The sequence below is a fragment of the Halomonas sp. DN3 genome (assembly GCF_024137905.1).
GTDB classification, from domain to species: Bacteria; Pseudomonadota; Gammaproteobacteria; order Pseudomonadales; family Halomonadaceae; genus Halomonas; species Halomonas litopenaei.
In genome coordinates this window covers 806,024-863,694 of record NZ_CP099965.1, presented here as the reverse complement: position 1 = coordinate 863,694, position 57,671 = coordinate 806,024, and the positions used below count along the sequence as shown (strand labels likewise).

The following is a 57,671-nucleotide window of genomic DNA, read 5'->3' as shown; positions in this document are numbered from 1 at the left end:
GACGATGAAATTTCATTGGAGAGCTCCTTCCAGACACCAAATGTCGAAGGAGACAAAATACCACCGGTCAACAGTGCGGTGACGAGTGCTGATAGTCCAAGGCCCGCTACAAAGTCTTCGCTGCTATAGCGACCCATAATGGGTTCGAGGTGATACTTTATCCATAAGGCATAATCTGCATCGAAGGAGTCCTCCAACCATTGGGTCGCTTCAACCATGACGGAATATTCTTCTCGAAAAGAATCAAGAGCATTTCTATTTTCATCATAAAAGTCAAGAAGCTTGCTATCATCATAGAGTTCTCTAACTTGCTTATCGCGATCCTTTGCTAGTTCTTCTGCTTCCCCATCCGCTTCTTCCCTTCGTGAGTTTAAAACATCCTCAACATTTTCATACCTTTCCTCATACACCTCTATCAGCTCCTCATACTCTCTTTTCAAGGCTGCATTACCTGTTGAAACCGCCTTGTCTTCATATTTTTTAATCTTTTCTTCAAGTCTCCCTTGCACTCGCTCTTCTAAGTTGTCATAAATCTCATATATCGATTTCACCTGCGCTCTCTTAAAATTCTCTCGGAACGCATCCAGCGCTTGCATAAACACCAGCTTTCGCTGATTTTCCTTATTATTGCGATAAAGATAATCCTGAAACTCCTTGACTGGCTCCATGCGATAAGCATTCAACTCATCGATAACTCCAGCTTCATCGTTGACGGCCAGAATCATCTCCTGTCCCTGTAACCAGTCGGCATGATTGCGCAGTCGCGCGCGCATGCTCTCTTTCATTTCCTCCGGAGTGAACAGGCGCCGCGCATCACTGACCGGCCAGAAAAAATCCATTCGCTCGACCGATCCTCCGCAGTACTCGGCAACCAGATCGAGGTCCTTCAAGGAAAATGTATTACGCTCTCTAAAGTCTTCATCTCCCGGTTTGCTAAGATTATTCTCGGGGTTGTTGTTATTGTTGTCGCTATCGCCTGACGCCGAAGGCTCCCCAGTGATGACAAACTTCTGCATATTTTTTTCACGCCAATCATCATTGCCCTCTATCATCGAGAGGTGTTCTCGGGACCATGGGTGCTCGGTGTAGGCGTAATAAAAGACGTCACCCATGGCGACTCTTGGCAATGTGACAACGGAGGCGCTGAGAGCCTTGCGACGTCCTTCTTCTTCGGGGGCGTTCCGGCAACTGAAGCTCGTTTGGTCCGGAGTAGGAGGAGTATCCCTAACACTATACTGATGGAACATTCCATCGGCACTTACCACGAAGGCGTACCAATAGAAAGGGCGGTTGATCCGGTCAAACACATAGAAATAGCCGGGACGCAATTGGCGAAGGATATACTTGCTTGTCTTACCATCCCGCCACTGGGAAAGACGAGCGAGAAGGTCAGGGTCTAGAGCATCTTGCAAGCCAGCATTTTCAATACGCTCAATCAGACTATCGCTGGATCGTTTGTTGACTTCCCGCCCGTTCTCTAGTGCCTTATTCAGGGTAATCTTGGTGAACTCCTCGACCCTGCTAGGCGGTAATTCAGGAATATCATTATTGCTTTCAATGTTCTTGCACACCGCATAGCGCACGGGCAGGATCGGAAACCCCTCGCGTTCGCACTGCGGGCATCGGCCAGTACGGCCTTGGCACTCGCGCTCCCGGTCCTGTTCTTCCAGGTCATCGACGACGTTTGACAGTCCATTGCTCATGTTAGTCGGTGCTCCAAATCGTGTTTGATGCTGTCCCAGTCCGGGTCACTGATTCGTCTGATCGCCAGGGTGAAGGGTTCGGTCTCTCCGCCACTGGGCAGCAGGCGCTGAATCGCGGGGTGGCGATAAAAGCCAGGGGTCAGCAGGCCATGGGCAACAAACAGGCGCTGATCCTTGGCGTCTTTCAGGCCATGGGCTTCGGCCTTGACCAGCAGTTCGTCCATCTCGGCGGGAGTGACATGGCGCTTGTCGGCGCGCTTGAGGCGACGCCATCCTTCCAGGCACGCATTGACCTGCCCAATGCGCTTGACCGCCTGCCATTGGTGAGGGGCCAGGGAGGTACGAGGCAACGGCGTGGAGAGCGGGGGCATCTGCACGCCTTGCAACTGGCGCTGGTGGTCGAGGAACCACCAGGCGTCAATCGGGCCAAGCAGGTGGTTGAGCTGCTGGGGCAAGAGAATCTCCAACAGACGCTCGAAGACGCGGGGGTCCTGGTAGCGAAACAGCGCGGGTTTGGGACCTGTACTGCGAATGACGCGCTGCTGATACAGGTGGTTGACGATGTGCGCAAGCGAAGCGCGGCTGTAGACCCAGCCACAGAAGGGCACCGGGTCGAGGTGCGAGTCGGGCGTGCGTTCGATTTCCTGCGCGACTTCCGCTTCAAGCTCGGCGGCAAGCCCGTCGGTCAGCGCCTGCCCCGCAAGTCCGACAGGTTGCAGGTAAAGCCGCTGTTCGGGCTTCTGGGCCACGAAGGGATGCTTGATCTGAGCGCAATCGCGCCTGGCGCTGTCCCCGAGCCCCCTGCCGGGGCTGCCATCGGGGTCTACCAGCCGATACAGGCGTCCGCCGCCCTGGGCACCCAGCGCCTGAATCGCCTCGATCATCGCCCGGGTACCGGGAGTCAGACGATGGGCCGCCGCCTGTTGAAGAGGCAAATCGTCGGGAAGGTGGTTGTCGTGCATGCGCTAGCCCTCCACGATGCCATCACCGCCCGCGGCACCTTTTTCGTTGGTGCGCTCGCAGATGACGTCGGTGAATTCAGGCAGGTCGGTAAGTTCTGCACTCAGACTCGCGGGGCCTGCGAAGTTGTGCTGGGCACCCTTGATGTCGATCTTGCCCGGGGCGTGCACTTCGATATTGCCGTCCTTGAGCCGCACGTAGGCGCCGGCGCAAGTCAGCAGGATCTCCTTGGCGGCGCTGACTTCCACGCTGTCCTCGGTGGAGGTCACGCTCAGGGTCTTCTCGGCGGTCAGGGCCATCTCGTCGCTCTGGGCCTGCACCTCGACCTTGCCCTGGGCGGCGAACAGCTTGATCCCGGCGCGCTGCACGAACAGCGAGAGCTTCTGGCCCATGGTCGCGACCAGGCTCTTGCCGGCGGCCAGGTTGATGTCCTCGCCGCTGGTCACCGTCAGCGACTTGTCCTGGGCGAAATGGGTCGACTGCGGGGTGCTCATGGCAATGCCGGCGGGTGAGGCCAGGTGCAACCAGGGGCTCTCGAGCCGCCCGGCCTCGCCCCGCCCTGCCAGGCTTGCGCCTTTGGCGGTGGACTGGTCGGCGGACTGGTCAACGTCCCGGCCAGACGCCGCCCCGCTGGACTCACCGTAGGTGGCCTTGGCGTCTTCGCTGGCCCGCTTGATGTCGCCGCGCACCTCCAGCGCTTCGGCGTCGTGTTCGGCGGCGCTCTGGCTGAGGGTATCGGCGAGCTGCCAGGCGCTGTCGAGTTCACGGTAGACCGGGGACAGCGCGAGCTGTTCGCCGCTGGCACCGAGCTGCCCCCAACTGGTCAACAGCAGGCCGGCGTTGGCGCGCACCGCACCGTAGGCGTCGGTGCGCAGCTCGAAGCCGGTACCACGAAAGGCGCCCCTGGTGTTGCCCTGCTGGTGGATCAGGTAGCCCAGGTTCAGTTGGCTCTTGGCGTGCTCCGAGTTAAGGCGCACCCGCTCCTGGTCGGTGGCATCGTCAAACACCAGTTCGTTGTACTTGCCGCCCCTATAGGTCTTGGACTTGAAGCCCGACAGGAGGCCGTTGGAGTGCCATTCGGGACGCTGGTCACCGTTGTAGACCCGCCCGGTAACCAGCGGGCGATCCGGGTCACCCTCCAGGAAGTCGACGATCACCTCCTGGCCGATGCGCGGCACAAACACGCCGCCCCAGCCGCCGCTGGCGTTAGGCTGGGCGACCCTGAGCCAGCAGCTCGATTGGGCGTCATTGCCACCAAGCCTGTCCCAGTGGAACTGCACCTTGACCCGATTGAGCCGGTCGGTGTGGATCTCTTCACCTTCGGGGCCGACCACGATGGCGGTCTGGGGGCCGCCGACCACGGGACGGGGGTGATCGAGCGACGAACGGTAGGGCTGGCTCAAGCGCTGGGCTTCGAAGTCGACCAGGTAGTGGCCGGTGCCGGCACGCTGATAGTCGTCGCGGTGGAGGCTCTCGTCTTCCAGGCCGTGGGCCCGGCGGGCACGATCAAGCTCCTGCTGCAGGCTGCCCGGCAGGGTGGTCAGGTGGGCCGACACCGGCAGAGCGTTCTCGGCGTGCACGCTAAGGCCCAGCAACAGAAAGGTGCGCTCGTCGCTGTCGCCGTGCTGGTGACGTTCGTGCTGGGTCAGCTCGAAGTGACGTCCTACCTGAAGCTGGCGGGCGCCGCCGGCACCGAAGAAGCGCTTGGCCTTTGATTCCAGCGCTTCGAGCCGGTTGGCGGTCAGGCGTTCGCCACGAAAGTGGTCGCGATAGTAGTACTCGCCAGGACTGTCGTAGACCTCCTGGTCGGTCAGGTTGCCCTGATTGTGCAGGGTGTCCAGCGAGGTTCGCTTGATCAGCCTTGGCTGCTTGTAGTCGAAGGTGCCAAGGCTGACCCGATTGGGTTGCTGTTGGCGCCGTCCGCCCCACTGGGTAATGGCGTCCTCGGTCTCGGTGGCGTCCTGGCGGTGGAAGCGAATCTGGTGAGGGGCGACCGCATCGCAGGTCGCCACGTCATCGGTGATCACCAGCCGATGACCGAGCCCTGCAGCGCCAGTCGCCGCGTTCTCGCTCTCGCCCGCGTTCTTACCGTCATTTTCCGGGTTGCCCAGATGCTCGAAGTAATAGAACAGGCCCTCCTGCTCCATCAGGCGATTGACGAAGTGGTAGTCGCTTTCCCGGTACTGGACGCAGTAGCTGCGCGCCGGGTACTCGCGCCTCAGATCGAAGCGCCAGCCGCCGTGGGCCACCTCATGGCCCTGAAACACCCGCTCGATCACCTCGATGGCGCTCAGATCCTGAAAGATGCGACTGTCGCGGCCAAGCTCGAGCATGGTCAGCCAGGGCACCAGGCTCAACTGGTAGTAGTAGACGCCGCCGTCCTCGCCCAGCAGCGCAGCGGACTCCACCAGCGCCGAGAGTTGCCGATACTGGCCATCGGCCTGGCGTATCGACAGTGTCGCGGGTCTGGCCATCAGCGATTTGAGCTCGATGTTGCCGGACTGAGAGATGGCGTCGAGCCGGAAACGAAACGGCCGCGAGATACGTTCCTCACCCACCAGACGATGAGGGATCAGCTCGACACCCTCCAGCGCCAGGGTGACTAGCCGCTGATGCTGCGACAGGCTGACGTCGAACGACGCCAGCATCTTGTCCAACCACGATGAGTCATTCATTGCCTTTGTCCTTTGCTGCGATGCCCGAAGGGCCTTCCATGGCGATGTCGGCGGTCAGAAAAAGAAGGGGCTCAGCCAAGTCCGTGGACGCCGCCACAAGCCGAGCTCAAGGTTGCGCCGCAGGCGGTGTGGCAGCCGTGAAAGGCCACGCTCTTGCCGTTCAGGGTGATGGTGGGGTGGCCTTCGACGATGGGGCAGACGCCATGGCCCTTCTGCGGGCAGGCCACCATGTCCCCGACCACCGCGACCGGGGTGCCGTTTAGCAGGTAGTTGGACTGGGCGCTGACCACGGTGCCGCCGTGGCTGGTGGTATCGCCCAGGACGATGATGCCGTCTCCAGAACCGAACATGGGTAGCCTCCTCAGGTGGTGGTGTAGTGGGACTCGAGACGCGTCTGGGCAGCGCTGTCGAGACTTGCCGGCAGAAGGGCCAGGGCGCGACTGCTGTGGTCGTCGCTTAATTGCAGCAACACCGCACCGCTGCGACTGCGATCGCCCACCAGGGCGACGACCAGCTGCAGCGCGATCAGCGCCGTTCCCGGCCAGCCGAAGTGATAGTCGATACACCGACATTCTTCGCCGAGATCGAGCTCGGGCCAGAGCGTCAGCAAGGCGCCTGCGAGGTCGGCACGTCGCCCCGGCAGGTCCAGACTGTCGGCGACCACGACGCCAGGAGCGTTGCCCGCGGTTGCCCCTTCGTCAGGCCAGACCCTGGCCAAGATCTCTGCCAGGGACTGGTAGCGCTGGCGTCGTGTCAGGTCCGTGCGCCTGTTGTGCTCGAGCATCACCCCGCGCTTCAGCAGATAGCCGTCACCGCCTCCGTATCCGTCCTCAGCTATCCGCTGGATCATCAAGGCGACTGCGGCTTCTGAAGGTTTGATGCCCTGGGGATTGCGCGTGGTCGCAAGCTGCTGTCGAGCGCGCAACTGGCCGATGCCGTGGGCGTGAAGGACACAATCGATACTGAGCCACAGCACATGCCCAGCCCCCCCGGTGGCAGGTGTCGCGAGGGTGTCATGGAGGTCCTGATGGTCTGGCACCAGTCGCAGTCCCGTCATGCGGGGGTACGCCAGTGACCCGCGCAGGCTGACGTCCAGCATGTCTCGCAGCACTGTCGTGTGCCCCTCGACCGGCATGCTCAGCACTACTTCGAAGCCGGCCTCCGTTGGCAGCCGCTCCAGCAGGGTCATGGCCTCGCCGACCAGCGCCCGGGCCAGCTCATACAGGCGGCGCGCCCTGTCACCCTGAAGGGCCAGGGGCTCGCCGAGCGTTCCGAACTGGCAGTCGATTCGATGCACCAGCAGACTTTCACTGGCCGCCAGGGACGTATCCACGACGGCAGCCTGCTTGTCCGGCATATTCCCCCACCCCACCAGTCCCGCCGAGGTCAGCGCCACGCCATCGATCACCCTCAGCCGGTCAGGGTCGTAGCGCCGTTCCGGTGCTGGCGTTGCCTGCTGCCTGGCCATCTGCTCGAGGGTCGATTGCCGTGGCCTGAGGCGGTCGTACAGCGACGCCCTGCTTGAATCCCTGTCCCCTCGGTTCATGAGCTGTGCTCGTCTCTGGTCTGGGTGCCCAGGGTTTCGCGGATGCTATCGACGACGTTGTCCTCGCGAATCACGTCACGCAGCCAGTCTTCCAGCGGCATGCGACCCCAGCGCACCGCTCGTTCGACCAGATAAGGTACCGGGCTGTGAGGCTCGGCGGCCTTGAAGTACTGGGCTACCGCACCGAGCATGGCAAAGGCTTCTTCGCGGGTCTCCGGGGTGGTGCGAAGCGCGCCGCTTGGACGTTGAGATCGCGCCGGGGTGCTGGCCTGCGGTGTGGGCGAGTCTTCCGGGATGCTGTCGTCTTGTGCTGGATCCTCAACGACGTCGAGACGAACGCCCTTGTCACCCAGCAGGCGCTCGATCAAGCCAAGACAGTCCTTCAGTACCGTCGACAGTCGGCTGAAGCTCGGCGCCAGGTCGCCGAGCCGGGCGACCAGCACGGCATCCAGCGATGACAGCGCGTGCAGGCAGGCTTCGATATGGCGGTAGCGCTCGATCAGTCGTTCGGGGTCTGTCAGCACCACCGAACGCTGGAAGATCTCGGCATTGATCTTGCCTTCCTTGAGCGCCTCGTCCATGACGGTGGGGTCATTGCGCGCCAGGTTCTCGACCTGGCGTGACTCTTCGTAGCGATCCAGGCCATAACCGTGATCACTGCTCTGAGTCCCGCCCTGACCATCGAGTAGGGCGATGCTGCCGACCATCGACGCCAGGGTATCGTCCAGCCAGGTGAAGCGCCCCAGGCGTTCTTCCTCACCCTCTTCCAGGGTGGGATAGAGCACCCCCCAGTAGGTCTCGCACAGGGCCGCCACCAGCTCCAGCCCGAAGGACAGGCCAGCAAAGCCATCACGATGGGCCAGTCCTTCGCACAGCCAGCCGGCCAGCATCAGGTCCTTGCTCTGCTCGGCCAGGGCCTGGGACGACAGCGCGATCACCCCGTTCCAGTCGGCGCGCTTGAGGTCCGACTGCCAGTCACCCTGGCTTAAGTAGCTGGGGTCGGCTCGCCGTGCTTCCTTGATCTCATCGACCACCAGCGAAAAGCTCAGGTCCTCCCCTACTCCCTGCTCACCGATCGGCGCGAGCAGGGCCTCGCGATTCCATTCATCGACCATGGGCGTTGTCTCCTGCATCTAAGGTCACACCGGGGGCATCCCTTGCCCCGGGCGCTTGTGTTTCTGGTAGTCGTCACTGGTGGCCGTCACCGGCGTCCACCATGAGGTGTCGTCATCGATGATCGATCCCAGGCAGCCGGGTTCTGCGGTGTACTTCAGGCGTTCTGGTCCGGCCTTGTGGTCTGGCTTGCTTTCCTTGGCGTGTTTTCCTTGGTTTGCTTTCCTTGGCCTTCTGGCCTGGCTTCCTGGTCAGCCCCCGGAGATAACACCACGGGCTCGAGGGGCTGACCGGGAAGCACGGCCATGGGTTGCCCCATGGCCGTAACCCGCCCGACGTCTCTTCAACCAGCAGATGTCAGGCGTTCCCAAGCGTTGATCAGGAGTACACGCGGTTGCGGGTACGGTCCCAGCCACCGGCGATGTTGCCGCCACCCTGGCCGTCCTGGCGCTTCTGCTGGGTGTAGGTGACCTTGATTCGCGAGTAGTTGAACTTGATCTCCTCGGTCGGCAGGTCATGACGGGAGTCATGCACGGAGTCCGTGCCACCGCCGCTGCCGGTGTCGGAGAAGCCCGACATGCCTTCCATCTCGGTGGAAGAAACGATTACTTCCTCCAGCCGGACTTCGGCGTAGCGCACCTGCTCACCACCGGCACGGTGCACCTGCAGCACCACTTCCTTGATGTGCTGGCCGCGGCAGCAGGCTTCGAACAGTTTCGGAGACGCCTTGTCGATGAACTTCTTGATGGCGAACTCGCTGAGATTGACGCGCTCGGCAGAGGCACCACCGGCGGAACTGGCGGTGGCCGAGGTGGACTGACTGGCGCCGAACTCGAAGCTGAGCAGCTCGATCCAGTCGGTGTGGTTGGAATCCAGGCTTTCACCGGGGATACCGTCGACCTTGAGGTATGCATCAAATGCCATGTGTTGTCTTCCTTTTGATTGCGATGGTGAAAATCAGGCGTTGCGGGCGACGATCGCTGATCGCCTCCACGGGCCTGTGACCGGGCACGCTACCGCCAGAAGCATCCTGGCTTCTGTTGCTGCCCTTGCGACCCACCCCCTCTATTGCCCGTGAGGGAAGCGATGCCGTCTTGCCGACGGAACGGAAGATCCCGCGTGCTCAGCTCGAGGCACGCACGGCGATCTCCACCCGACGATTGGGGGCCAGACAGCGAATCCGTTCGCTGCGGCCAAGTTGTGATTCGCACTGCACCAGGGGGCGCTCGCTGCCGGCACCGACGGCCTCGACCATCTCGGGTGTGACTCCCTTGCCGATCAGGTAGGTGCGCACGGTCTGGGCGCGCTCGAGCGATAGACGCTTGTTGGTCTGCGCAGAACCGATCTGATCGGCGTGTCCGGTGATGGTGATGCGCCCGATACCGGGGGTGTTGACCAGGCGTTCGGCGATCCGGTTGAGCTGCTGCTGCCCCGCCGCCTGCAGACCGGCAAAGTCGGCACGACCAAAGGAGAACAAGGTGTCCGACTCCAGGGTGATGGTCTCCAGCGTGCGCAAGGAGTGATCCAGCAGGCCGTCGATATAGTTGCGGCTCGACGAGATCAGAAACGAGTTGTCGTCGATGCGTGGCACGTCCGGTGCCTGTATCTGGCGTGCATAGAAGGCGATCTGACGACTGGCAAAGTCGAGATCCCGAGGATCGCGCTCGCCTGTGTCATGGGCGCTGATCGCTGGGTACCAGTAGTCCGGCAGGCGCTGGCGCAGCAGCGCCTCGGAGACCTTGGGCCTTGGGGTACGCGACAGCTCCACGTAGGTGCCGAGGGCCGCATTGCCGAAGTCGGCCAGCGCCTGAGGACTGTTGTCGGCAGGACGCGCGTTGGGCTCGACATTGGGCAGGTCGATCGCCGTGATGCGTTCGGATTCCCCCGAGCGATACACCGGTATGGTCGGCAGGGTGTAGAGCGCCTGGCCCAGGTTGTCGGCCACCGGGCGCAGCATGCTGCGCTCGATCTCGTCGAAGTAGGCCTTGCGCAGCGCCGGCGAGATGTCATCGCCGTGGTACAAGCCCATCCCCAGCGACCAGGGCGCGCCTTGCTCGTCGCGCTCGACGTAGTGGGCGACGCCGACACGCAGGGCGTCCAGCGCTTCCCAGCGGGTGTAGCCGTCGAGGTGCTGGCCATCGGCCACTCGCGCCTCGGCCAGGCTGGTGTCGATGGCGGCGAGTTCGTCGGCGTTACGCGAGAACGACAGCGCCCAGCCGCTGACCATCACCGCCGCCAGCGCCAGAGCCACCCAGCACCAGCGTAGCTGGCGCCGACGCTCCCGATTGGGACCGCTGTAGAGTCCGACCAGATGCTGGTCAGGCAGGATCACCTGGGAGAACAGGCCGGTCACGAACAGGCTCTTGCCGTCCTGGGGAGCCGTGACACCGCGACTGGCGGCAAGCCCAAAGCGACTCTCCACCGCCCGGGCATGCTCGCCCATGGCGGGCTGACCATCGGCCAGCGCACTGGTGAAGTAGAAGCCCCGCAGCAGCGGTGAGCTCTGATAGGGGTTGGCCTTGAGCAGGGACCCGGCAAAGCTGGATAACAATGGCGCCAGGGCACGCAACTCCAGCGGAAACTCCAGCGCCGCAGGATCGTCGCGGGTGTGGATCATGTCGCCCTCGACCAGGCGCTGCTCGCCGATGGTGCGACAGCGCTTCACCAGGCCATCAAGAGCTTCGCCAAAACGCCCGGCCCAGTTAGCCGTCTCGAAGTCCTGGTGGGCAAAGGTCCAGCCCAGCACTTCGTCACGCTCTGTCGGTGCCAGCTGGCGGTGGAACTGGCGAAAACCAGGAATCAGGTCGCTCTTGGTGAACACCAGGTAGATCGGCACCACGGTCCCGAGCTGATCGTAGGTTTCCTGCAGGCGCTCGCGCAGCCTTAGCACCAGCGACTCACGCTCGGGGGCAGGACGACCGATCAACTCGTCGATGCTGACCGCCACGATCAGGCCATTGAGCGGCCGCCGCGGGCGATGCTGGCGCAGCAGGCCAAGAAGGGCCCGCCAGCGCGAGGCGTCCTCTTCAGAGGCGGTATAGCGACCGGCCGAGTCGAGCAGCACCGCCTCGCTGCTGAAGAACCAGTCACAGTGTCGGGTGCCGCCGACGCCGGCGATCCGCGCGTGCTCGCGGTCGGCGAAGGGAAAATCGAGACCGGAGCGGTAGACCAGGGTGCTCTTGCCCACCGCCGGCTGGCCGATGACCAGATACCACGGCAACCGATAGAGCAGATCGCGCTTGCGCCCCTTGCCACCATCACCCTTCTTCATTCGCTCCAGCGCTTCCAGCAACCTCTCGCGCAACAGGCTGACCTCTTCGCGGTCCTCTGGCGAGGCGCCCAGCACGGCGTCATCGGCGCTCTGGATCAGCGCGGATTCCACCTCGTCCTGGCGATCCACGCCGCGGTAGAGCAGCAGCAGATACAGTGCCGAGGCCACCAGAAAGAACAGGATGCCAGCCAGCACGCTGCCCAGAGAGGAGAACCCCCACCACACGCCCAGTCCCCAGATCACGAAGATCATCGCGAAAAAGGCCAGCGCCATGGCATAGGTGCGGTACTTGCGCAGTAACAGTGACAGTCGCTTGATCACAACGGGGCCCCATCCAGTTCACTGGCACCGTTCCCATCGGGAAGGCGTGCCAAAAAGGTCTTCATGTCGAGCGTCGCTGCGGGAACGCTGTCGGCAGCCTGGACAGGAGTGAACGCCTCGATCGGTTCCAGCATGTCCAGCCGCGACAGCCTTGGCGCCAGATTCATCACCATCCGCAGGGCATCGCGATCCGCCGTGGCAAAGCGCCAGAGTCTTGGACGCAAGAAGTCATCCACCAGCAGGCTGGCCTTGGCCTGGTGCCTGCCCTTGCCGGCGCTGTCACGCTGATGGCTCCCTTCCAGCCAGTGCAGCCACAGATCCGCGGCAGGCCGCTTGAGCGCGCGCTCCGCCGGCAGCGGCATCACCGCCTGCAGTGGCTCGCCGTGCTTGATCCCCTCGCGAAGGGCCTGCATGCGCAGGGCGAAGGCGTTGCCGGCGAACTCGGGAAAGGCCGGTGACAGGGCCTCGCACAGATCGCGGTAACGCACGTCCTGGAGGTAACGTTCGAGCAGACGCTGGTGCAGCTTGAGGTCGGCCTCGCGTAGTCCGCGCCATTCGGCGAGGTGCTGGTGCAACACCTGAACGTCGGCGACGCCGCTGGCAACGCACTGCAACAACGCACGGATCTGGTTGCAGAACACCTCGCTCAGGGTGTGTACGCCGACGCTGCCTTCGGCTTCGGGCGCGACCGCCAGACGCTGGAAGATCAGCAGCGGGTAGCGCCGGCCGCTGGCGTCGCCGGACATGCGAATCCCTCCGAGCAGCCAGTAGCCGTTGCTCGCCCGGAAGTGGAAGAAGCAGGTCGGCATGGCATCGCACAGGGCCTCCCACTCCGGCTCGCTCTCGGCCAGGCGGAACAGCGCGCCCTGGACCCATTCGTCCAGTTCGCGCACGTCCTTGTGGGTGGCGTTGCTGGCCACGAAATCGGCGCTGCTCGGTGCCTTGCCGAAGAATCCGATCATGCCTGGCTCTCCCCTGCAGCGGTGGTGCTCATCATCGGGCCCCCAGGGTCGGTACGCGCAGTTGGCGTACCTTCTTCAGGTCGGTGAGCTTGACCCCGCCGAAGTTGCGCGCAACGAAGCTGACCGGACCCGCGCCGGTGTACCAGGTGAAACGCTGGCGCACGCCGTCGAGGTTGGTGACGTCGGCGGAGTCGATCATCCGCAAAAGCCCCCAGCGCGACGGAAAGTCGAAGACGTTCACGTGCATGCCGCTGTAGGTCACCACGTCCAGCTTGGCCCCGGCACGGCGCGGTTCGCCGGGCCAGGTGAAGCGCTGCCAGGTCTGCTGGCCATTGCGGTAGACCTGTTCCTGGCCATCGATGGTCAGGCTGATCGAGGTCAGGTTGGGGGCCGGCTGGATCATGATCTCGAAGCCGTTCTCGACATCGCCGAGGCTCGCCAGCACGTCGCCCACCTGGGTGCCACCGGCAATGGTCTCGGTGATCCGCGGATCCACCAGCGGCTCGTCCCCCTGCCAGGCCTCGCCAAGATTGCCGACCTCGGCCTGCTCGAACTGGGTGAACAGCCCTGTCTCGGGGTCAACAAACAGGCGAAGATCACGCACCGAGGCCTCATTGGCGGAGTCATTGACCGGATAACGCCCCCTCACCATGCTGTTCCAGGGAGTGGCAATCTGGTCACCCCAGGCCACCGCCAGATAACCGGCGATGGGCCCGTTGAGGCTGTCGACAGAAAATGACACCGGGTCACGGAACAGCCGCAACAATGCCTGCACCAGCTCGTCCTGGGAGGTATCGATATTGGCCGAGACGTAGTTGCGCAGTGCGGTGACCTCGTTGGGGCGATCGTCGATCACCTCCTGCACCAGCAACTTGGTACGCTTGCCGGGATCACCACGCTGGATGCTGTCCAGACGCACCTTCAACTGGCGCAACAGCAGCAGGTAGCGATCCATCTGGGAGGCGTCATTGCCATCGGCCGGATCGCTGTCGAACAGCTTGCCTACCGGGCTGAAGTAGCTCGCCAGCACGCCATCATGGACAGCCAGCAGGTCCGTCGAGTCCAGCGCCGCCAGGGCCGTGTCACTGCCGTCCTGGCTGATCCAGTCGACGGTGCGCCGCCACACCCCGGGGCCTTCGCCTCCCTCGCCGGAGGCACTGCCTTGGATGTCGCCGTCGCCGTATATGGTGCTGGCCGCGTCGTCCGCTGGCGCCGCCGCCAGTCGCTGCTCGACGCTCGAGCTGTCCCAGCGAGTGTTGGCGTCCACCGCCTGCAATACCTGCTTGATCGGTGAGCGCTGGTAGTCACTGAGTCGGGTCAGCTGCTGACGGGAGACGTCGAGCCCTTCGAAGCGACGAATGCCGACGCTGGCGAGGAAGCGCTCCCAGGCGAACAGGTAGTCCCGCTTGTAGCGCCGCAGGATGGCATCGGCGAAGCGCGCCTTGGCGATCTTCGCGTCCTGTTCGTTCTCGCCATCCAGCACCCAGTCCCGCTCCTGCTTGATTTCCGACGCCAGGGTGTCCTTGAGCTCGGGCAGCACGAACTCGCGCCACACTCGATAGGTAAAGAACGCCGGCACCGACTCGCTGGCATACATCAGTTCCTGGGTGTCCTGGGGCAGCATGGCGGCAAGCGTCAGCGGCGGGAACTGGGCCTGAGCCGCCAGGCGCAGCCGCAGGTACTCGCGGTCGGCAGGCGAGTTATCGATCAGGAAGGCCTTGAGGTCGGCACGGGCCTGGGCTACCAGCAGCTCGTCACGTGCCAGAGCCGGCGCCGTACCGGCCTCGAGGTAGCTGGCGTACAACTCGACGTTGTCGCGGATGAGCGGGTCCTTGTGCGCGACCTCGCCACCCTCGGCGAGTGCCAACCACGCCTGATACAGCGCCATTCGAACGAAGTCGGCCTCGGGATGCTGCTGTGGCCCGGTCAACACCAGGTAAAGCTTGAGGGCGTCATAGCCTTCGATCAGCTGGGCCACCTGGGACGGCGCCAGGCGATTGACCGCCGCCTGAGAGATCGCCGAACCGCCCTGGCCCAGCGCGGGACCACTGTGAGCCAGGTCATCGAGGCCTTCCAGACCATCGCGCCAGGCATTGCGAGCGCCTTCGCGCAGGGCATCCCAGCCTTGCATGCGCGCCCCCCAGTACGCATCGGAGACGCTGCCGCGCAGGCGATAATCGACTTCCCCGCGCAAGCGGCTGGCCAGTTCCCCCGGCGAGCGCGGCACACTGCCAAGGGACGGGCGCGAGGTCAGGCGGTCGCGGATACTGTCGCGCCGATCGTCCAGCGCTTCCCGCCCGTCGGCCAGCAACGAGCCCTCCTCACCAGCCGAGTCGGCAGTCGTCCCCTCGCCACTGGCGACACCGGGCAATTGACCAAGCACCACCGCGCTGTCGATATGGGTCTCCAGGCCAACGTCGTCGGCCATCACCCCGATCGCCTCGAACCGGTTGCGCAGGCTGGCCAGGACCGGCTTGAGCGCCTGGGCTTCAAGCATCGTCAGGTAGGCGTGTTCCACGCCGGGTTCGAGCGAACGATGCACGGCGAAGACGTCGCCTTGCCAGAAAGGCCGGCCCTGCGCGTCCGTCCGTTTGAGTCCAATGAGTTCGTCATGCAACAGCGTAAGCCGCACACCGGGAGGCTCGGCCACGGCATCATCGACCTGCCCCTGCAACGCCACCAGGCCCTCGCGCTGAGTCCAGTAGCCGTAGCCGAGATACCCCAGCAGGGCGACCCCGGTCACCGCGGCCAGAGAGGAGACCCACAGCGTCGCGTTGCGCCGCCGGCCATGACGGCTGTAGTGCTCGACCAGATTGCGGTCGGCGATGACGACGTCCTTGAACAGCCCCTGGATAAAGTAGCTGCGCTGGGCAACGGGGGCCGGCTCCTGGATGTCGACCGGCTGCGCCGGCGCCTTGTCGAGCCTTGGGCCCCTATCCTGGGCAAGTGTCTGCTCAGACACCGGCTTGAACGGGCCCAGGGCGAAGTCTTCTTTCACCTGATCATCGAAGATCGGTAGCAGGCGCTCGCCTTGCTGCAGCGCACTGGTGAAGTAGACGCCCCGCGTCAGTGGTGCCGTGGTCCCGCTGATGGTCAGGTCGAAGGGATCGAGGAAGTCCTGAAGACGCCCCTGTACTTCGGCGATGTAGTCGGGGAAGCGCAACAGCGCGTTGTCGACCTCGACCTCTTCACTCCGCAGACGCTGCGCCAGACGGTGCCTCAACGCCTGGCTCATGCCGGCCAGCCGCTGCTGAAACAGTGCACCGACACCCTTGCCGCGGATCTCCGATATCGAAAAGGTCATGCCCCATGGGCGACGCCGCGCCTGTTCATCGAGGCTGTCGAAGGTCTCGTTGAAGCCAGGCAGCAGGTCGACCTTGCTGAAGCACAGATAGACCGGGGGGGTGGCGCCCAGCGCGTGATAGTAGGTGTTGATCCGCTCGATCAACTGCTCGGCCAGGGCGTGATTGCGCTCACGCGATGCCTCCAGCAGCTGCGGCAGGTCAACCACCACCACCAGTCCATTGATCGGACGACGCTTGCGCCGCCTGGCCAGCAGGCGCAGGAAGTCGGCGAAGGCACGTGCGGGCTGGTCCTCGGTGATATAGCGCCCGGCGGTGTCGATCATCACGGCGTCGCTGCCGAAGTACCAGTCGCAGTACTGGGTGCCGGCGTCCCCCGACAAGGCAGCGACGCTGGAGTCGAGCCCAGAGCGGCTGAGCAGCGAGGTCTTGCCCGAGGCGCTCAACCCCACCACCAGGTACCAGGGCAGCTCGCTCAGATGGGTGCGCCGCCCGCCACGCGCCTTCAGCACCCCAAGCGCCGTCTTCAGACGCTCGCGCAGGACGTCGTAGTCGCCGGCGTCACTGCTGGCGGCTTCGCGATCGACCTCGAGCTGAAGCAGGCTTTCAAGGCCGCGTTCGTTGCGCAGCTTGCGGTACTTGCGCAGGACCACGGCCAACAGCCACAACGCGGTGAGGATGGCGACCGCAACTCCCAACCGCTCGAGTCCACCACCGAGACGGGGGATCCACCACAGGCATGCCAGCACGCCCAGTCCCCACAGCAGCAGGGAGATCAGCCAGAAACTCTTGAGAACTCGCAGCAGTCGGCGCATGACGGGGCTCCCTCAAGAAGTCGTGAACAGAGACGGCAGGCGCTCGATCAGCGCCTCGACACGAGCATCGAGCAGCCCGTCCAGCACCAGAAAGGTGACGCCGCAGACCAGCACGATCAGCAACAGGTAAACCCACACGGGAATCTCGTAGCGCAACAACTGTCCGACCTGATCCGGCAAGCGCCAGCTGGGTGAAAGCTCGGCGGGCAAAGGGCGATAGCGCGCCAGATCCTGGCCCAGGGTGTTGGCGATGTAGCGCAGCTGGTCGCGGTGTTCGAGGCGAAACTTGCCCTCGAATCCCAGCGCCAGGCACAGGTGGTAGACCTCGAGCACATCCAGGTTGCCCTTGAGATCGCTGCGCAGGCTGTCGAGACGTTCGAAGAAGCCCTCTCCGGCCAGATGCACGCCGAAGAACTTGTACTGCAGCGGGTGAAGTTCGATGTACTCGCGCATCTTGCTTTCACCGGCGGCCAGTACGCTCTCGTCGAGAAAGGCGCAGAGTGCGTACTGGGCGTCACGAAACTGCTCGAGGGAGTAGCCGCGGGCCAGCGCCCGGGCTTCCATCTCGTTGAAGAATGCCTCGACCCGCGAGAGGAAGGCCTCGACGCTGGGAGCCTCGCTGCCGCGACGCACCAACAGCACCATCGAGAAGAAGTCCTGGGCCAGTTCGCTCAGCCGCTGCGCCTGTTGCCCTGTATCGCCCCCTTGTGACGCTGTGGTGGAGACGGACTCCCAGCGTGAAGTTCCCTGCTGTGCTACGGAGGTCTGGTTCATTTCAACACCGCCATCAGTTCAATCTTGAGATTGGTGAAACCGCTTGGAACGTAGAAAGCGATGGCCTCGGCCGACATCATTCGCTCGTACATGCGCCCCCTGGGCTCCAGCGCGAAGTAGTGGTTGTCCAGGCGCACCGGAATTGCCACCGGCAGGCGCGCGGCGTGGACCAGGGTGCCGCCTGGCATGGCGCTGTTGACCACCACCTCGATGTCTTCGGGGGAGCCGACCTTGAAGGCGCGCGGCACCAGCTCGATCAGCTTGGCGCCGGGCATATCGGCGTGGACGCAGACGTAGAAGTCGGCGTCGCCAAGGCGCGGATCGTGCAGTCGACCGACGTAATAGGAGGGCTTGGTCTGCTCGAGGGCGATCGGGATGTACTCGTTCGGCACCACCGTATCGAGCAGCTCGCGAGCCCGGGTCTCGAGAGTGAACAGTGACGCTGCGGCATCCAGATGCTGGTAGCTCGGTAGCGCATCAAGACGATGAGCGGTCGAGAAGGTCATCAGGCTGGCGACCAGGTCCGACAGGAAGCGAAACAGCTCCACCGGGGACAACCGCGGATGCGCCAGCAGGTGCGACAGGTGCGGATAGGCGCGGTTGACGGTGTACAAGAGCCAGAACAGGGTCACGTCGCTGGAGCCGAACTCGGCGACCTTGTCCGCGCGCTCCCTGCGCCGACTCGACAGGGCATCGTTCTTGGCCTGCAACACGCCGATCAGGCGCTGAACCAGAGTCAGCAGGACCGGGCTGGCACTCAGGTGCAGGCAGGGCGGGATAAAGTCGCTGTCGAGGGAGAACTCGCCGGCGGCGTTGCGCTTCAGACGCAGGATCGGGCAGTGGCTGCTGCCCTTGAGCTCATCACCGTCAAGCAGCAGTGCCACGTTCAACTCCAGCAGTGCCAGCTCGTTTTCCAGCTCGCCCTCCAGCAGGTCCGGCAGGGTCTCGAAGCGCTGGCGGAAGCGACGGTCGTGGCCGCGGCGGTGCGCGTCATCGACCACATTGGGCGAGAACGGCGTCACCTGACGCAGGGCGGCAAAGACCTTGCACTCGGCCACCCCGCTCAGCTCCCCGAGATCACGCGCCGGAGGCAGAGGATCGTGCTGAGGCGCGTCGAACAGGGTGCCGTCGGCAAACACCACCTTCAGACGCGACAGCTTGAGGCGACCATGAGCGAGCTCGTCCAGGTCGACCTCGAGTACCTGGACCCCCCAGTTGAAGGGCCCCGAGCGTGTACTGGCCTCGCCCAACTGGTGCTGGTGAAACTCATCCTGATACTGAAAGTGCTGGGGCTGGAGAAACATCCCCTCCGACCACATCACCCGATTGTGTTTGCTCACGGCTGGCTTCCTTGTCGTGTCAGGGCGCAAAGGCCCGGGCCAGGCTGCCGGCGGTGGCCACCAGCTCGGCGCTGTCTTCGTCCATGGGGGTAATGCGACTGCCCTCGAGGGTCAGCACCACACCATCCGGCGAGGTCAGGATGCCGTCCTTGCGCATGGCTTCGGCATCGAACACCAGTCGCCAACCCTCCCCCTCGATCTGGCGGAAGAAGGCCACCACCGCCACATACCGGGTGCCCGGGGCCATCGGGGCCACTTCCACCTGGGTGCGTCCCGGCAGAACCACCACCTCGCGTTCGCCGAGCAGGCTGTCGCCCAGGCTGTCGCCGGCGCTGTCCCACAGCGCTTCACTGTTGGCCGCATTGAAGGCAGTCAAGGCGTCGAGCTGATAGATACGCACCACCACCGACAGTGGATTGCCCTCGGCGTCGGGGTTGAGCGACTCATCACCCTTGAGCGCCACGATCACCCGCTCCTGCTGGTCGAACAGGATGTCCCCGACCGTGCCGTCCATCTGTTTGCCAAGCCGGTCGCTGACGCCACAGCCGGCAAGCGCCAGCGTCGCCAGCACCAGCAGCGTGAAGGTGAGCCGCCGCGTCGGCGCCGGTCGGGGAGCATGCATGTTCATCACGATCTCCTTAGCCCTGCACCAGACAGGCGTCGTCGGCCGACTCGACCATCGCCGGGCGATAGCTGAATCGATCCTGATCATCGATACCGATCACCAGGTCGACGACCTCGCGATCCTCGGCCATACAGCCAAGCACGCGCTCGGCGAGTGCCGGCATCAGGCTGCTGGTCAACAGGTGGTCGATGCTGCGTGCACCGCTATCGGTCTGGGTGCAGCGTTCGGCGATGCGCGCGGCCAGGGCCTCGTCGAAGCTCAGGCGGGTGCCGTGATGGTCCTGGAAGCGCCGGGCCAGACGCGCCAGCTTCAGATCGACGATGCGGGTGAGGATGTCCCCGGTCACCGGGTAGTAGGGCACGATCTTGAGGCGGCCAAGAAAGGCCGGCTTGAACACTCGGTTGAGGGTGTCGGTCATCTCACCCACCAGTGCCTCGGGTGCCGGTCGCGCCTCGGCCTCCAGACAACGCTGCATGATCCAGTCGGTACCGACGTTGGAGGTCAGCAGGATGACGCTGTGGCGGAAATCGATCTCGCGGCCTTCGCCGTCCTCCATGACGCCCTTGTCGAACACCTGGAAGAACAGCTCGAGCACATCGGGGTGGGCCTTCTCGACCTCATCAAGCAGCACCACGCTGTAGGGCTTGCGGCGCACCGCCTCGGTCAGCACGCCGCCCTCGCCGTAGCCGACATAGCCGGGAGGTGAGCCCTTGAGCGAGGACACCGTGTGGGCCTCCTGGTACTCCGACATGTTGATGGTGATGAGATTGCGCTCACCGCCATAAAGGGTGTCGGCCAGCGCCAGCGCGGTTTCGGTCTTGCCGACGCCACTTGGCCCCAGCAGCAGAAATACCCCCACCGGCTTGCTCGGGTCCTCGAGCTTGGCCCGCGACAGGCTGATGCGCTTGCCGATCTCCTCCAGCGCGTGGTCCTGGCCGATCACCCGGCTCGCCAGCAGTGCCGGCAACTGACGCACGGTGTCGATCTCGTCACGCTGCATCTTGGTCAGTGGAATACCGGTCCAGGCGGAGACCACCGCGCCGATGGCATTGCCGTCGACGCAGGGATGGACCAGCACGCTGTCTCCGGCCGCCTGTGCGAAATCCTGACGCCTGGCCTTGAGCACCTCGAGGGCTGCATCTCGCTCAGGCCCCTTCTCGGCATCGGCGGCATCGGCCAGCGCCTGCTGGGCCTCGCGCAGTCCGTCGAGCGCCTCGCGCTGGCACTGCCAAGCGGCCTCGAGCACCTCGATCTCGCCCTGCACGTCCGCGATCCGCTCATCGAGCTCCGCCAGCCGGGTGGCATGATCGCCACCGCGCTCGCGTTCCGCCGCCAGCGTCTGGCGTTCGCTGTCGAGATCGCGCAGTCGCTGCTGGGCATCCTCAAGCTCGGCGGGTACCACCGCCTGACCCAGGGCCACCCGGGCACAAGCGGTATCCAGCACGCTGACCGCCTTGTCCGGCAGCTGGCGCCCACTGATATAGCGATGGGACAGGCGCACCGCCTGCACCACGGCATCATCGAGCACCTCGACCCCATGGTGTTCACGCATGCGATCGGCGAGGCCGCGCAGCATGCCGATCGCGACTTCTTCGCTGGGCTCGTCGACCTTGATCACCTGGAAGCGGCGGGCCAGGGCGGCATCCTTCTCGAAGTACTTCTTGTACTCCGCCCAGGTGGTGGCGGCGATGGTGCGCAGCTCCCCCCTGGCCAGCGCCGGCTTGAGCAGGTTGGCGGCGTCGCCCTGCCCCGCCTGACCACCGCTGCCGATCAGGGTGTGAGCCTCATCGATGAACAGGATGATCGGGTGCAGGCTGCGCTTGACCTCCTCGATCACATCCTTGAGCCGCTGCTCGAACTCGCCCTTCACACCGGCACCGGCCTGCAACAGGCCCAGATCCAGGGTGCGCAGTTCGACATTGGCCAGGGCCTGGGGCACCCGCCCCTCGACGATCTTCAGCGCCAGCCCTTCGACGACCGCGATCTTGCCGACGCCGGCCTCACCGGTGAGGATCGGATTGTTCTGACGCCGCCGGGTGAGGATGTCGATCATCTGACGAATCTCGCCATCGCGCCCGAGCACCGGATCGATACGCCTGGCCCGGGCGTTGGCGGTCAGGTCGATGGTGTAGCGATCGAGTGCCGGGGTCTTGCCCGAGCGTGATGGCGGTGCACCGGCAGCCGCCCCACTGTCGTCACCGCTGGTGCCGTGTTCCGGGCTTGCCGCCAGCAGGTCATCGAAGTGAAGGCGCAGCTCGTCGGCGTCCACACGCTCGAGCTCCGGTGCGCTCTCGACCACCACCCGACGCAGCTCTTGGTCATCGAGCAGTGCCAGCAGCAGGTGGCCGCTACGAATTCGGCTGGTGGCCTGCTCGATGGAGGCGATCATCCAGGCGCGCTCGATCAAACGCGTGATATGCGGCGACAGCGCCGGCGTGCGGGTGCAGCCGGTCTTGAATGACTCGGTGGAACGGTCCAGTTGATCGGCCAGACGATCCAGTGCCAGCTCGAAGTGGCGCGCGACGCGCACCACATCGTTGTCGTCACCCTCCAGCAACTTCAGCAGCAGGTGCTCGACATCCACCTCGTACTGCCGCTTGGCCAGGCACAATCCCGCTGCCTCTTCCATGGCCTTGCGACTCACTTCATCCAACTTGGCAAACAGCGTCTTGAGACTCACGTGCTGGCTCCCTCAAAAGGAATACGAAAAATCACCTGGCCATCGCGGCGGCGGGTGCGCTTGCCCAGCCAGCCCAGACGACCGAGGGCTACCCCGCCTGGCCTGCCCTGTCCGCCAAGCGTGGCCGGCGGCACCTCATCGGCGCGCAGGCCAAGCTCCAGCTCGAAGTCGAGCTCTGCGCCCAGGTAGAAGCGGGTCGCCGCCACCAGCCGCCGGTGGTCGGCCTGGTCGGGCAGAAAGCGCGCGAAGTCGTCAAGGCTCAGCGGCGAGAGCACCACCCGCACGCAGGACTGGTAGTCCCACACCCGTGAGCCGGTGACCGCCGATTGGCCAAGTCGCGCGTTACGCTGCCCAAGGCGCGTCCGCTCTCGCCCGGGAAGCGTCAGCCAACGACCGGCGAAGGGCTTGACCCTGCAGCTCACCCCGAAGGTGAAGGCGAGCATCGCCTCGAGGTTGGCGCCATTGCGTGGACGCTGGGTCAAGAGGCCGGCGAAGTAGCTGAAAAGGTGGCCAGGCAGTCGCGCATCGTCCTTTGCCGGGTCATCGCCGATGCTGCCGTCGACCTCGGCGACGAAGTGGCGGGTCTGGTCACTCAAGCCGACCAGCGACAGAAGCTGGCGCTGAAAGTCGGCCTGTCCCTTGCGCTCGTGCTCGATGTGAAAGCGATACTTCTGCCAGGCCTGATAGAACATCGCCGTCATGCGATGGGAAAACAGATCGAGAAAGGCGTGGGCGGCGTCGTCACGCAGCTGGATATGACGATCGATCAGGGTCTCGGTATAGGGCCTGGGCAAGACCCCCGACGGCCCCACCAGTCCCAGAAAGGTCACCTGCATCTCGGTCAAGGGTTGTTCCAGCGGCGACAGCCGCTTGCCGCTCTCGAACGACAGGTCACTGATCTCGCTGGCGGGGAAGTCCAGCGACAGCCGGGTGCGAAAGCGCAGCGGGTCCTCGTGGGGACGCGACTCGGGATCGAGCCGTCCCTGGTGGCTGTAGTGCAGGCGCAACAGCCTCACGAGCTGAAAGAAGCTGAACCGGTAAGGCTCAGCCCGCGCCCGGTCGATCAGACCAGGGGCTGAGTGCCGGTTCTGGGCGGCCATGTGACCACCTCCTTTTCGCGCTGCTGGCTGACCAGGGTCAGCTGGCTGAAGCTGTTGATCGAACAGTACTGACCGAAAAAATGGTCGAGCACCGTGCCAAAGAGATAGATACCGCTGCCGATGAACTGACGTTCGTCGAGTTCCAGACGGATACCGAGGCCGCGCACAAAGGCCGGACGCGGATGACCGATACGCGTCATGGCGACACTGGTGTCGATGGCGGTGATGCCATTGATCTGGCGACGGGCGGCGTCAGCGTCGCGATAGTTGTAGAGCGACAGGATCTCCAGCAGGGCCTCGCGCCCCTGGGATACCAGCGACAGATGGTTGAGTGACAGGTGCGACACCAGACGCCAGATCGTGCCCTTGCCCAGTGGTGGCCGAACGGCACTGGTGGGCTTGCGCAGACAGCGAATGGCCTTGACCACCTGCTCGCTGGGCAGAAAGAGATCCCCCTGGGGGTTGCCGAAATTGAGCTGCTGGGGAAGGTCTCGATTGCTGCAGGTGACCCTGAGACTCAGGGTATCGGTGACGCTGTCCACCAGGGTCAACTCGCGATCCACCAGCCGCAGCAGCACGTCGGTTCCCTGGTCGCGATGGCGCTCCGAGGGGACCCGCTTGGCGACCCAGTAGCAGTCTCCCCGGTTCACCCGCTGCCCCCGGGGTTCGAAGAAGGGATGACAGACGCGCACCTCGTTGGTGTCGGCGCCCTTGCGGACACGCTTGACGTCGTGAACCGACAGGATCTCGACGCCGAACGGATGACGCACGTCGGCAGCCACCGGATACTCGTGGCGGGTATGGGTCAGCTGAATCGGCTCGGCCATCCGCTCGAACAGATTGATGATCGGGGTGCAGCCAAGGCGAAAATGATTACGAGCGATATTCTGGGCCAGTCGCTCCAGCCGATCGCTCTGGTCGTAGTCGCCGAACAGCAGGCTTAGACGTATCCGATGTCCCTGGACCTTCGCCAGCGCTCGATCGAGGCCCACGATGTCGAAGAACATGAACTTCTCGGGAAAGGTGAAGTACTCGTGCAGCAGGCGGTAACCCAGGAAGGAACGCTCCGAGTAGTCCATCAGCCCTTCTTCGGTGCCGAAACCGACCGGTTCGATGGCCTCCAGCGGCAGGCCGATCTCGCGCCTGCGGCCCCCTTCTTCCACGCTGACGCTCAGGCGACAGAGGTTGTTGAACAGAAGCTCGTACAGCGGGTGCATCAAGGCCCCCTCGCCGTCGAGAAAGAAACGCAGCCGGTCGACGCCGAGCTTGCCAAGCGACTGCTGTCCGGTGACGCCAAGGTCGAGATCGAGTCGCGCCACGGCGTCACCGTCGCGGCCATTGAATGCCGAACGCTCCTGCCGGCTGAATCGCGCGGCCTCTACCCGCAACGGCCACACCGTGACGTCATAACAGGTACGAAAATTGAGCACGCAGCCCGCTACCGGCTGAGACGACAGCTCGGTATGCCGAGCCACCTGGTAGCGGCTGTCGAGGGCCGAGTCTTCCCCCAGGTCAAACTGCACCACCGACAGTGACGGCGTCGGTTTCAGATAGTGCGGATAGAGGACGTCCAGAAAGGACTCGACGATTTCCGGCAGGTCGTCATCGAGCTTCTTGTGGACCCTGGCTGACAGAAAGGCGAAGGCTTCGATCAGCCGCTCGGTGTGGGGATCGGCGCAGTTGTCTTCTTCCAGCTGCAGCCGGGAAGCGACCTTGGGGTACTCGCGAGCGAACTCCTGCCCCAGAAAGCGCAGGTGAGAGAGCTCCTTCTCGTAGTAGGGCAAGAGTTCGTCGAGCATCAGGTCAGGTTCTGCACTTTGTAGCGTTGGGTTTCGGCCTGCAGCACCGCTTCGCAGGCCACCTGGTGGTGGCTATCGACAAGGACCAGCACGGCTTCGAGGCGAAACTTCAGTAGCCGCTGACGAGAATCCTGCTCACGCAACTGCACCTTCACGTCGCGAAAACGGCTGTCATTGGCTTCGATGGCGTAGGCCAGCTGGCGCTGGATGTACTGGCGGTCCTCGCTGCTGTTGAGGCCCCGACCGAGGAAGTCAGGCAGGCCATAGGCCAGCATCGACTGCTGCAACAGAGGAAAGCCTTGGAGGTGATCGGCCAGCAGCTCTCGACGCGTGTTCACCAGGTTTTCGAGGTCGGCGACGATCGTCGACTTGTACTCCTCCAGGGTGCACCAGCAGCGACCGGCGGCGTCCTCGACCCGGTGCGGCTCGTCATCGAGCAACCGGCTCCAGAGCGTGGGCACCACCATCCTTGTGCCTCTTGCCTGCATGACGGACCTCCCCTGTCAGCGACCTTCCTCGCGTCCCGCTTCCTGCCCGGTGCGAGCGCCGCCGTGATCAGTTGCGTGAAGACTGCGGCAGTTCCGCCACCAGGCGCAGTGACGCCGTCAGCTCATCGAGCTGATAATGCGGGCGCAGGAAGGTCACCGCCTTGTAGACGCCGGGCTTGCCGGGCACCTCGGCGACCTCGACGTGAGCCTCGCGCAGCGGGTACTGGGCCTTGGCTTCCTGGCTGGCGTTGTCATCCAGCAGCACGTACTGCGACAGCCACTCGTTGAGATAGCGCTCGACGCTGGTACGCGAAGCAAAGCTGCCGACCTTGTCGCGCATGATCGCCTTCATGTAGTGGGCGATCCGCGAGGTCGCGAAGATGTACTGCAACTGCGCCGACAGACGCGCATTGGCGTTGGCGACATCGGTGTTGTACTGCTTCTGCTTCTGCGCCGACTGGACCCCGAAGAAGGCGGCATAGTCGGTGCCCTTGCAGTGCACCAGTGGAATGAACCCCAGATCCGCCAGTTCCTTCTCGCGTCGGTCGGTGATGGCGATCTCGGTCGGACACTTGAGCGCCACCTCGCCGTCATCGGTCTGGAAGGTGTGAGTCGGCAGATCCTCCACCAGCCCGCCACCCTCGACACCACGAATGGCCACACACCAGCCGTAGTTGGCGAAGGCGTCGGTCACCCGCGCACCCATCGCGTAGGCGGCGTTCATCCACAGGTACTGGTTGTGGTCACGGCCATCGACGCTCTCGACGAAGTTGAACTCCTCCACCGGCGCGGTCTCGGGGCCGTAGGGCAGGCGACCCAGCACGTGGGGCAGAGTCAGGCCGACGTAGCGAGCATCCTCGGAGTTGCGAAACGACTTCCACTTGGCGTATTCGACGGTGTCGAACACCTTGGAAAGATCCCGCGGTCCGGTCATCTCGGTGAACGAATCCCAGCCGAACAATTCCGGTGAGGCGGCCGAGATAAAGGGGGCGTGAGCCGCTGCCGCCACGTGGGACACCTGCTCGAGCAGATAGATGTCCTCGGGACTGCGCGAAAACTCGAAATCGCCGATCAGCATGCCGAAGGGAGCGCCGCCAAAGGTGCCGTATTCTTCCTCGTAGACCTTCTTGAACAGCGCACTCTGGTCAAACTCCGGCGCCGACTTCATGTCGCGGACGAGATCCTTTCTGGTGGCGTTCAGCACCTGGATCTTCATGTTGCCGCCGGTCTCGCTCTGGTCGACCAGGTACTTCAAGCCACGCCAGGAAGACTCGAGTTGCTGGAACTCGCCGGCGTGCATGATCTCGTTCATCTGCTCGGAGAGCATGGCGTCGATCTCGGCGATGCGTGCATCCAGTACCGCGATCAGGTCCTTGCTCGGCAGCACTTCGCCTTCGAGCACCTGGGCGACCAGCTCCTCGATCAGGTCCCTGGCGCGAGAGCGCTCGTTCTCCGAGCGCGCCACTCGGCTTTCGGAGATGATGCTCTCCAGCAGCGAGGACTCCGGGGCGAAAACGGTGCTTTGTTCAGGCTGCGCCTGTATTTCGTTGTCTGACATGTCCTGGCTCCGGCTCTACAGGTTGTTGTCGTCGCTGACGGCCTGCTCGCGGCCAAACTCGTCGCCGAGCGCCTTGAGCTTTTCGCTGTTCTGCAGCACATCCATCAACAGCTCTTCGAGCTTGTCGTTGCCGCCCATCTTGTTGCGCAGGTCCGCCAGCTTGTTGCGTACTTCCAGCAACTTGCGCAGGGGTTCGACCTGTTTGACGACGTTCTGCGGCTCGAAGTCCTCGAGCGCGTTGAAGTTGAGTTCGACCGGTAGCTGGGTGCCATCCTTGGACAGGGTGTTGTCGACCCGATAGGCGAGCCGCGGCTTGAAGCCCTTGAGCACGCTGTCGAAGTTGTCACGATCGATGGCAACGAACTTGCGGTCCTTGAGTTTTGGGGGAGGACTCAGGGGGTTGCCGGTATAGTCACCGATGACACCGGCAACAAAGGGAAGCTCCTTCTGTTCCTGGCTGTCACCGATCTCCACGTCGTAGGTGATGTGAACGCGCGGGGCCCGAATACGGCCCAGCTTGTGTTGTGTACTGTCCTTTTCCGCCATGGCGTCGACTTCCTCGAATGTGGGTTGGATAAACTGCTGTCAGGCTCAGATCGCCGCTACCGCCTTCAACAGGCGTTCCTTGATGCCGTCTTCTATCGCTTCGATATCGCCAAGCTCGACCAGCTCCTCGAAGGAGTTGTTGCCGGCGACCTCGGTACTTCGCAGAATCATGCTGTGGGCGGGCAGCTGAGACGCTACCGGCGCACCTATCACGCAAAACGGCATGTCGCCGAAATCGGCCAGCCGTTCGAAGCTGACGGGGAAGCGAAGCCCGAGCAGCAGTCGGCCCAGTCCGGGTTCGCGGTTGAGGCAGAAAAACAGCATCAGGTAGTGCGCGACGAACCTGAAAAGCTCCGCCGTGCTGCGGTTGGGGTCCTTGATGATCTGGCGAAAACGTTGCAGCTCGAACCCTCTGTACCCCACCACCCACTTGACCGGGCTGGTCACTCTCACCGGCCTGGCACGGCCTTCCAGGGTCACGTCGTATTCGTACGGGTAGAGCTGTGGCGTCGAACTCAGGATATCCAGCGGGACCTCCAGTTCCTGAATCAGGCGAAACGGCTGTGCCCCCGCCGTCGCCTCGAACAGCGCCTTGAAGTCCTTGAACGCATGCTGCGCATCACGACCGTTTCCTCTTGGCGCGCCCAGCAAGTATTCGCCGAAGATCCGCTGCGGCCGAATCAATAGCGCCAGGGTCGCCAGATAGTCCGTTGCCTGCTCCTGGAGCAGGTCGCCGACGACACGGGTCTGCTTGCGCAGCCTGATAAACCCGTCGAGATCAAAAGATGGATCCGCCACCCGGCTCCCTCCGCTTGAAAGACTCGCCCATCCTGGCGTGTCTGAAAGACTGCATTGGCGCCAACGCCGAATGGCCGCCGCCCTTTACCGAAAACGCCAAGAACCATCGACAGAAAGTCCGGCCCGGTGCCGGGGCCAATAGCTACAACAACGGCTCTGCCTGACGCAGGGCGAAGCCGACCAGTTCCTCGTCACTCTGCCCGGGGTCCGGTGGCACCCAGAGCAGACGCTCCCCCTCTTCGCTCAGCTGAAGCGTGATCTCCTGTGGGCGGGCTTCGAGGCAGTAGTAGGTGGCATCATCCCGTTGCTCCTGACGCCAGCCGCCCCACAGCGTCGAAGACACATTGCCCTCCGCCGCATCGACTCGGGTCCGGTGCATGAAGAAGCCGTCAGGCTGTCCGCTTTCCTCGTCTCTCTTGAGCGTGATGTCCGCCCGTACCAGACGACATCCCTCGCAGGGAAGCTCACCGATAAAGCGCTCGGTGACGACCACCCCCTGCTGACTGGACTCCCTCACGTCAGACGACGAACACCCGCTGATCGAGGCAATCAGGAATACTGATGCCAGTACTTGCAAGTGGGTGAAAACAATGAAGATGGACAAGCGATAACGACGTCCCCGCTTTATCTGACACAATATTCTTGACCTTATTTTTTGCATCTATTCACCTATACATTCCACGAGATCCTTCAAGCGGAACGCATACACCTTCGCCCCTGAAAAACCGTCCAGTTCCAAGCATGTCATCACAGCAGAGACAGAAGAAATTTGATACGCGTCATAAAAACAACGCCAGAAAAAACGACAAAGCAGAACAAGCAAAGCACTGAAAAATAACTTCGCACAAAAACCAATATTGGACTTCACGTCGATTGAACAGGTATTTAGAAAGAAGGACGCGCTACCATATATAGCGATAGTACCCTTGCCATTTCGGACTAAAATTCTCGCGCAAACAATATCCTGTAGATGGACGACAAAACCTGTGCAGAGGGCGACATAATTTGGCGTATCGATACACAACTGCATGGCGTATCAACGAAACATCAACTTGACGAATTTATTTTTCAGATACGAGAAAATAGAGGAAAATAAGCTTTCCATATGAGACAAACAATGGCTACAACCCTACACATTATTTGACTGAAGACGGTTGCCCGCACTCCCAGAATTTCAGCAAAAAAAAGCCCGGCCTTGAGGCCGGGCAGCGGGAGAACAGCGGCAATCGCCGTGTCTATTTGAAGTTCTTGCGCACCATGTTCTGGATCTCGCCGACGATACCACTGCGAAAGCTCAGCACGCAGAGCACGAAGATGGACCCCAGGATGACGCTGACCCAGTTGCCCAGCGGCGACTGCGCCAGCTGAGTCTGCAGGCTGACCACCAGGCCGGCGCCGACCAGCGGGCCGAACAGGGTGCCGACACCACCGACCAGGGTCATCAGGATGACCTCGCCGGACATGTGCCAGTGGGCATCGGTGAGCGAGGCCAGCTGGAACACCACCGTCTTGGTCGCGCCGGCAAGGCCAGCAAGTCCCGCCGAGATGACGAAGGCCACCAGCTTGTAGGCGTCGACGTTGTAGCCCAGTGACACCGCCCGTGGCTCGTTCTCGCGGATAGCCTTGAGCACCTGACCGAAGGGCGAGTGCACGGTGCGCTGGATGATGGCGAAGCCGATCACGAAGATCGCCAGCACCACGTAGTACATCGCCAGGTTGTCGGACAGGTCGATCAGCCCCAGCAGCTTGCCCCGCGGCACACCGTGCAGGCCATCCTCGCCCCCGGTGAAGGGCGCCTGGATGTAGAAGAAGAACATCATCTGGGCCAGCGCCAGGGTCACCATGGCGAAATAGATGCCCTGTCGACGAATCGCCAGCGCCCCGAACAGGGTGCCGAGGATCACCGCCGCCAGGGTGCCGACGACGATCCCGAGTTCCGGCGTCAGGCCCGGATAGCTCGACAGCAGAAAGCCGGTGACGTAGCCCCCGGTGGCGAGAAAGGCGGCATGGCCGAAGGACAGCAGTCCGGCGAAGCCCAGCAGCAGGTTGAAGGCACAGGCGAACAGCGCGAAGCACAGCACCTTCATCAGGAACACCGGGTAGGCAAACAGCGGCGCGACCAGGGCGATGGCCAGCAACACGATCATCAGCATGCCCTGGCGTCGGCGCGCGGCGCGGGCCCGGGTCTGAGTCGGCGTCGGCGAAGTAGTGGTTGTGGACATCTCAGGCCTCCTTTCCAAACAGCCCGGCGGGCCTCAGCATCAGCACCATGATCATCACCAGGAAGATCACGGTGTTGGCTGCCTCCGGGTAGTACACCTTGGTCAGCCCCTCGATCAGCCCCATGGCAAGACCGGTCAGGATGGCACCGAGGATCGAGCCCATGCCGCCGATCACCACCACCGCGAAGACCACGATCAACAGACTCGAGCCCATGGTCGGTGACACCGGGTACAAGGGCGCGGCGAGTACCCCGGCGAAGGCCGCCAGGGCCACCCCGAAGCCGTAGGTCAGGGTGACCAGCAGCGGCACGTTGACGCCGAAGGCCTGCATCAAGGCGGGGTTCTCGGTGCCCGCCCGCAGGTAGGCGCCAAGCCGGGTTCGCTCGATGATGAACCAGGTGCCCAGGCATACCACCAGGGCCGCCACCAGCACCCAGCCGCGATAGGTCGGCAGGAACATGAAGGGCAGCTTGATGCCGCCGCTCAACGCCTCGGGAATCGGGTAGCTGGCCCCGGACACGCCGAACAGGTTGATCAGGCTACCCTCGAAGATCAGCGCCAGGCCGAAGGTCAGCAGCAGCCCATAGAGGTGATCCAGGTGGGCGATGCGCCGCAGCACCAGACGCTCGAGCAGAGCACCGAAGGCGCCGACCACCAGCGGCACCAGCAACAGCGCCAGCCAGTAGTTGATGCCCAGGTACTGAGCCCCGAGCAGTGCAGCAAAGGCACCCAGCATGTACTGGGCGCCGTGGGCGAAATTGACGATCTTCAGCAGACCGAAGATGACCGCCAGCCCCAGGCTGAGCAGCGCATAGAAGGCGCCGTTGATCAGCCCCAGCATCAGCTGGCCCATGAACACCGCCAGCGGTACGCCGAATATCATGGTCATGATGATTTCCCTTGAGCATCAGGCCGGGGCACCACCCTGGTGACCCCGGCGTAGATCGAGCGCGGGCGGCTCAGTTGACGAGCTTGCAGGAACTCTCGGACAGCGGACGGTAGGCCTCTTCGGCCGGGATCGTGGCCTGGATCTCGTAAAGGTCCCACTCGCCCTCGGAGTCGGCGGGAGCCTTCACCTCGGCCAGGTACATGTCATGCACCATGCGACCATCCTCGCGAATCTGGCCATTGCGAGCGAAGAAGTCGTTGATCGGCGCCTCGCCCAGCTTGGCCCTGACGGTGGCAGGATCGTCGGTGCCGGCGTCTTCCAGCGCCTTCAGGTACTGGGTGGTGCTGGAGTAGATGCCGGCCTGAACCATGGTCGGCATCTTGCCCACCCGCTCGAAGTAGCGCTCGGCCCACTCGCGGGACTCGTCATCCATGTCCCAGTACCAGCCGGTGGTCAACAACAGGCCCTGAGTCGTCTCCAGGCCCATGGCATGGACGTCGTTGAGGAAGATCAGCAGGCCGGCTAGCTGCTGGCCACTCTGGGTCAGGCCAAACTGGCTGGCCGTCTTGATCGCGTTGACGGTGTCGGAGCCGGCGTTGGCCAGACCGACGATCTTGGCGCCGGAGCCCTGGGCCTGAAGGATGTAGGAGGAGAAGTCGCTGGTCGGGAACGGATGGCGAACGCGATCGATGATCGTGCCACCGTTGTCGGTGACCACCTTTTCCACGTCGCTCTCGAGGGCATGACCGAAGGCGTAGTCGGCGGTGAGCATGAACCAGCTGTCGCCGCCCTGCTCGACCACCGCCTTGGCGGTACCGTTGGCCAGCGGATAGGTGTCATAGACGTAGTGAATATGGTTCGGGGTGCAGTGTTCGTTGGTGATGCTCGAGGCCGCCGAGCCGGAAATGATGGCCAGACCACCGGCCTCCTCCAGCACCTTGGTCACGGCGATGGACACCGAGGAGGCGACCATGCCGGCCACCAGGTCGACGTTCTGCTGGTCGACCCAGCCGCGCACGGTGTTGGCGCCCACGTCGGCGCTGTTGCGATCGTCGGCGCTGAACACCTCGATGGGGGCACCGGCGACTTCGCCGCCGAAGTCCTCTACCGCCATCTTCAGCGCTTCGAGGCCGCCGGGGCCGGCCAGGTCACGGTAGGTGCCGGACATGTCGGCCAGATAGCCGATACGCACCTCGCCATCGCTGATGGCATCCTGCGCCATGGCCGACGATGCCAGGCCCAGGCCGGTGGCGGCGGCGACCGCCAGGGCCAGGTGGCGGCGGGCAAGACGGGGGGAGGAAGCGTGTACCTTGGTCATGGGAGGCTCCTGGGGCCAGCGGCCCTTGTTGTTGTTGAATAGGTTGTTGTTTAGAAAGTGGTTGTTGAACGGCTACTGCCGGACATCTTGTGGTTGATGCAAAGGTCCTCTAAGGCCTGGAAGACAGCGGCCATGGACACTAGACCCCGAGCAGGCTGTTGAGGTGCTCACGACGAGCGTCCAGATCACGCGCCTCGATGGTCTCGATGATGCGACCGTGTTCCATCACGAAGTGGCGATCGGCCAGGGGCGCGGCGAAGCGGAAGTTCTGCTCCACCAGCACGATGGTCATGCCCCGAGACTTGAGAGTAATCAGCACCTCGGCGAGCTTCTGGTTGATGACCGGTGCCAGCCCCTCGGTGATCTCGTCGAGCAGCAGGATCTCGGCCCCGGTACGCAGGATGCGGGCCATCGCCAGCATTTGCTGCTCGCCGCCGGACAGCCGCGTCCCCTGACTGCGACGCCGCTCGTAGAGGTTGGGGAACATGGCGTAGATGTCATCCAGGCTCATTCCGCCCGAGCGCACGGTGGGCGGCAGCAGCAGGTTCTCCTCGACGTCGAGACTGGCGAAGATGCCACGCTCCTCGGGGCAGTAGCCGACCCCCAGACGCGGGATGTGATGAGGCTTCATGGCCAGGGTCTCCTGGCCGTTGATCTTGATCGAGCCACTGCGCGAACCGACCATGTTCATGATGGTCTTCAGGGTGGTGCTGCGTCCGGCCCCGTTGCGCCCCAGCAGGGTCACCAGCTCTCCACGCTTCACGCGCAGCTCCACGCCGTGCAGGATATGCGACTCGCCGTAGAAGGCGTTGACGTCCGCTAGACTGAGCGCTTCGTCACCATGGGCGCCGACCGCCGGTGACGCAGTTGGCCTGTCGAGAGTCTGATTCATGCGCTGGCCTCCTCACCGACGCTGGCTTCACTGCCCATGTAGGCTTCACGCACCGCCGGATCGGCCGAGACGCTGGCATAGTCGCCTTCGGCCAGTACCGAGCCCCGGGCCAGCACGGTGATGCGATCACAAAGACGACTGACGACGCTCAGATTGTGCTCGACCATCAACACGGTACGCCCGGCAGAAACCCGCCGAATCAACTCGACGATACGGTCGACGTCCTCGGCTCCCATGCCCTGGGTGGGCTCGTCGAGCAGCATCACGGTGGGCTCCAGCGCCAGGGTGGTGGCCACCTCCAGCGCACGCTTGCGTCCGTAGGGCAGCTCCACGGTGAGGACATCGGCGACGTCGGCCAGTCCCACTTGCTCGAGCAGTTCCATGGCACGCTGGTTGAGTGGCTCCAGCGAGCGCTCTGACTTCCAGAAGTGGAAGGAGGTGCCGAGCTTGCGCTGCAGGGCCACACGCACGTTCTCGAGCGCGGTCATGTGGGCGAACACGGCGGATATCTGGAACGAACGCACCAGCCCCAGCCGCGCGATCTCGTTGGCCCGCATGCGGGTGATCGGCTTGCCGCGATAGAGGATCTCGCCGCGGGTCGGCGGAAGAAACTTGGTGAGCAGATTGAAGACCGTGGTCTTGCCGGCGCCGTTGGGGCCGATCAGGGCGTGGATATGCCCTTCCGTGATCTTGAGATCCACGCCGTCCACGGCGGTGAAGCCACGAAACGACTTGGTCAGGCCACGGGTCTCTAGCACGTACTGCTGGGTCATGTGGCGTCCTCTGCGGGACCGGGGTCCCTGGCTTGAGGTTGTTATGGTTGTTCGATGCCGCGATGGCGACGCTCTACTTTACGTTTACGTAAGCTAGAAGAGTCAAAGGCCCGACGCAATTGGCCAAGCGTTGAACAAGACCAAAGATGTATTCTCCGCATTTCAATAGGTTGCTTACGACAAACCGGCAACACCTTGGCCCCGCGAGGTTTTCCCCCTGAAAAGCACAAGGCCCCCGTCGCGCTGGCGCGACGGGGGCCTGAAGGAAGAGGCTCCAATGGTTCGGTCCTCGTCGAGCGACTGGTCAGCCACCACGACCAGGGCCCGCGTCCTGCTCAGCACTCGATGGCGTTGACGGCGAGTCCCCCCTTGGAGGTTTCCTTGTACTTCTCCTGCATGTCGGCGCCGGTGTCGCGCATGGTGCGGATGGCCTTGTCCAGCGAGATGAAGTGCTCACCATCACCGCGACAGGCCATCAGGGCGGCGTTGATGGCCTTGACCGAGGCAATCGCATTGCGCTCGATGCAGGGCACCTGGACCAGGCCTCCGACCGGATCGCAGGTCAGCCCCAGGTTGTGTTCGAGGCCAATCTCGGCGGCGTTCTCGACCTGGGGAACGCTGGCCCCCATGACTTCGGCGAGTCCGGCCGCGGCCATGGCGCAGGCCGATCCCACCTCACCCTGACAGCCCACCTCGGCGCCGGAGATGGAGGCATTCTTCTTGCACAGGATGCCGACGGCGCCGGCGGTCAGCAGGAAGTTGACCACGTCCTTCTCGGAGGCACCGGGCTGAAACTTCATGTAGTAGTGCAGCACGGCGGGAATGATCCCCGCGGCGCCATTGGTGGGCGCGGTGACCATGCGCCCACCGGCGGCATTTTCCTCGTTGACCGCCAGGGCGTAGACGTTGACCCAGTCCATCGCCGAAAACGTCGTGGCGATCAGTCCGGCGTCATCGCCCATCGCCTCGAGACGGCGATACAGTGACGCGGCGCGACGCTTGACGTTGAGCCCGCCAGGCAACACCCCTTCCCCCTCGACACCACGGTTGACGCAGGCCTGCATGGCTTGCCAGATATCCCACAGACCGGAGCGCACCTCGACTTCGCTGCGCCAGGCCTTCTCGTTTTCCAGCATCAGCTCGCTGATGCTCATGCCATGCAGACGACACAGCGCCATCAGTTCCGCGCCGCTGTTGAAGTCGTAAGGCAAGGGGGTGGTGTCGGAATCCAGCGCTCCGTCCCGGGCCTGGGCCTCGTCGACGACGAAGCCACCTCCGACCGAGTAGTAGGTCTCGCGCTTGACCTCCTCGCTGTGCCCCTTGGCCACCAGCGTCATGGCGTTGGGGTGATAGGGCAGGCTCTCCTCGTGCCACTGCAGGTCTCTGGCCCACAGGAAAGGCACCGCCACCTGACCACCAAGCAACAGGGTCTGGCTCTCGAGCAGCTCTTCGATGCAGGGGCCAACAACGGCCGGATCGATGCGGTCTGGACGCTCACCCATCAGTCCCATCACGCAGGCGCGATCGGTGGCGTGGCCCTTGCCGGTGGCCGACAGCGAACCGTAGAGGTGAATCTCGATCCCCGCGACGCGCTCCAGCAGGTCCTGCGACCGCAGCGCCTCGACGAAGTCGTAGGCGGCCTTCATCGGCCCCACGGTGTGGGAGCTGGACGGCCCGATCCCGATCTTGAACAGGTCGAATACGCTGATAGCCATGGCGCTGCCTCTTGTACGAATGACGCGAAGTGTGGGGCATGAGGGGCGGAGGTCCGAGACCTGCGAGGTCAATTTCGCTAAAGCGAGGGCTGTCGTTCCTCCGGGATATCGTTATGCTGGCTGCCATCGCTTCGATGGACAAGGCAGAATATCTTGCCTTCACTATAGCTCAGCTAAACCATACCTAAACCACCGCCATACCACGGCCAGACCATGACCTCTTGTCGGAACACATCGCAATGAGTCGACTGCTCAACGCCCAGACCCACGCCTGGCTGAAGGGGTTCGCCGTCAGCGCCCGCCACCTGTCCTTCACCCGAGCGGCGGAGGAACTGCACGTCACCACCGGCGCCGTCAGCCAGCAGATCAAGCAACTGGAGGACCGGCTGGGCTTCAAGCTGTTCCGACGCCTGCCCCGTCGCCTGGAACTGACCGAAGAAGGCAAGCGCCTGGCCGCCGTGGTGGACGACGCCTACCAGGCGGTGGGACTCGAGGTGAGTCGCCTGCGCAGCGGGGTAATGAGCGGGGTCATCCGCCTGCGCTCGGTGCCCTCCTTCCTCAACAAGTGGCTGATGCCCCGCCTGCCGCGTCTGCAGGCCAGGTTTCCCGATATCGAACTGCATATCACCGCCGAGGACAGCAACATCTCGTTGCGTGACGGCGACTTTGACCTCGCGCTCGACCTCAACGACGGCCACTATCCGGGACTTGCCATCACCCCGCTGATGCAGGAACGCATCTTCCCGGTCTGTTCACCCGGCCTGCTGAAGGGCCGCCCACCACTCAGACGTCCCGAAGACCTGGCCTGGTACCCGCTGCTGCATGACATCACCGCCTGGCGCGGCAGCCAGGAGTATGGCGAGTGGCGCCACTACCTGTCCGCCATCGGCGCCCCTTCGATCAATCTGGAGCGTGGCTACACCTTCAACCGCAATCACCTCACCATGGAGGCCGCCATCGCCGGCATGGGCGTGGCGATCGCCCGGGAAACACTGATCACCAGCGAGTTGAAGAGCGGCGCCCTGATCGCCCCCTTCCGTGCCCGCGTCGACAGTGGCAAGCAGTACGGCATCGTCCACGCGGCAGGCGCCACCGACGATCGCCGGGTCAAGGCCGTGCACGACTGGCTGGTGGAGGAGGCCAGCCGCAGCACAAACCACTAACCCCCGTGCCTGGACGAGCGGCCCAGGCCAGGTCATCGGGCACCTGTCTTGCGCCTTGCCTATGCTGTATAAGCATATGGCGAAGACTGGCGAAGAATCCTTTGGGATTCCCAGACACTCCCCCGGCTCGACGGGTATAATCACGCCCAGATACACCCCTTTTCTGGAGATTGAGAGGGATGCTCAATACCCCCCCTTCCATTGCGCCTACCATCAGCTTTCGCGCGACCTGCGCCAGAGCCTTGCTCTATATCCTGATCATCGGCGCGATGATGCAGGGCGTGCTGTGGGAGACCGGCCTGCCCGAAAAGATTCGCTTCAGCGAAGTCGGCTTTACCGAGAGCATGCAGACACTGTGGCTGCTGATCAGCTGCCTGCTGCTGATCTACGCCCGCCAGGTGCTGGGCGGCCTGCAACGGGTGACGCTATTGATGTTCGGCCTGCTCGGCGCCGCCCTGATTCGCGAGCAGGACGCCTTTCTCGACGCCTACGTCTTCGACGGCGCCTGGCAGACCCTGGTGACCCTTCTGCTGCTGCCCATTCTCTATTGCGTGCTGCGCCAGCGTCACGCCTTCGTACGCGAGTTCGAGGAGTTCGTCGAAAGCTTCGCGTTTGGCCTGTTTGCCGCAGGCTTCCTCTGCACCTTTGCCTTCTCGCGGCTCTACGGCCGCAGCGAGATGTGGGAGGCCCTGCTCGCCGAACGCTACGTCAGGGTATTCAAGGACGCCGCCGAAGAGGTCACGGAACTGTTCGGGTACACCCTGCTGATGTTCGCCATGGTCGAACTGGTGCTGTGGATCCGCCGGCGCCAGGCCAGCAGCCAATAGCTCGCGACCACCACAGCGTCGTGACACGACAACGCCCGCGGCCATCACCGCGGGCGTTGTCACTTTCAGCCTTCGCTCGCCGGAAACGCTCGCTTGCGGCAGCGCTTCACCCTGATTCGATGACATGAAAAAACGCCCGTGGCTTTCGCCACGGGCGTCCTGTGCTCACCCTACTGCTTCGCTGTCGAAACAAGCCCTACTCGGTCGAGACAGGCGTTACTCGTCGAGGAAGGAGCGCAGCGGTTCGGAGCGGGTCGGATGGCGCAACTTGCGCAGCGCCTTGGCCTCGATCTGACGGATACGTTCGCGGGTCACGTCAAACTGCTTGCCGACCTCCTCGAGGGTGTGGTCGGTGTTCATGTCGATACCGAAGCGCATCCGCAGCACCTTGGCTTCGCGGGCGGTCAGGCCACCGAGCACGTTGCGCGTGGCTTCGACGAGGCCCTCGCCGGTGGCCGAGTCGATCGGCAGCACCATGGTGGAGTCTTCGATGAAGTCACCCAGGTGCGAATCGTCGTCGTCACCGATCGGCGTCTCCATGGAGATCGGCTCCTTGGCGATCTTGAGCACCTTGCGCACCTTGTCTTCCGGCATCTCGAGACGCTCGCCCAGTTCTTCAGGCGTCGGCTCGCGCCCCATCTCCTGCAGCATCTGCCGCGAAACGCGGTTGAGCTTGTTGATGGTCTCGATCATGTGCACCGGAATACGGATGGTGCGCGCCTGGTCGGCGATGGAACGCGTGATCGCCTGACGAATCCACCAGGTGGCGTAGGTCGAGAACTTGTAGCCGCGACGATATTCGAACTTGTCCACCGCCTTCATCAGGCCGATGTTGCCTTCCTGGATCAGGTCGAGGAACTGCAGGCCGCGATTGGTGTACTTCTTGGCGATGGAGATGACCAGACGCAGGTTGGCCTCGACCATCTCCTTCTTGGCACGGCGAGCCTTGGCCTCACCGATGGACAGGCGACGATTGACCTCCTTCACCTCGCTCACCGGCAGCTGGATCATCTCCTCCTCGAAGGCGATCTTGCGCTGGGCACGCTGAACGTCGGCCTTGAGCGGCGCGAGACGATCGGCGTAGCGGGCGTTGTCGGCCATGAAGTCGTCGAGCCAGTCGAGCCGGGACTCGTTGCTCGGGAAGGCCTTGATAAAGGCCTTGCGCGGCACCTTGGCCTGCTTCACCAGGAGCTGCATCACCGTCTTTTCCTGGGCACGCACCTGCTCGACGCTGATGCGGACCTGTCCGACCAGACGTTCGAAGTGCTTGGGCACCAGCTTGATCGGAGAGAACAGCTCGGCCAGACGTGCCAGCTCTTCCTGAGCCTCACGGGACTGACGACCGTGGGTCTCGATGGCGGCGTTGGCGGCCTGGCTCTGCTCGCGAATCTGCCCGAAACGCGCACGGGCCTCTTCCGGATCCGGGCCACCACCGGAGTCGTCCTCTTCTTCCTCACCGTCTTCGTCGTCGTCGCTGGCGGCCTGCTCGTCCACCTCGGGCACTTCAGCCTCGGCCACGCCGGGGATGCCTTCGTCGGGGTCGATGAAGCCGGAAAACAGGTCAGAGAGACGTCCCGGCGCTTCCTCGTCCTGGGTGGCATCGTAGGCATCGAGGATCGACTCGACGGCACCCGGCACATAGGCCAGCGCCGACATGACTTCACGGGTGCCTTCTTCGATGCGCTTGGCGATCTCGATCTCACCTTCACGAGTCAACAGCTCGACGGTGCCCATCTCGCGCATGTACATGCGCACCGGGTCCGTGGTGCGACCGACATCGCTTTCCACCGCGGCCAGGGCCGCCACTGCCTCTTCAGCCGCGGATTCATCGGTTGAGTGATCCGACATCATCAGGGTATCTTCGTCGGGAGCTTCCTCGACGACGTTAATACCCATGTCATTGATCATGCCGATGATATCTTCCACCTGGTCGGGGTCGGCGATATCTTCGGGAAGGTGGTCGTTGACCTCGGCATAGGTCAGGAAGCCCTGTTCCTTGCCGCGCGCGATCAACTCCTTCAGACGTGACTGCTGCTGCGCATTTCCAGCCATAGAAACCCTATCTCGACGAAGAAGAATGAAGCACCTGAAGCGCTAAGGTGGAGAAACTCGGTAAGCCGGACAGTATAGCGGTTTTGGGGCCACTTCTGCCAGTCTGGAGTGTTTGCGCGATGTCTCAGGTGTGTTAGTTTATCTGGTTGCGCCACTTGTCAGCGCCGTATCCCTTAGATGGTGATGGTAGGACAAAATTCAACCCTACCCGCATCCATACCTCATATTTGTCGTCGAACGCTCACAGGTTCTTACCATTGGTGGTAGCCGAACCTGCCGTCGTGACAGCGCTCGCGCCCTCCCGCAAGCGACCTAGCGCCCCGCCGCCAGCAACTCCATCAAGCGCCCGCGTTCTTCACTCGACAACCGCTCGCCGGACTGTTGCCGCCTCAGCAAGGCGTCGATCTCTTCCTGCCGGGACGGGGTCTGACTGGCTCTCTGAAAATAGCTCACCAGACCATCGAGCTCCGCCGCCCTGGCTGCCACCGGGATCAACAACTCCCGTCGCGCCAGCGCCGCCAGCCGCTCACCGTCCTCGCTACCGTGGAAGTGCATCAGCAGCACCTGAGCGCTTGAATAGCCGCCAGCACGAAGCAAGGTAATGACCTCCCGGCACAACCGGGCGTCCTCATCCTGCCCCCCGCACCAGTCCAGCGATTCGGGCAAGCGCTCCACCAGCCTGGGCTCGTGAACCAGCAATTGCAGGGTTCGCGCCATCAGGCCAAGGGCGCCCCCGGAACGGCGCGGCCGTGGAGCCGGCTCGCCGTCCTCGACGACGGGTTCGAAAAACTCATCGACCGGCGCGAAGTCGTTGTCCTCGGGCGCCGGCGCCAGCAGCGCCTCGAAGCGCGACTGCTCGACCCCGGTGCGACGTGAGAGCTCGGTCAGCATCAGCGACTTGAGCACCCCCTGCGGCAGCTTCTCGATCGCAGCCAGCACCTGACTGGCGTAGCGCTCTCGCGATTCAAGCTGGGCCAGATCGCGCCCCTGGGCGGCGTGCTCGAACAGAAACTCCGACAGAGGGCTTGCGCACGTCACCCGATCCTCGAAAGCCTCGGTTCCCTCCTTGCGCACCAGGGAGTCGGGATCCTCTCCCTCCGGCAGGAACAGGAAGCGTGCCTGGCGACCATCGATCATCTCCGGCAGCACCGTTTCCAGCGCCCGCGCCGCCGCCTGACGTCCCGCCTTGTCGCCGTCGAAGCAGAACACTACTTCGCTGACCAGACGGAACAGCCGACGCAGGTGATCGGCGGTGGTGGCGGTGCCAAGCGTCGCCACCGCGTTGCGGATGCCGAACTGGGCCAGCGCCACCACGTCCATGTAGCCCTCGACGATCAGCAGGCGTTCCAGGCGATGATTGGCCTGACGTGCCTCATAGAGGCCGTAGAGCTCGCGCCCCTTGTGGAACACCGGCGTCTCTGGAGAGTTCAGGTACTTGGGCTTGGCGTCGCCCATCACTCGGCCGCCGAAGCCAAGCGTCCTGCCGCGAATGTCGCGGATCGGAAAGACGACCCGATCGCGGAAGCGGTCGTAGCTGCGGCCACTGTCCTCGTGATGCACCAGCAGGCCGTACTCGATCTGCACCGACTCATCGACGCCCTGGCTGCCCAGGTGTCGCTTCAGCGCCTCCCACTGGGCCGGCGCGTAGCCGATGCCGAAGGTCTCGCGCACCTCATCGGACAGCCCTCGACCCTCGAGGTATTCGCGCGCCGCCTTGCCTTCTGGCATCTTGAGCCGCTCGCGAAAATAGCTGGCCGACATTTCCAGCAGGTTGACGCCTTCCTTGCGCTTCTTCTCGCGGGCCTGGGCGCGAGGGTCGTCCGCCCCTTCCCTCGGCACTTCCATTCCCATCCGCGAGGCCAGCTGCTCCACCGCTTCGGGAAACCGCAGCTTGTCGTACTCCATCAGAAAGCGCAGGGCGTTGCCGTGGGCGCCGCAGCCGAAGCAGTGATAGAACTGCTTGTCCGCACTGACCGTGAAAGACGGGCTCTTTTCCTGGTGGAAGGGGCACAGACCGGAATGGTTGCGCCCGGCCTTTTTCAGCTTGACGCGCTCTCCCACCACTTCGACCACGTCGACGCGGGCAAGGAGATCATCGATAAAACGCTGGGGAATCTGACCGGCCATATTCTGCTCGACAGGAGCTCTCTCGACTGAAGCGCGCTAGTCCAGACTGAAACGCGCTAGACAATGCACTAGCAGGAGCAAGAGAAGCGAAGCGGGAGTCGGCGACAAACGTCAGAAAAACAAGCGGCCACCTCAATGGCGGCCGCTTGGCGTCCTCCTGAACCGAGGGCGGCGGACCGCGCTCGACTCAAGTACGGATCAATAGAGCCGTTCGAAACGCTTGCGCTCGCGCTGGAGCTTCTTGGCGTGACGCTTGACAGCGGCAGCAGCCTTGCGCTTGCGCTCGGCAGTCGGCTTCTCGTACTGCTCACGACGACGAACCTCGGACAGAACGCCGGCTTTTTCACAGGAACGCTTGAAGCGACGCAGAGCGACGTCAAACGGCTCGTTATCACGTACTTTGACAGAAGGCATTAAGCACTCACCTACCTTGGGTAACTTGAGTTCGGTTTGTACGCACACCTTCAAGGCCAATACCCCGCACCACTCCTTGTCCGGCCAACCCTTGAGCTGACAACAGCTTAGCGCAGGAACCCTGCGGGCATGACCTGAAACGGAACAGAGACGGGGGAAGCGAGCCCTGGATGCACGACCCAGTCTTGCAGCGGACAGTATTTTAGTGACCATCCCGCTTTCTTGCAAATGCTTTCGTCTCGCTCACCCTTCAATCTGCACCCGCCGCCAGCGCTGCTTGCCTGCCACAAGGCGCGCCGCGGCCGCCGAAAGGGAGCCCGTCGCTTATGCAGCGGAAGCCAAATCGGCGTAGAATACTCCCCCCTTTCACCGTTTCCCGAGCCCGATCCATGCGCGTACTAGGCATCGAAACCTCCTGCGACGAGACCGGCGTCGCCCTTTACGACACCGACCGCGGCTTGCTGGCCGATGCGTTGCATAGCCAGGTGGCGATGCACGCGGACTACGGCGGTGTGGTGCCGGAACTCGCCTCTCGCGACCATACCCGGCGCCTGCTGCCGCTGATCGACCAGGTGCTCTCTGGAGCACAGCTCGAACGCACCCAGCTGGACGCCATCGCCTACACGGCAGGCCCCGGGCTGGTCGGCGCGCTGATGGTCGGCGCCAGCACCGCCCACGGCATGGCCCGCGCACTCGGCATTCCGGTGCTCGGCGTTCACCATATGGAAGGACACCTGCTCGCTCCCATGCTCGAGGACGAGCCTCCGGCCTTTCCCTTCGTGGCATTGCTGGTCTCGGGCGGCCACACCCAGCTGGTCCAGGTTGACGGCATCGGGTGCTATCAACTGCTGGGCGAATCGGTGGACGATGCCGCCGGTGAAGCCTTCGACAAGGCTGCCAAGATGCTGGACCTCGATTACCCCGGCGGCCCGCGGGTAGCTGCCCTGGCCGAGGGCGGCGACCCGGGCCGCTTCCGCTTCCCCCGGCCGATGACCGATCGCCCGGGTCTCGACTTCAGCTTTTCGGGGCTCAAGACCCACACCCTGACCGCCATTCGTCAGTTAGAACAGGCTGGCCAGCTCGACGACCAGGCCCGCGCCGACGTCGCCAGAGCCTTCGAGGAGGCCGTCGCCGACACCCTGGCGATCAAGTGCCGTCGGGCCCTCAAGCAGACCGGGCTCACCCGCCTGGTGGTGGCCGGCGGTGTCAGTGCCAATGTGCGCCTGCGCGCCAAGCTGGAAGAAGCGACGCGAAAACAGGGGGCTCGCGCCTACTACCCTCGCGGCCGCTTCTGCACCGACAACGGGGCCATGATTGCTTATGCCGGTGCTCAGCGTTTGATCGCAGGAGAAAAGGATACCGTGGGTCAGATGAAGGCGGTGCCGCGCTGGCCGATGGATCAACTCAGCGCGCCGTAGTCGACTAGCAAGAAGAAAGGGCCATGATTGCGCTCTCTATACGCCCAGGAGCCCAGCCTGCCCCATCGAGCCGGTCGCTTTACAGGTGGGGCTCCTTGCCCTGGCGCAACCGGCCGATATTGATGGCGTGGCGGGCCACCACAAGACCGGCGAACACCAGCACTACCCAGACAAAGTCCGGCGCCAGCCACAGGCTCAGCAGCGGGGCCAGGGTGGCGCTGGTCAATGAGGCCACCGCCGCGGTGTGCGCCCACCAGGCAAGCAGCGCCCAGATCACGGCGCTGACCAGGGCTACCCCAGGGGTCAACAACAGCATCACGCCGAAGGCGCTGGCCACCGCCTTGCCACCACGGAAGCGATACCACGCCGGGTAGCAGTGGCCCAGCAGCACACCGAGCCCCACCAGGCCTAGCCCCCAGGGCGGCAGTTCGAGCCACAGGCCGAGCAGCAGCACCGGCCAGCTTTTCAGGGCGTCGATCGCCAGCGTCGCCAGCGCCAGCGGCACGCCGTGCTGGCGAAGCACATTGGAGAAGCCGGGATTGCAGGAGCCGCTGAGCCGCGGATCCGGGCGCCCGGCCCAGCGGCAGACGCTGATGGCGCCCAGCCAGGTGCCGCTCAGGTAGGCAAGAGCGGTCAAGGGCAGTATCACTTCCAACGATGAACCCATGGCGACTCCTGACCCGACGCAACCGGTGCTGGCGAAAGATGCCACACTCAAGGGCATTCCGTCGTAGTTTGCCAGTACGAGCACTCGCGAGTCACCCGCGGCCTGTTTCCCGGGGGGCGGCTCAAGTACAATCGGGCGCCTTGTCACACCTGCTTTTCCCGGTTCTTGCTTAGCGGCCGGGAGGACAATCACCGGGGATCACCGATGGATCAGGTACTGATCGAAGGCCTTGAACTGGATACCGTCATCGGCGTCTATGACTGGGAGCGCAGCATCACCCAGCGCCTGACGCTGGACCTGGTGCTGGCCACCGACATCCGCGCTGCAGCGCAAGACGATGACCTGAGCCAGACCCTCGACTATGACGCCATCAGCCGTCGCATCGGGGTCTTCGCCGAAGAACACAGCTTCGAGTTGGTGGAAACCTTTGCCGAGCGGCTGGCGGAACTATTGCAGGAGGAGTTCAGCGTGCCCTGGCTGAAGATGACCCTGCGCAAGCCCGGGGCGGTGGCCAACGCCCGCGCCGTAGGCGTCAGCATCGAGCGCGGTCAGCGCCCCGGGGGCCACTGATGGCGCTGGTAACCCTGAGTCTTGGCAGCAATATCGAGCGCGACCAGCATATTCGCGTCTGCCTGGACGCCCTGTCGGAGACCTTTGGCGAGCTTGCCATCTCGCGGGTCTACGAAAGCAAGCCGGTCGGCTTCGAAGACGGTCGCAACTTCTACAACCTGGTGGTCGCCCTCTACAGCGACTGGTCCGTTGGCGAACTGCAGGCCTGGTGCAAACGGCTCGAGGCCGCCAATGGTCGACGCAAGGACAGCCCCAAGTTCAGCCCTCGCACCCTCGACGTGGACATCCTCACCGTCGGCGAGCAGGTAGGCGACATCGACGGCGTCAGCCTGCCGCGAGGCGAAATCCTGCACCACGCCTTCGTGCTCTGGCCCATGGCCGAGCTGCTGCCGGAGCACCGCCACCCCCTCGACGGGCGCTGCTATCAGGAGATCTGGCAGGCATTCGACGCAGACGACCAGCCGTTGTGGCCCATCGAGTTCCACTGGGGGGATCGGGCGCTGCCTTCACGCGCGGCACTCGAGGGGACTCTCGAGCAGTAGCCCCGCAAGCCCGCTAGCGCCAGGCGTCTTCCAGGACGGCAAGCCGCCTGTGTCGTAGCTCCTGACCCAGCGCCGCACCCTTGAAGCCCTCATCGAGCAGGTCTCTGGGCGAGAGCGCCAGCGCCGTACGATAGCCCAGCGCCAACCGTTCGGCGTCCCCGGGACGCCTAAGTGCCAGCACCGCCAGCAGCGGTGCCACCCGCTCACCGCGGCGCCAGGCGTCGATGCCATCGAGCCAGTCCATGGCGATCGACGGCGCCGAGCGATCACCGTCCTGAGCAAGCGACGACGCCAGCTGCCGGGTCGACGCCAACTGATGCCCGGCGTCACGATAGTCGTTGGGTAGCTTGAGGCGTTCCTCCAGGGCCTTGCGTGCGGGCGCACTCAACGCCTCCACCAGTCGCCCCCAGCGCCAACAGGGCGAACCGGACAACGCCTCGGGCAATCTCGTCATCCGCACAAGCGCGCGCTCAAGGGCATCACCGCCCGCCTCGTTCAGCGCCGGCATCAGTCGCTCAAGTGCACCGCAGGCGGCCAGGGCATCGAAGTAATGCCGCGGCTCGGGCTCGCCGAGCGCTTTCTCGGTCTCCACCCAGACCCGCTCGGCCACCAGATGGTCGAGCTCACCGCTGTCGGCCAGTTGGCGCATCAGCGCCTGGGTCGGTTCGGCGATGCGAAAGCCTAGACCCGCATAACGGGCCAGAAAGCGGGCGGTACGCAGCACCCTCAAGGGATCCTCGACGAAGGCCGGGCTGACGTGGCGCAGCAGCCGATCATCGAGGTCTCGACGGCCATCGAAGGGATCCACCAGCGCGCCGTCGAGTGACTCGGCCATGGCGTTGATGGTCAGATCGCGGCGGGCCAGGTCTTCCTCCAGAGTCACCTCGGGGCTGGCGTGCACCACAAAGCCGGTATAGCCATGACCGGACTTTCGCTCGGTCCGCGCCAGGGCGTACTCTTCGTGGGTCTCGGGGTGCAGAAATACCGGAAAGTCGCGCCCCACCGGGCGAAAACCACGCTGGCGCATGGCCTCGGGGGTGGCACCGACCACCACCCAGTCGGTGTCCTTCACCGGCCAGCCAAGCAGCGCGTCGCGTACCGCGCCACCCACCCGATAGACCTCCAGCCCCGCACAAGGCTCGTCGCCCTGACGCTGCTCGCGTTCCTGGGTCATGACGCCGTCCGGCTCACCCGTTCGGGCAGGCGATGCTGCCACTCGGTAAAGCCACCATCGAGGCTGTAGACGCGCTCGAAGCCCTGGGCGCTGAGCCAGCTTGCCGCCTGCTGACTGGAATGGCCGTGATAGCACACCACTACCAGGGGCCTATCCTTCGGCGTCTGTTCGACCAACGGCCCTACGCTGTGGTTGTCCAGATGGCGGCTGCCGGGAATGTGGCCCTGGGCGTAGCTGCCGGGATCGCGAATATCGACGAGACACAGCTCGCCTTGCTCATCGAGCCACTGGCTCAGGCGCTCGATATCCAGATGTTCGAAGGCGGCGGACGTCATATGGACTCCTTGATAAAGGGAAGGGTCGGGCACGCGGAAGCGGGTCTCGGCGAGTGGCCTGCGGCGTTACGCAAACTGCCGACTGGGCACGCTGATGCGCTCGCCGCTGTCCAGGTCCAGCGCGGTCAGACTGCCGCCCCAGACGCAGCCGGTATCCAGCGCCTCGGCGCGAACCCGACTGCCGCTGGCCTCGCCGTTGAGCGCGGCCCAGTGGCCGAACAGCAGCCAGGGATCATCCTGGCGAGGGTACTGAAACCAGGGAGCGAAGCCATCCGGCGCACTGTCCAGGCCTTCCTTGGCGTCGAAATCCAGGCGCCCCTCGGCGTCGATGAAGCGCATACGGGTCAGGGTATTGACGATGGCCCGCAGGCGGTCGACCCCTTCCTGGTGCGGCTTGAAGCGGCGCGGACGATTGCCGTACATGCGCGTGAGAAAATCGCCGGCACGCTCGCCGGTCAGCATCCACTCGACCTCACCGGCCAGCGACTCGGCCTGATCCAGCCCCCACTGGGGCGGCAGGCCGGCGTGGGTCATCAGGGTATTGCCATCGCGCACCAGCAGCGGCCTGGCCTGGAGCCAGTCGAGCAGGGTCTCGCGATCCTCGGCCTCTAGAATATCGTCGATGGTGTCCTTGCGCTTGGTCGCGGCGCCACCTCGCGCCACCGCCAGCAAATGCAGGTCGTGGTTGCCTAGCACCACCCTGGCCGCCTCCCCCAGCGCCATCACTTCGCGCAGGCAGGCCAGCGACCCCGGCCCGCGATTGACCAGATCTCCGGCCAGCCACAACTGATCCCGACGTGGATCGAAGTCGAGCGCCTCGAGCAGGGCGATGAATTCCTCGTGACAGCCTTGAAGGTCACCGATAGCGTAGCGTTTCATAGGATCTCGGGGCTCTTGAAGGGCGTTCGATTCGCCAGATCAGTGAATCTGGTTGGGTGTGGCCAGGCGAAACACCGTGATCGGCACCTCGAAGGGACGCTGGCTGGCGGTGTCCACGCAGGTGTAGGCCCCTTCCATGAACCCTACCGGCCCGTCGAGAATGGCACGACTGGTGTACTGAAAGGTCTGACCGGGGCCTATCATCGGCTGCTTGCCGACCACCCCCTTGCCGCGAACCTCCTGGACCTGCCCGCTGGTCTGGGTGATCTTCCAGAAACGCGCCATCAACTGGATATTCCCCGGCGAATGATTGTGCACCGTCACCGTGTAGCTGAACACGAAGCGGTTCTCCATCGGCGAAGATTCATCTTCACGATAGGCGGGCTCCACATCGACCCTTACGTCAGGCATCTCGCTCATGACGGATTCTCCTCTGCACTCAAGGCGTTGGCGATGGACACGAACTCTTCCACCTCCAGCGTCTGGGGCCGCCGGCTCGGATCGATACCGAGGGCCTCGAGGGCGTCACCGTCGATGCGTCCCTTGAGATTGTTGCGCAGCGTCTTGCGCCGCTGACCGAAGGCCTCGCGCACCACGTCGAACAGCAACGTCTCGTCCTTGGCCCGCCCCTGGGGTCGCTCACGCGGGGTCAGCCTGACGATGGCCGAGTCCACCTTGGGACGCGGCACGAAGGCCTCCGGCGGTACCACGAACAGCGAATCGACGTCGCAGAAGTACTGCGCCAGCACCGACAGCCGCCCACGATCACCTCCGCCCGGTGGCGCCGCAAGACGATCCACCACCTCCTTCTGCAGCATGAAGTGCATGTCCTGGATGGCGTCGCCGGCCCTGAGCAGGTGCGAGATCAGCGGGGTCGAGATGTTGTAGGGAAGGTTGCCGACGACCCTGAGTGGCTGGCCCTCGCCGCGTAGCGCAACGAAGTCCATCTTGAGGGCGTCGCCTTCGTGGATGACGAAGTTCGGGTGATTGAAGAATTGCACCCGCAGCCCCGGAATCAGGTCCCGGTCCAGCTCGATGACCTCGAGATCACCGTCGGTGGCATCGAGCAGTGGTTCGGTCAGCGCCCCCTGGCCTGGGCCGATCTCGACCATACGGTCGCCGGGGCGCGCCCCGATGGAACGCACGATGCGCGAGATGACGCCGGGATCACGCAAGAAGTTCTGACCGAAGCGCTTGCGGGCCCGGTGCGCCGTGGGGCGGGATGACATGCTTGAATCCTTTGCAAAACGAGGGTTGGGGTGACGGACCTTCAGCGCTCGGCCACCCGGCTTCCCATATCCTCGGCGAGGGCAATCGCCACCGCCAGGCTATCGGGACTGGCAGTGCCATGCCCGGCCAGGTCCAGGGCGGTGCCGTGGTCCACCGAGGTCCGTGCCAGCGGCAGCCCTAATGTGATGTTGGCGGCCTGGCCGAATCCCGAATACTTGAGCACCGGCAGACCCTGGTCATGATACATCGCCAGCACCGCGTCGACGCCGTCGAGATGACGCGGGGTGAACAGGGTATCCGCCGGCAGCGGCCCGTCAAGGGCCAGTCCTTCTTCACGTAGCCGTTCGAGCACCGGGGTGATGATCTCGATCTCTTCGCGCCCGAGATGCCCATCCTCGCCGGCGTGGGGGTTCAGACCGCACACGGCGATCCGCGGAGAGACAACGCCAAAGAAGTCTGTCAGGTCCCGGGCCAGAATACGCAGCACTCGCTCGAGACCCTCTCGAGACAGCGCGTCGGCCACCTCGCGCAGCGGCAGGTGGGTGGTCGCCAGGGCCACCCGCAGCGGTATCGAACGCAATGAATCAGTGGTGGCGTCGGCCGAGACGACGCGCCCGTGCAGGGCGCTGTCGGTGGCCAGCATCATGACCACCTCCTCGACCCCGCAGGCATCGCGCAGGTACTCGGTGTGGCCGGTGAAGTGGTGATGGCCCGCGTCGCGGATCACCCCCTTGTGCAGCGGCGCCGTGACCATCGCCGAGGCCTTGCCGGCCAGGCACTGGGCCACCGCCATATCCAGGGTCTCGAGCACATAGTCGGCGTTGGCCGTCGACAGCACGCCAGGCTCGCTGGCCTCCTTGAGCGCGACCGGCCACACCGCCAGACGCTGCCGGCGCGGCCCCGGATGCGCCTCGCCCGGTGCCACTATGACCACCTCGACATCCAGTCCGAGCGCCAAGGCGCGAGCCCTCAACAGCTCTGGGTCGCCAATGGCGACCCAGTCGGTGGCGTGGCGCGCAGCCAGCATCAGGGCAAGCTCGGGACCGATGCCGGCGGGTTCGCCGGTGGTCACCACGATCGGTGCCTTCATCCGCTGCGACATCAGCCCTGGTTCAGGCGCTTCTCGACGAAGGCCTCGCCGCGAATTTCCTGAACCCACTTCTCGAGTTCATCGCCGGCCTTGCGCTGGAAGATCGCCTGGCGCGCCTCCTCGCGGCTGGTACCGACGCCTTGCTGCTGCAGATAGCGCTCGACCTCGGACTCGGAGATGTTGATCCGGCTGGACACCTGGGCCTGCTGGACCTTCATGATCAGCATCTCGCGACGGATCTGATCACGCACCTGGGACAGGCTCATGCCCTGGGACTCGAGCCGATCGGCGAACTGCTCCAGGCTGACACCGTTCTGGTTGGCCACGGCGCGCACCTGACGATTGAGCTCGGTATCGTCGACGCTCAGGTTCATGCGCTCGGCCATCTGCACCTCGATCTCCTCGACGATCATGCGGTCCAGAATCTGCTCACGCAGGGCCTGCTCCGGAGGAGTGTCCATGTCGCTGGCGCGCAGTCTGGCCATGGCCTGCTCGACACGGTCATCGAGCTGGGAGGCCATGATGGCGTCCTCGTTGACCACGGCGACGATCCGATCCAGCGGCTGGCGGTAACCGTCCTGGGCGTGGGCCGCCACGGTGGTCAGTGCCAGACAGGCGGCCATCGCCAGGGCGGCAAGGGGTCGGCTACGCATAGTCATGCTTCCTCGTTCACTCAGATTCGATGCGGCGAGCACGTGTCTCGTGCTCGCCGCTGGGGATACGCCAGGGTATTTAGTTCAGGCCGGGGCGGTAGCCGGGCACCGCAGACTGGAAGTAGGTGTCCGCTTCGCCACCGAAGCCGCCAAGACCCTTGAGCACAAAGCGCAGGAAGAGCCCGCGATCCGTGGTGTCGTCCTCGATGTTGTTGGCGGTGTCCTCGTCTTCAATCCACTCACGCCACACGACCTGCACACCATAACAGCAGTCGTTCCACTGCACACCCGCCATCTGGTCGAGGGCACGGTCGTTGGTGTTGTCGTAGAGCACCCGGCCGATAATGTCGAAGCGGTCTGTCGCCTTGTAGGCGAACGACATGTCGTACTCTTCGCGGTTGTAGTTGCGGATATCGTCGTCATCGTCGGCGTTGTCGAAGCCTTCGATCTCCCAGCGGTAGCCCAGGTTGAGCACGTGACCGGCGTCGGCACGGTACTGCACGCCGAGGCCGGTGCTCTCGGTGCGACTCTCCTCGTCGTCGTAGAGCCACTGCCAGCGGGTGCTCCAGTTGTCGGTGATCTGCCAGTTGATGCGGGTCACCCAGGGCGAACGATCGCGGGTGGCTTCGTAGTAGTCGAACGACTCCTCATCGCGGGGCAAGGTGTCGGGATCACCGGCCATGTCGATATTGCGGTCCTCGAAGTAGGCCGACTGCCCGACCCCGACAGACAACCGCTCGCGGCCGCTCTGGTCTTCGAGGAAGCGGCTTTCCACGCCGTAGGACAGACGGTTCAGGTCGCCCAGACGATCGCCACCGGAGAAACGGTAGGGCGACCACAGCCGGTTCCAGGAGAACGCCAGTTCCTCGGTGTCGAAGTCGGGGAAGTCGCTCTGGTCACGCTCCGGCACGTAGGCATAATTCAGGCGTGGCTCGAGGGTCTGGCGCCAGTCGTCGCCACCAAAGACGAAGTCGCGCTCGAAGATCAGCCCGGCGTCGATGGTGGTCACCGGTGCGGTCAGCGTCGGGCTCTCGCTGTTGTCGGTGATGCGATCGTCATAGTCGAGATCATAGCTCGTGTGCTGCAGCGCCACGCGGGGTTCGAAGAAGCCCCAGCTCGGCTCGAAGCGGTAGCCCACCGCCGGCGCCAGATCCAGGCGGGCGCCCTTGACGTCTTCCCTGAGCGGGATGCGGCGCTGGGTATCCTCGTAGTCGTAGAAGCCGTTCTCGTCGCCCTCGATATCGCGCCAGAAGTAGGTGGCGTTGGAGTTCCACTCCTGATAGAAGCCGAGGTCCTGGGACCAGCGGCCGTTGGCGGTCAGGCTCGGCAGCCGGTAGAAGGGCTTGTCGCCTTCATCGACCGGGTCGTCAAGCAGCTGATAGCCCTGCGCCTTGGCCTGGAGGTTCCAGGTGTCGCCGAGGTAGTCGATCTGGGCCCGCCGCGCCATGTTGCTGGTATCGGTCTCACCAAAGGTACGCCCGAAGTCATCGAAGTAGCGACCGTCGCTGGCGGCGCCGTAGCGCAGCCGGTAGGGAACGCGCGAGCTGAAGCGCCCGTAGTGGCTGTAGTCGAAGTACCAGCGCTCGTCGCCGTTCTCGAGCTCGGTGGTCGAGTCGTCATCCCCGGCAGAATCGTCGTCACCGATGTAGGCGCCTTCCAGGGTGCCCTGATCGGTGGGAAACAGATAGCGGAACTCCGCCCCCATCAATAACCCGCTGTCGTCGATCCAGCGAGGGGTGATGGTGGCGTCATAGTTGGGCGCCAGATTCAGATAGAAGGGCTGTGCGTAGTCGACACCACCGTCGGAGACGCCGATGGTCGGCCACAGGAAGCCTGTCTGGCGCCGCTCGTCGATGGGAAAGCGCACCCAGGGCCAGTAGAACACCGGCACATCGCCTACCTCCAGGCGGGCATGCTTGGCGGTACCGTAGCCCTGATTGCGATCCAGCAGAATATCGTTGCCGATCAGGCGCCAGGTGCTGTCGCCGGGCTCACAGGTGGTGAAGCTGGCCTCGCGCAGACGGAAGACGTTGTCACTGACTCGCTCGAGCTGGATGGCGTCGCCGCGCAGGCGCGACTCGTGGGCCACGTAGTGGGCCGAATCGATGGTGGCCTGGTCGCTGTTCAGCGACACCTCGGCGCTGTCACCGCGCACCAGCAGGCCCTTGTCGCGCAGGGTCAGGGGACCACTGGCGTTGGCCAGGTCACGCTCCGGTGGTACCTGCACCCGGGTCGCCTCGAGCTGGGTATCGCCCTTGCGCAGCACCACTTCACCGTCGAGCACGGTTTCACCGTCGGTGCCGTAGTTGGCGGTGTTGGATTCGCTGTTGACCTGGCCATCGATGGCCGGCGCAGGAAGGCGGTATTCGGGCTGAACGTAGTAGCCTCGGCACACCGTCCCGGCGGGACGGTCATCACCCCAGGGCTGCCAATCCATCTGGCTTGCCGGCAGGGGTTCAGGAGGAGCCGCCCACAGGGGGGACGACACCAGACTGGTGGTGGCGAGGCCCGCCAGGGCCGTCCATGCGTATCGCTTGGCCATGTTGCACGCTGTCCTCGACGGGGTGAATCGGTATTATACAGGCCGCGGCCGACCTGTAACGCCGATCTGTTCCAACGAGATTCGCGCCACGGCCGCCCTTGATCCATGCACAGCATGCGGTGAGGCCAACGGAGCGTCAACCGACATTGGCATCCTTCGCCCTGCCGCCACCAGGAGTTGTCCCCCCGATGTCCCAGGCTGAAAGCCCCCGCCGACTCGAGCAACTGCGCCTATGGGCACAGGCACAGCACCCGTCCATCGAGGGCTCGAGCGATCTCGTGCTGGCCGCCGGCGACGCCAGCTTCAGGCGTTACTACCGCCTCACCCTGGAAAGTGGGGAGACCCGCATGCTGATGGACGCCCCGCCCCCCCAGGAGGACGTCGGCCCCTTCGTCGCCATCGCCCGTGACTGGCACGCAGCGGGCCTGCCGGTACCCCGGGTCTATGCCGTGGACGCCGACCAGGGCTTCGTGGAGCTTGAGGACCTCGGCGACGAGCCGCTGCACCTGGCTCTCGACGGTGCCGACGGTACCGACGAGGCCACCACCCACGCCCATTTCGACGCCGCCATCGCGCTGCTCGAGGAGCTTCAGCGGAAGGCTCCCAGCGATAGCCTGCCGCCCTACGACGCCAAAACGCTGGCCCGGGAGCTGGATCTGTTCCCCGACTGGTGCCTCGGCCAGTGGCTTGGGATAGACGCCGAGGCGCCAGGCTGGCGAGCGCTGCGCCAGGCGCTGATCGAACAGGCGCTGGCCCAGCCGGTGGTCACCGTGCACCGCGACTTCGATGCCATGAACCTGATGCGTCACGCCGCCGAACTGTGGTTGATCGACTTCCAGGACGCCCTGGCAGGCCCCATCACCTATGACCTGATCTCGCTGTTGCACGGGCGCTATCGGCGCTTCGATGCGGCCACCCGGGCTGCCTGGAGCGAGGCTTTCCGCCAGCGCGCGATAGCCGACGGGCGCCTGTCCGACTCGGTGGATAGCGACAGTTTCCTGCGCTGGGTCAATGCCATGGCTGCCCAGCGTGCGCTCAAGGTGCTCGGCATCTTCTGTCGCCTGACCCTGCGCGACCAGCGCGACGGCTACCTGGCGCGTCTACCTCACTTTCTTGCCCATCTTCAGGACAGCCTCGAGGGGCTGGAGGGCCTCGCGGGACACGCCGACTTCAGCGCCTGGGTCGAAGACAGCCTGCGCCCGCTGATCGAAGCCCGCGTCGCAGAGGTGCGCCCATGAAAGCCATGATCCTGGCCGCCGGTCTCGGCAAACGCATGCGGCCGCTGACCGACCACTGCCCCAAACCCCTGTTGCCGGTGGCCGGCGAACCGCTGATTGGCCACCACCTCAGGCGCCTGGCCGGCTGCGGTATCGAACAGGTGGTGATCAACGTCAGCTACCGTGCCGACCAGATTATCGAGACCCTGGGCGACGGTGAGCGCTACGGGGTATCGATCGCCTACAGTCGCGAGGACGAGCCGCTGGAGACCGCCGGCGGTATCGCCAAGGCTCGCCCACTGCTCGGCGAGGAGCCTTTCGTGCTGGTCAGCGCAGATGCCTTCTGCGACATCGACCCCAGCGCCCTGCCCTCTCTGGAGGGCGATCTGGCCCATCTGGTGCTGGTCGACAACCCCGACCACAACCCGGACGGCGACTTCCACCTGGCGGCCGGCGGCAGAGTTTCGAGCGACGGCTCGCCAAAGTTGACCTACTCGGGGATAGCGCTGATCGACCCGCGTCTGGTGAACGACCTGCCCGCTCCCTGCTATCCTGTCGCTCCACTGCTTCGCGAGGCCATGGCCCGCGACCTCGTCGCCGGCACCCACCATCGGGGAGACTGGGTCGACGTGGGTACGCCCGAGCGCCTCGAGGCGTTGAATCGCCGACTCGGCGGCGCTCCTGGCGAACGCTGATCGAGTCCGGCCGCATCTTGCAGACCGCGTCCTGCAGACCGCATCTTGCAGACCGCATCAAAAAACATCGACATCACTATCGCAGAAAAAGAAGGAATCCCCATGAAAGCCAGCGTCAAATGGACCGACGGCCGTCAGTTCGTGGCCGAATCCGGTAGTGGCCACGCCGTGGTCATCGACGGCCCCCCCGATCACGGTGGCCGCAACACCGGGCCGCGCCCGATGGAGATGCTGCTGATGGGCATGGGCGCCTGCACCTCCTTTGACGTGCTGGAGATCCTCGAGAAGTCCCGCGCCCCGGTGGAAGACTGCGTCGCCGACATCGAGGCCGAACGCGCCGACAGCGTGCCGTCGGTGTTTACCAAGATCCACGTGCACTTCACCGTCACCGGCAAGGGGCTCAAGGAAAAGCAGGTCCAGCGCGCGGTGGAACTGTCCGCGGACAAGTACTGCAGCGCTTCCATCATGCTGGCCAAGGGCGGCGTCGAGGTCACCCATTCCTACACCATCGTCGAGTCCTGAGGCCGCTTCGAGCGCCGCGCTGCAGCGAGCGCCTCGGATCGACAGCCACCCTCACGCAAAAGCCCCTGCCGATCGGCAGGGGCTTTTGCGTGAGGGCGAGGCCATCGCAGCATCAGGCGCTGGCCACCGGCACAGGATCAGATGCGGTAGACGCTCTTGGTCATCACCCTGGAGATCAGCGTCATGCCGGCCTTGACCGGGCCAGGGAACCTTGCGCCACCAGCCTCCAGCGCCTGCTGGGCGTGGTGGGCCTCGTCGATGGCCATCTGCCTGAGCACCGACCGGGAGCGCTTGTCCCCTTCGGGCAAGGTCTCGAGGTGCTCATCCAGATGCTTGCCCACCTGCTCCTCGGTGGCGGCGACAAAGCCCAGGCTGACACGATCGCCAACCGCCCCCGCCAGCGCCCCCATGCCGAAGGACGCCGCATAGAACAGCGGATTGAGTCGACTGGTCGGCGCATTCAACTCCCTGAGCCGGTCCTCGCACCAGGCAAGGTGATCGATCTCTTCCTGGGCGGCTTCCTCCATCTGGCCACGCACCTCCGGCAATTTGGCGGTCAGGCCCTGGCCCTGGTACAGCGCCTGGGCGCATACCTCTCCGGTGTGGTTGATGCGCATCAGGCCGGCCGCGTGATGGCGCTCATCCGGGCTCATTTCGCCGTCATGGATCGTATCGACCGCGGGCGTCGGCCGTGATGCCCGCGCCGCCCCCGGCACCAGGGTGCGCAATACATTGTCGAACTGATGGATGGCCCGATCGGCGGGGCTGAGAGAGCGGGACATGGCGCGATCCTTGTACGACTAAGTGAGCCAGCGAACATGGGCGAAACGATGAACGTTCGCATCAAGGGATTATTCTACGCAAGCGTCGGCGGCACTCAAGCGCCGGCTTTTCAAATGGGGCACCAGCCCCTCAGCGGCGCCTAGAAACAAAAACCGATCGGCGCCGCCTGGGGGACACCAGGCGACGCCGGAGAATGCACGGATGCGTCGAGCGCTTGAACTGCCGGAAGAGACTCCGTGGCGCGCCGGCTAGCCAGCCGGCCATGTGAAGCGACGACCGCCCATCACGTGCATGTGAATATGATAGACCGTCTGGCCGCCGTCTTCATTGCAATTCATCACCACCCTGAAGCCGTCTTCGGCAAACCCGAGATCCTTGGCCAGACGCGAGGCGGTCAGCGGCAGGCGCCCCACCAGTGCCTGGTCTTCCTCGGTGATGTCGTTGAGGGTGGCAATATGCTTCTTGGGGATGACCAGCATATGGGTCGGGGCCTTGGGGTCGATATCGTTGAAGGCCAGCACCTGATCGTCCTCGTAGACGATATCGGCAGGAATCTCGCGGTTGATGATCTTGCAGAACAGGCAAT

49 protein-coding genes (2 of these 49 running past the window's edge) are annotated in these 57,671 nt (G+C 64.0%); 8 read left to right on the top strand and 41 right to left on the bottom strand.

Going from position 1 to position 57,671, the window contains the following annotated elements:
• The 27 genes from NKF27_RS03945 to NKF27_RS03815 all read right to left on the bottom strand — a co-directional run.
• On the bottom strand, positions 1–1,703 hold the 5' end (the start) of the coding sequence (locus tag NKF27_RS03945) for a T6SS effector BTH_I2691 family protein (RefSeq protein ID WP_253555403.1). 1,825 nt of this gene lie to the left of the window's left edge; the window shows 1,703 of its 3,528 coding nt (coding positions 1–1,703); it begins with the start codon at positions 1,701–1,703; its stop codon lies beyond the left edge, outside the window.
• On the bottom strand, positions 1,700–2,665 hold the full coding sequence (locus tag NKF27_RS03940; protein WP_253555402.1) for a DUF4123 domain-containing protein: 966 nt from the start codon (positions 2,663–2,665) through the stop codon (positions 1,700–1,702). The genes NKF27_RS03945 and NKF27_RS03940 overlap by 4 nt, the downstream gene beginning before the upstream one ends.
• Positions 2,666–2,668: 3 nt before the next feature.
• Positions 2,669–5,338 carry a type VI secretion system Vgr family protein gene (locus NKF27_RS03935; RefSeq protein WP_253555401.1) on the bottom strand — a complete coding sequence of 890 codons (2,670 nt, stop codon included), beginning with the start codon at positions 5,336–5,338 and terminating at the stop codon, positions 2,669–2,671.
• Between the two features lie 71 nt (positions 5,339–5,409).
• Positions 5,410–5,688, bottom strand: a complete 279-nt coding sequence (locus NKF27_RS03930; protein WP_253555400.1) for a PAAR domain-containing protein — start codon at positions 5,686–5,688, stop codon at positions 5,410–5,412.
• Positions 5,689–5,699: 11 nt separating this feature from the next.
• Positions 5,700–6,884 carry a hypothetical protein gene (locus NKF27_RS03925; protein WP_253555399.1) on the bottom strand — a complete coding sequence of 395 codons (1,185 nt, stop codon included), beginning with the start codon at positions 6,882–6,884 and terminating at the stop codon, positions 5,700–5,702.
• Entirely contained in the window at positions 6,881–7,999 is a 1,119-nt protein-coding gene (tssA, locus tag NKF27_RS03920; protein ID WP_253555397.1) for a type VI secretion system protein TssA, read from the bottom strand. The genes NKF27_RS03925 and tssA overlap by 4 nt, the downstream gene beginning before the upstream one ends.
• Before the next feature lie 376 nt (positions 8,000–8,375).
• Positions 8,376–8,921 carry a type VI secretion system tube protein Hcp gene (locus tag NKF27_RS03915; protein ID WP_045991880.1) on the bottom strand — a complete coding sequence of 182 codons (546 nt, stop codon included), beginning with the start codon at positions 8,919–8,921 and terminating at the stop codon, positions 8,376–8,378.
• A 199-nt stretch (positions 8,922–9,120) separates the two neighbouring features.
• The gene (tssM, locus tag NKF27_RS03910) at positions 9,121–11,589 is read right to left on the bottom strand and encodes a type VI secretion system membrane subunit TssM (protein WP_253555395.1); all 2,469 of its coding nucleotides are present in this window, start codon (positions 11,587–11,589) and stop codon (positions 9,121–9,123) included.
• Complete coding sequence (gene tagF, locus NKF27_RS03905) at positions 11,586–12,551, bottom strand: type VI secretion system-associated protein TagF (protein ID WP_253555394.1); 966 nt, start codon at positions 12,549–12,551, stop codon at positions 11,586–11,588. Before tagF ends, tssM begins: the two co-directional genes overlap by 4 nt.
• Positions 12,552–12,582: 31 nt before the next feature.
• A complete protein-coding gene (locus NKF27_RS03900) occupies positions 12,583–16,668 on the bottom strand; it encodes a type VI secretion protein IcmF/TssM N-terminal domain-containing protein (protein WP_253555393.1) in 4,086 nt (1,361 codons plus the stop codon).
• 12 nt (positions 16,669–16,680) lie between these two features.
• A complete protein-coding gene (icmH, locus tag NKF27_RS03895; RefSeq protein WP_083970266.1) occupies positions 16,681–17,442 on the bottom strand; it encodes a type IVB secretion system protein IcmH/DotU in 762 nt (253 codons plus the stop codon).
• Positions 17,439–18,782, bottom strand: coding sequence for a type VI secretion system baseplate subunit TssK (gene tssK / locus NKF27_RS03890; protein WP_253555392.1), 1,344 nt, complete (start codon positions 18,780–18,782; stop codon positions 17,439–17,441). The genes icmH and tssK overlap by 4 nt, the downstream gene beginning before the upstream one ends.
• A 19-nt stretch (positions 18,783–18,801) precedes the next feature.
• Complete coding sequence (tssJ, locus tag NKF27_RS03885; RefSeq protein ID WP_253555391.1) at positions 18,802–19,410, bottom strand: type VI secretion system lipoprotein TssJ; 609 nt, start codon at positions 19,408–19,410, stop codon at positions 18,802–18,804.
• A gap of 10 nt (positions 19,411–19,420) precedes the next feature.
• Positions 19,421–22,087 (bottom strand): type VI secretion system ATPase TssH, encoded by a 2,667-nt coding sequence (tssH, locus tag NKF27_RS03880; protein ID WP_253555390.1) that lies wholly within the window; start codon positions 22,085–22,087, stop codon positions 19,421–19,423.
• Positions 22,084–23,187 carry a type VI secretion system baseplate subunit TssG gene (gene tssG / locus NKF27_RS03875; RefSeq protein ID WP_253555389.1) on the bottom strand — a complete coding sequence of 368 codons (1,104 nt, stop codon included), beginning with the start codon at positions 23,185–23,187 and terminating at the stop codon, positions 22,084–22,086. The genes tssH and tssG overlap by 4 nt, the downstream gene beginning before the upstream one ends.
• Positions 23,151–24,986: a type VI secretion system baseplate subunit TssF gene (gene tssF / locus NKF27_RS03870; protein ID WP_253555387.1), complete on the bottom strand. Its 1,836-nt coding sequence runs from the start codon at positions 24,984–24,986 to the stop codon at positions 23,151–23,153. The genes tssG and tssF overlap by 37 nt, the downstream gene beginning before the upstream one ends.
• Entirely contained in the window at positions 24,986–25,453 is a 468-nt protein-coding gene (gene tssE, locus NKF27_RS03865) for a type VI secretion system baseplate subunit TssE (RefSeq protein ID WP_253555386.1), read from the bottom strand. Before tssE ends, tssF begins: the two co-directional genes overlap by 1 nt.
• A gap of 88 nt (positions 25,454–25,541) precedes the next feature.
• Positions 25,542–27,032: a type VI secretion system contractile sheath large subunit gene (gene tssC, locus NKF27_RS03860; protein WP_253555384.1), complete on the bottom strand. Its 1,491-nt coding sequence runs from the start codon at positions 27,030–27,032 to the stop codon at positions 25,542–25,544.
• 15 nt (positions 27,033–27,047) lie between these two features.
• Positions 27,048–27,578: a type VI secretion system contractile sheath small subunit gene (gene tssB, locus NKF27_RS03855; protein WP_108448081.1), complete on the bottom strand. Its 531-nt coding sequence runs from the start codon at positions 27,576–27,578 to the stop codon at positions 27,048–27,050.
• A 45-nt stretch (positions 27,579–27,623) separates the two neighbouring features.
• Positions 27,624–28,376 carry a hypothetical protein gene (locus NKF27_RS03850; RefSeq protein ID WP_253555383.1) on the bottom strand — a complete coding sequence of 251 codons (753 nt, stop codon included), beginning with the start codon at positions 28,374–28,376 and terminating at the stop codon, positions 27,624–27,626.
• 142 nt (positions 28,377–28,518) lie between these two features.
• Complete coding sequence (locus NKF27_RS03845; RefSeq protein WP_253555382.1) at positions 28,519–28,893, bottom strand: hypothetical protein; 375 nt, start codon at positions 28,891–28,893, stop codon at positions 28,519–28,521.
• Between the two features lie 718 nt (positions 28,894–29,611).
• The gene (locus NKF27_RS03840) at positions 29,612–30,598 is read right to left on the bottom strand and encodes a branched-chain amino acid ABC transporter permease (protein WP_045991868.1); all 987 of its coding nucleotides are present in this window, start codon (positions 30,596–30,598) and stop codon (positions 29,612–29,614) included.
• A gap of 1 nt (position 30,599) precedes the next feature.
• Entirely contained in the window at positions 30,600–31,487 is an 888-nt protein-coding gene (locus NKF27_RS03835) for a branched-chain amino acid ABC transporter permease (RefSeq protein WP_045991867.1), read from the bottom strand.
• A 70-nt stretch (positions 31,488–31,557) separates the two neighbouring features.
• On the bottom strand, positions 31,558–32,805 hold the full coding sequence (locus NKF27_RS03830; protein WP_045991866.1) for an ABC transporter substrate-binding protein: 1,248 nt from the start codon (positions 32,803–32,805) through the stop codon (positions 31,558–31,560).
• 139 nt (positions 32,806–32,944) lie between these two features.
• Positions 32,945–33,697, bottom strand: a complete 753-nt coding sequence (locus NKF27_RS03825) for an ABC transporter ATP-binding protein (protein WP_045991865.1) — start codon at positions 33,695–33,697, stop codon at positions 32,945–32,947.
• Positions 33,694–34,470 (bottom strand): ABC transporter ATP-binding protein, encoded by a 777-nt coding sequence (locus NKF27_RS03820; RefSeq protein ID WP_124802746.1) that lies wholly within the window; start codon positions 34,468–34,470, stop codon positions 33,694–33,696. Before NKF27_RS03820 ends, NKF27_RS03825 begins: the two co-directional genes overlap by 4 nt.
• Before the next feature lie 335 nt (positions 34,471–34,805).
• Entirely contained in the window at positions 34,806–36,185 is a 1,380-nt protein-coding gene (locus NKF27_RS03815; protein ID WP_253555381.1) for an L-serine ammonia-lyase, read from the bottom strand.
• Positions 36,186–36,424: 239 nt separating this feature from the next.
• Here NKF27_RS03815 and NKF27_RS03810 point away from each other — a divergent pair, with 239 nt between their 5' ends.
• Positions 36,425–37,348: a LysR substrate-binding domain-containing protein gene (locus NKF27_RS03810; protein WP_108448077.1), complete on the top strand. Its 924-nt coding sequence runs from the start codon at positions 36,425–36,427 to the stop codon at positions 37,346–37,348.
• A 179-nt stretch (positions 37,349–37,527) separates the two neighbouring features.
• Positions 37,528–38,175 carry a hypothetical protein gene (locus NKF27_RS03805; RefSeq protein ID WP_253555380.1) on the top strand — a complete coding sequence of 216 codons (648 nt, stop codon included), beginning with the start codon at positions 37,528–37,530 and terminating at the stop codon, positions 38,173–38,175.
• A 216-nt stretch (positions 38,176–38,391) separates the two neighbouring features.
• Here the strand turns inward: NKF27_RS03805 and rpoD are convergent, their stop codons facing one another.
• The 3 genes from rpoD to rpsU all read right to left on the bottom strand — a co-directional run bounded on the left by rpoD (position 38,392) and on the right by rpsU (position 42,768).
• Positions 38,392–40,227 (bottom strand): RNA polymerase sigma factor RpoD, encoded by a 1,836-nt coding sequence (gene rpoD, locus NKF27_RS03800; RefSeq protein ID WP_108131339.1) that lies wholly within the window; start codon positions 40,225–40,227, stop codon positions 38,392–38,394.
• A 312-nt stretch (positions 40,228–40,539) separates the two neighbouring features.
• Complete coding sequence (gene dnaG, locus NKF27_RS03795) at positions 40,540–42,354, bottom strand: DNA primase (protein ID WP_253555379.1); 1,815 nt, start codon at positions 42,352–42,354, stop codon at positions 40,540–40,542.
• Between the two features lie 198 nt (positions 42,355–42,552).
• Positions 42,553–42,768 (bottom strand): 30S ribosomal protein S21, encoded by a 216-nt coding sequence (gene rpsU / locus NKF27_RS03790; RefSeq protein ID WP_013333229.1) that lies wholly within the window; start codon positions 42,766–42,768, stop codon positions 42,553–42,555.
• 389 nt (positions 42,769–43,157) lie between these two features.
• Here rpsU and tsaD point away from each other — a divergent pair, with 389 nt between their 5' ends.
• Positions 43,158–44,186 (top strand): tRNA (adenosine(37)-N6)-threonylcarbamoyltransferase complex transferase subunit TsaD, encoded by a 1,029-nt coding sequence (tsaD, locus tag NKF27_RS03785; protein WP_108131338.1) that lies wholly within the window; start codon positions 43,158–43,160, stop codon positions 44,184–44,186.
• Positions 44,187–44,265: 79 nt separating this feature from the next.
• Here the strand turns inward: tsaD and NKF27_RS03780 are convergent, their stop codons facing one another.
• Positions 44,266–44,853, bottom strand: coding sequence for a glycerol-3-phosphate acyltransferase (locus NKF27_RS03780; RefSeq protein WP_045991857.1), 588 nt, complete (start codon positions 44,851–44,853; stop codon positions 44,266–44,268).
• A 204-nt stretch (positions 44,854–45,057) separates the two neighbouring features.
• Between NKF27_RS03780 and folB the strand changes: the two genes are divergently transcribed.
• Together folB and folK are read left to right on the top strand one after the other, a co-directional pair.
• Positions 45,058–45,423, top strand: coding sequence for a dihydroneopterin aldolase (folB, locus tag NKF27_RS03775; RefSeq protein WP_253555378.1), 366 nt, complete (start codon positions 45,058–45,060; stop codon positions 45,421–45,423).
• The gene (folK, locus tag NKF27_RS03770) at positions 45,423–45,965 is read left to right on the top strand and encodes a 2-amino-4-hydroxy-6-hydroxymethyldihydropteridine diphosphokinase (RefSeq protein WP_045991855.1); all 543 of its coding nucleotides are present in this window, start codon (positions 45,423–45,425) and stop codon (positions 45,963–45,965) included. The genes folB and folK overlap by 1 nt, the downstream gene beginning before the upstream one ends.
• A gap of 13 nt (positions 45,966–45,978) precedes the next feature.
• Here the strand turns inward: folK and NKF27_RS03765 are convergent, their stop codons facing one another.
• The 8 genes from NKF27_RS03765 to NKF27_RS03730 form a co-directional block, all read right to left on the bottom strand.
• The gene (locus NKF27_RS03765; protein WP_301271177.1) at positions 45,979–47,139 is read right to left on the bottom strand and encodes a polynucleotide adenylyltransferase; all 1,161 of its coding nucleotides are present in this window, start codon (positions 47,137–47,139) and stop codon (positions 45,979–45,981) included.
• Positions 47,136–47,474, bottom strand: a complete 339-nt coding sequence (gene glpE, locus NKF27_RS03760) for a thiosulfate sulfurtransferase GlpE (RefSeq protein ID WP_045991853.1) — start codon at positions 47,472–47,474, stop codon at positions 47,136–47,138. Before glpE ends, NKF27_RS03765 begins: the two co-directional genes overlap by 4 nt.
• A 66-nt stretch (positions 47,475–47,540) precedes the next feature.
• Positions 47,541–48,353: a symmetrical bis(5'-nucleosyl)-tetraphosphatase gene (locus tag NKF27_RS03755; RefSeq protein ID WP_108448070.1), complete on the bottom strand. Its 813-nt coding sequence runs from the start codon at positions 48,351–48,353 to the stop codon at positions 47,541–47,543.
• 39 nt (positions 48,354–48,392) lie between these two features.
• Positions 48,393–48,773 carry a Co2+/Mg2+ efflux protein ApaG gene (apaG, locus tag NKF27_RS03750; RefSeq protein WP_045991851.1) on the bottom strand — a complete coding sequence of 127 codons (381 nt, stop codon included), beginning with the start codon at positions 48,771–48,773 and terminating at the stop codon, positions 48,393–48,395.
• A complete protein-coding gene (gene rsmA, locus NKF27_RS03745; RefSeq protein ID WP_045991850.1) occupies positions 48,770–49,582 on the bottom strand; it encodes a 16S rRNA (adenine(1518)-N(6)/adenine(1519)-N(6))-dimethyltransferase RsmA in 813 nt (270 codons plus the stop codon). The genes apaG and rsmA overlap by 4 nt, the downstream gene beginning before the upstream one ends.
• 41 nt (positions 49,583–49,623) lie before the next feature.
• Entirely contained in the window at positions 49,624–50,673 is a 1,050-nt protein-coding gene (gene pdxA, locus NKF27_RS03740) for a 4-hydroxythreonine-4-phosphate dehydrogenase PdxA (RefSeq protein WP_222515614.1), read from the bottom strand.
• Between the two features lie 11 nt (positions 50,674–50,684).
• Positions 50,685–51,332, bottom strand: a complete 648-nt coding sequence (locus tag NKF27_RS03735) for a SurA N-terminal domain-containing protein (protein WP_253555377.1) — start codon at positions 51,330–51,332, stop codon at positions 50,685–50,687.
• A 73-nt stretch (positions 51,333–51,405) separates the two neighbouring features.
• Positions 51,406–53,868, bottom strand: a complete 2,463-nt coding sequence (locus NKF27_RS03730; protein WP_253555376.1) for an LPS-assembly protein LptD — start codon at positions 53,866–53,868, stop codon at positions 51,406–51,408.
• A 188-nt stretch (positions 53,869–54,056) separates the two neighbouring features.
• Here NKF27_RS03730 and NKF27_RS03725 point away from each other — a divergent pair, with 188 nt between their 5' ends.
• The 3 genes from NKF27_RS03725 to NKF27_RS03715 all read left to right on the top strand — a co-directional run bounded on the left by NKF27_RS03725 (position 54,057) and on the right by NKF27_RS03715 (position 56,302).
• Positions 54,057–55,106, top strand: a complete 1,050-nt coding sequence (locus tag NKF27_RS03725; protein WP_253555375.1) for an aminoglycoside phosphotransferase family protein — start codon at positions 54,057–54,059, stop codon at positions 55,104–55,106.
• Positions 55,103–55,780 (top strand): N-acetylmuramate alpha-1-phosphate uridylyltransferase MurU, encoded by a 678-nt coding sequence (gene murU / locus NKF27_RS03720; RefSeq protein ID WP_253555374.1) that lies wholly within the window; start codon positions 55,103–55,105, stop codon positions 55,778–55,780. The genes NKF27_RS03725 and murU overlap by 4 nt, the downstream gene beginning before the upstream one ends.
• A 102-nt stretch (positions 55,781–55,882) precedes the next feature.
• The gene (locus tag NKF27_RS03715) at positions 55,883–56,302 is read left to right on the top strand and encodes an OsmC family protein (protein ID WP_108131335.1); all 420 of its coding nucleotides are present in this window, start codon (positions 55,883–55,885) and stop codon (positions 56,300–56,302) included.
• A gap of 137 nt (positions 56,303–56,439) precedes the next feature.
• Here NKF27_RS03715 and coq7 read toward each other — a convergent pair whose 3' ends face one another.
• Together coq7 and NKF27_RS03705 are read right to left on the bottom strand one after the other, a co-directional pair.
• Positions 56,440–57,084: a 2-polyprenyl-3-methyl-6-methoxy-1,4-benzoquinone monooxygenase gene (gene coq7 / locus NKF27_RS03710; protein WP_253555373.1), complete on the bottom strand. Its 645-nt coding sequence runs from the start codon at positions 57,082–57,084 to the stop codon at positions 56,440–56,442.
• Positions 57,085–57,333: 249 nt separating this feature from the next.
• A protein-coding gene (locus tag NKF27_RS03705) for a histidine triad nucleotide-binding protein (RefSeq protein WP_045992116.1) crosses the window boundary here: on the bottom strand, positions 57,334–57,671 show its 3' portion. 4 nt of this gene lie beyond the right edge of the window; the window shows 338 of its 342 coding nt (coding positions 5–342); its start codon lies beyond the right edge, outside the window — the gene reads right to left on this strand; it ends in the stop codon at positions 57,334–57,336.

Bases quoted from the DNA above. Each gene is read 5' to 3' on its own strand.
- NKF27_RS03940 (WP_253555402.1), bottom strand. From the start codon at position 2,665: ATGCACGACAACCACCTTCCCGACGATTTGCCTCTTCAACAGGCGGCG.
- NKF27_RS03935 (WP_253555401.1), bottom strand. From the start codon at position 5,338: ATGAATGACTCATCGTGGTTGGACAAGATGCTGGCGTCGTTCGACGTC.
- NKF27_RS03930 (WP_253555400.1), bottom strand. From the start codon at position 5,688: ATGTTCGGTTCTGGAGACGGCATCATCGTCCTGGGCGATACCACCAGC.
- NKF27_RS03925 (WP_253555399.1), bottom strand. From the start codon at position 6,884: ATGAACCGAGGGGACAGGGATTCAAGCAGGGCGTCGCTGTACGACCGC.
- tssA (WP_253555397.1), bottom strand. From the start codon at position 7,999: ATGGTCGATGAATGGAATCGCGAGGCCCTGCTCGCGCCGATCGGTGAG.
- NKF27_RS03915 (WP_045991880.1), bottom strand. From the start codon at position 8,921: ATGGCATTTGATGCATACCTCAAGGTCGACGGTATCCCCGGTGAAAGC.
- tagF (WP_253555394.1), bottom strand. From the start codon at position 12,551: ATGATCGGATTCTTCGGCAAGGCACCGAGCAGCGCCGATTTCGTGGCC.
- NKF27_RS03900 (WP_253555393.1), bottom strand. From the start codon at position 16,668: ATGCGCCGACTGCTGCGAGTTCTCAAGAGTTTCTGGCTGATCTCCCTG.
- icmH (WP_083970266.1), bottom strand. From the start codon at position 17,442: ATGAACCAGACCTCCGTAGCACAGCAGGGAACTTCACGCTGGGAGTCC.
- tssJ (WP_253555391.1), bottom strand. From the start codon at position 19,410: ATGAACATGCATGCTCCCCGACCGGCGCCGACGCGGCGGCTCACCTTC.
- tssG (WP_253555389.1), bottom strand. From the start codon at position 23,187: ATGGCCGCCCAGAACCGGCACTCAGCCCCTGGTCTGATCGACCGGGCG.
- tssF (WP_253555387.1), bottom strand. From the start codon at position 24,986: ATGCTCGACGAACTCTTGCCCTACTACGAGAAGGAGCTCTCTCACCTG.
- tssE (WP_253555386.1), bottom strand. From the start codon at position 25,453: ATGGTGGTGCCCACGCTCTGGAGCCGGTTGCTCGATGACGAGCCGCAC.
- tssC (WP_253555384.1), bottom strand. From the start codon at position 27,032: ATGTCAGACAACGAAATACAGGCGCAGCCTGAACAAAGCACCGTTTTC.
- tssB (WP_108448081.1), bottom strand. From the start codon at position 27,578: ATGGCGGAAAAGGACAGTACACAACACAAGCTGGGCCGTATTCGGGCC.
- NKF27_RS03840 (WP_045991868.1), bottom strand. From the start codon at position 30,598: ATGTCCACAACCACTACTTCGCCGACGCCGACTCAGACCCGGGCCCGC.
- NKF27_RS03835 (WP_045991867.1), bottom strand. From the start codon at position 31,487: ATGACCATGATATTCGGCGTACCGCTGGCGGTGTTCATGGGCCAGCTG.
- NKF27_RS03830 (WP_045991866.1), bottom strand. From the start codon at position 32,805: ATGACCAAGGTACACGCTTCCTCCCCCCGTCTTGCCCGCCGCCACCTG.
- NKF27_RS03825 (WP_045991865.1), bottom strand. From the start codon at position 33,697: ATGAATCAGACTCTCGACAGGCCAACTGCGTCACCGGCGGTCGGCGCC.
- NKF27_RS03820 (WP_124802746.1), bottom strand. From the start codon at position 34,470: ATGACCCAGCAGTACGTGCTAGAGACCCGTGGCCTGACCAAGTCGTTT.
- NKF27_RS03815 (WP_253555381.1), bottom strand. From the start codon at position 36,185: ATGGCTATCAGCGTATTCGACCTGTTCAAGATCGGGATCGGGCCGTCC.
- NKF27_RS03810 (WP_108448077.1), top strand. From the start codon at position 36,425: ATGAGTCGACTGCTCAACGCCCAGACCCACGCCTGGCTGAAGGGGTTC.
- NKF27_RS03805 (WP_253555380.1), top strand. From the start codon at position 37,528: ATGCTCAATACCCCCCCTTCCATTGCGCCTACCATCAGCTTTCGCGCG.
- rpoD (WP_108131339.1), bottom strand. From the start codon at position 40,227: ATGGCTGGAAATGCGCAGCAGCAGTCACGTCTGAAGGAGTTGATCGCG.
- dnaG (WP_253555379.1), bottom strand. From the start codon at position 42,354: ATGGCCGGTCAGATTCCCCAGCGTTTTATCGATGATCTCCTTGCCCGC.
- rpsU (WP_013333229.1), bottom strand. From the start codon at position 42,768: ATGCCTTCTGTCAAAGTACGTGATAACGAGCCGTTTGACGTCGCTCTG.
- tsaD (WP_108131338.1), top strand. From the start codon at position 43,158: ATGCGCGTACTAGGCATCGAAACCTCCTGCGACGAGACCGGCGTCGCC.
- NKF27_RS03780 (WP_045991857.1), bottom strand. From the start codon at position 44,853: ATGGGTTCATCGTTGGAAGTGATACTGCCCTTGACCGCTCTTGCCTAC.
- folB (WP_253555378.1), top strand. From the start codon at position 45,058: ATGGATCAGGTACTGATCGAAGGCCTTGAACTGGATACCGTCATCGGC.
- folK (WP_045991855.1), top strand. From the start codon at position 45,423: ATGGCGCTGGTAACCCTGAGTCTTGGCAGCAATATCGAGCGCGACCAG.
- NKF27_RS03765 (WP_301271177.1), bottom strand. From the start codon at position 47,139: ATGACCCAGGAACGCGAGCAGCGTCAGGGCGACGAGCCTTGTGCGGGG.
- glpE (WP_045991853.1), bottom strand. From the start codon at position 47,474: ATGACGTCCGCCGCCTTCGAACATCTGGATATCGAGCGCCTGAGCCAG.
- NKF27_RS03755 (WP_108448070.1), bottom strand. From the start codon at position 48,353: ATGAAACGCTACGCTATCGGTGACCTTCAAGGCTGTCACGAGGAATTC.
- apaG (WP_045991851.1), bottom strand. From the start codon at position 48,773: ATGAGCGAGATGCCTGACGTAAGGGTCGATGTGGAGCCCGCCTATCGT.
- rsmA (WP_045991850.1), bottom strand. From the start codon at position 49,582: ATGTCATCCCGCCCCACGGCGCACCGGGCCCGCAAGCGCTTCGGTCAG.
- pdxA (WP_222515614.1), bottom strand. From the start codon at position 50,673: ATGAAGGCACCGATCGTGGTGACCACCGGCGAACCCGCCGGCATCGGT.
- NKF27_RS03735 (WP_253555377.1), bottom strand. From the start codon at position 51,332: ATGACTATGCGTAGCCGACCCCTTGCCGCCCTGGCGATGGCCGCCTGT.
- NKF27_RS03730 (WP_253555376.1), bottom strand. From the start codon at position 53,868: ATGGCCAAGCGATACGCATGGACGGCCCTGGCGGGCCTCGCCACCACC.
- NKF27_RS03725 (WP_253555375.1), top strand. From the start codon at position 54,057: ATGTCCCAGGCTGAAAGCCCCCGCCGACTCGAGCAACTGCGCCTATGG.
- murU (WP_253555374.1), top strand. From the start codon at position 55,103: ATGAAAGCCATGATCCTGGCCGCCGGTCTCGGCAAACGCATGCGGCCG.
- NKF27_RS03715 (WP_108131335.1), top strand. From the start codon at position 55,883: ATGAAAGCCAGCGTCAAATGGACCGACGGCCGTCAGTTCGTGGCCGAA.
- coq7 (WP_253555373.1), bottom strand. From the start codon at position 57,084: ATGTCCCGCTCTCTCAGCCCCGCCGATCGGGCCATCCATCAGTTCGAC.